Annotated in this window: 71 protein-coding genes and 3 pseudogenes (1 of these 74 only partly in view); 25 read left to right on the top strand and 49 right to left on the bottom strand. The window is 38.5% G+C overall.

What is annotated here, in order from left to right; all coding sequences use genetic code 11:
- Together M313_RS0108925 and M313_RS0108920 are read right to left on the bottom strand one after the other, a co-directional pair.
- Nucleotides 1–777: the 5' portion of an endonuclease Q family protein gene (locus M313_RS0108925; protein WP_010194369.1), read on the bottom strand. 390 nt of this gene lie to the left of the window's left edge; the window shows 777 of its 1,167 coding nt (coding positions 1–777); the start codon lies at nucleotides 775–777; the stop codon falls past the left edge of the window.
- A gap of 8 nt (nucleotides 778–785) precedes the next feature.
- The gene (locus tag M313_RS0108920; protein ID WP_010194367.1) at nucleotides 786–1,337 is read right to left on the bottom strand and encodes an NUDIX hydrolase; all 552 of its coding nucleotides are present in this window, start codon (nucleotides 1,335–1,337) and stop codon (nucleotides 786–788) included.
- Between the two features lie 73 nt (nucleotides 1,338–1,410).
- Here M313_RS0108920 and mciZ point away from each other — a divergent pair, with 73 nt between their 5' ends.
- The 3 genes and pseudogenes from mciZ to M313_RS0108905 all read left to right on the top strand — a co-directional run bounded on the left by mciZ (nucleotide 1,411) and on the right by M313_RS0108905 (nucleotide 2,947).
- Nucleotides 1,411–1,542 (top strand): Z-ring formation inhibitor MciZ, encoded by a 132-nt coding sequence (mciZ, locus tag M313_RS23175; RefSeq protein WP_010194366.1) that lies wholly within the window; start codon nucleotides 1,411–1,413, stop codon nucleotides 1,540–1,542.
- Nucleotides 1,543–1,656: 114 nt separating this feature from the next.
- A pseudogene (locus tag M313_RS0108910) lies at nucleotides 1,657–2,519 on the top strand (aldo/keto reductase).
- Nucleotides 2,520–2,629: 110 nt separating this feature from the next.
- A complete protein-coding gene (locus M313_RS0108905) occupies nucleotides 2,630–2,947 on the top strand; it encodes a hypothetical protein (RefSeq protein WP_029326409.1) in 318 nt (105 codons plus the stop codon).
- A 159-nt stretch (nucleotides 2,948–3,106) separates the two neighbouring features.
- Here M313_RS0108905 and M313_RS26960 read toward each other — a convergent pair whose 3' ends face one another.
- Nucleotides 3,107–3,235: a DUF3886 domain-containing protein gene (locus M313_RS26960; RefSeq protein ID WP_157182442.1), complete on the bottom strand. Its 129-nt coding sequence runs from the start codon at nucleotides 3,233–3,235 to the stop codon at nucleotides 3,107–3,109.
- Between the two features lie 232 nt (nucleotides 3,236–3,467).
- On the opposite strand from M313_RS26960, the gene katA reads away from it, so the two are divergent.
- On the top strand, nucleotides 3,468–4,925 hold the full coding sequence (gene katA, locus M313_RS0108895; protein ID WP_083800900.1) for a catalase KatA: 1,458 nt from the start codon (nucleotides 3,468–3,470) through the stop codon (nucleotides 4,923–4,925).
- A 241-nt stretch (nucleotides 4,926–5,166) separates the two neighbouring features.
- Here the strand turns inward: katA and M313_RS0108890 are convergent, their stop codons facing one another.
- From M313_RS0108890 to M313_RS0108865, 7 genes are all read right to left on the bottom strand, one after another.
- Complete coding sequence (locus tag M313_RS0108890) at nucleotides 5,167–5,481, bottom strand: PD-(D/E)XK nuclease family protein (protein ID WP_010194357.1); 315 nt, start codon at nucleotides 5,479–5,481, stop codon at nucleotides 5,167–5,169.
- Between the two features lie 219 nt (nucleotides 5,482–5,700).
- Nucleotides 5,701–7,419 (bottom strand): WG repeat-containing protein, encoded by a 1,719-nt coding sequence (locus M313_RS0108885; protein WP_010194356.1) that lies wholly within the window; start codon nucleotides 7,417–7,419, stop codon nucleotides 5,701–5,703.
- 222 nt (nucleotides 7,420–7,641) lie between these two features.
- Nucleotides 7,642–8,232, bottom strand: coding sequence for an NUDIX hydrolase (locus tag M313_RS23170; protein WP_010194355.1), 591 nt, complete (start codon nucleotides 8,230–8,232; stop codon nucleotides 7,642–7,644).
- Nucleotides 8,202–8,678 carry an SMP-30/gluconolactonase/LRE family protein gene (locus tag M313_RS24560; RefSeq protein ID WP_234946558.1) on the bottom strand — a complete coding sequence of 159 codons (477 nt, stop codon included), beginning with the start codon at nucleotides 8,676–8,678 and terminating at the stop codon, nucleotides 8,202–8,204. The genes M313_RS23170 and M313_RS24560 overlap by 31 nt, the downstream gene beginning before the upstream one ends.
- 26 nt (nucleotides 8,679–8,704) lie before the next feature.
- Complete coding sequence (locus M313_RS24555; RefSeq protein ID WP_050780668.1) at nucleotides 8,705–9,343, bottom strand: hypothetical protein; 639 nt, start codon at nucleotides 9,341–9,343, stop codon at nucleotides 8,705–8,707.
- A 228-nt stretch (nucleotides 9,344–9,571) separates the two neighbouring features.
- Nucleotides 9,572–9,829: a dihydrofolate reductase family protein gene (locus M313_RS23160; protein WP_083800898.1), complete on the bottom strand. Its 258-nt coding sequence runs from the start codon at nucleotides 9,827–9,829 to the stop codon at nucleotides 9,572–9,574.
- A gap of 93 nt (nucleotides 9,830–9,922) precedes the next feature.
- Nucleotides 9,923–10,456, bottom strand: coding sequence for a C40 family peptidase (locus M313_RS0108865; protein ID WP_029326407.1), 534 nt, complete (start codon nucleotides 10,454–10,456; stop codon nucleotides 9,923–9,925).
- A gap of 150 nt (nucleotides 10,457–10,606) precedes the next feature.
- Between M313_RS0108865 and yxiS the strand changes: the two genes are divergently transcribed.
- Nucleotides 10,607–10,903, top strand: a complete 297-nt coding sequence (gene yxiS / locus M313_RS0108860; RefSeq protein WP_010194347.1) for a protein YxiS — start codon at nucleotides 10,607–10,609, stop codon at nucleotides 10,901–10,903.
- 30 nt (nucleotides 10,904–10,933) lie between these two features.
- Here yxiS and M313_RS0108855 read toward each other — a convergent pair whose 3' ends face one another.
- The gene (locus M313_RS0108855) at nucleotides 10,934–12,229 is read right to left on the bottom strand and encodes an MFS transporter (protein ID WP_234946557.1); all 1,296 of its coding nucleotides are present in this window, start codon (nucleotides 12,227–12,229) and stop codon (nucleotides 10,934–10,936) included.
- A gap of 138 nt (nucleotides 12,230–12,367) precedes the next feature.
- Here M313_RS0108855 and M313_RS0108850 point away from each other — a divergent pair, with 138 nt between their 5' ends.
- The gene (locus tag M313_RS0108850; RefSeq protein ID WP_010194343.1) at nucleotides 12,368–13,078 is read left to right on the top strand and encodes a vanadium-dependent haloperoxidase; all 711 of its coding nucleotides are present in this window, start codon (nucleotides 12,368–12,370) and stop codon (nucleotides 13,076–13,078) included.
- A 71-nt stretch (nucleotides 13,079–13,149) separates the two neighbouring features.
- Here the strand turns inward: M313_RS0108850 and M313_RS0108845 are convergent, their stop codons facing one another.
- A complete protein-coding gene (locus tag M313_RS0108845) occupies nucleotides 13,150–13,974 on the bottom strand; it encodes an EcsC family protein (RefSeq protein ID WP_010194340.1) in 825 nt (274 codons plus the stop codon).
- Nucleotides 13,975–14,082: 108 nt separating this feature from the next.
- Here M313_RS0108845 and M313_RS0108840 point away from each other — a divergent pair, with 108 nt between their 5' ends.
- The gene (locus M313_RS0108840; protein WP_010194339.1) at nucleotides 14,083–14,394 is read left to right on the top strand and encodes a hypothetical protein; all 312 of its coding nucleotides are present in this window, start codon (nucleotides 14,083–14,085) and stop codon (nucleotides 14,392–14,394) included.
- Between the two features lie 15 nt (nucleotides 14,395–14,409).
- Here M313_RS0108840 and M313_RS0108835 read toward each other — a convergent pair whose 3' ends face one another.
- From M313_RS0108835 to M313_RS0108785, 10 genes are all read right to left on the bottom strand, one after another.
- Nucleotides 14,410–15,144, bottom strand: a complete 735-nt coding sequence (locus M313_RS0108835; protein ID WP_010194338.1) for an alpha/beta fold hydrolase — start codon at nucleotides 15,142–15,144, stop codon at nucleotides 14,410–14,412.
- Nucleotides 15,145–15,322: 178 nt separating this feature from the next.
- Complete coding sequence (locus tag M313_RS25800; protein WP_010194337.1) at nucleotides 15,323–15,466, bottom strand: hypothetical protein; 144 nt, start codon at nucleotides 15,464–15,466, stop codon at nucleotides 15,323–15,325.
- Nucleotides 15,467–15,483: 17 nt separating this feature from the next.
- On the bottom strand, nucleotides 15,484–15,921 hold the full coding sequence (locus tag M313_RS0108825) for a pyridoxamine 5'-phosphate oxidase family protein (RefSeq protein ID WP_010194336.1): 438 nt from the start codon (nucleotides 15,919–15,921) through the stop codon (nucleotides 15,484–15,486).
- A gap of 12 nt (nucleotides 15,922–15,933) precedes the next feature.
- The gene (locus M313_RS0108820; RefSeq protein WP_010194335.1) at nucleotides 15,934–16,416 is read right to left on the bottom strand and encodes an NUDIX domain-containing protein; all 483 of its coding nucleotides are present in this window, start codon (nucleotides 16,414–16,416) and stop codon (nucleotides 15,934–15,936) included.
- Between the two features lie 26 nt (nucleotides 16,417–16,442).
- Nucleotides 16,443–17,249: a PP2C family serine/threonine-protein phosphatase gene (locus M313_RS0108815; RefSeq protein WP_010194334.1), complete on the bottom strand. Its 807-nt coding sequence runs from the start codon at nucleotides 17,247–17,249 to the stop codon at nucleotides 16,443–16,445.
- Nucleotides 17,250–17,263: 14 nt separating this feature from the next.
- Entirely contained in the window at nucleotides 17,264–17,959 is a 696-nt protein-coding gene (locus M313_RS0108810; RefSeq protein ID WP_010194332.1) for a Type 1 glutamine amidotransferase-like domain-containing protein, read from the bottom strand.
- A 636-nt stretch (nucleotides 17,960–18,595) separates the two neighbouring features.
- On the bottom strand, nucleotides 18,596–19,012 hold the full coding sequence (locus tag M313_RS23155) for a CCDC90 family protein (RefSeq protein ID WP_010194328.1): 417 nt from the start codon (nucleotides 19,010–19,012) through the stop codon (nucleotides 18,596–18,598).
- Between the two features lie 435 nt (nucleotides 19,013–19,447).
- A complete protein-coding gene (locus M313_RS0108795) occupies nucleotides 19,448–20,110 on the bottom strand; it encodes a CoA transferase subunit B (protein WP_010194327.1) in 663 nt (220 codons plus the stop codon).
- Nucleotides 20,111–20,128: 18 nt separating this feature from the next.
- A complete protein-coding gene (locus M313_RS0108790; RefSeq protein ID WP_010194325.1) occupies nucleotides 20,129–20,818 on the bottom strand; it encodes a CoA transferase subunit A in 690 nt (229 codons plus the stop codon).
- 20 nt (nucleotides 20,819–20,838) lie between these two features.
- Nucleotides 20,839–22,023 (bottom strand): acetyl-CoA C-acetyltransferase, encoded by a 1,185-nt coding sequence (locus tag M313_RS0108785; protein ID WP_029326406.1) that lies wholly within the window; start codon nucleotides 22,021–22,023, stop codon nucleotides 20,839–20,841.
- Nucleotides 22,024–22,170: 147 nt separating this feature from the next.
- On the opposite strand from M313_RS0108785, the gene M313_RS0108780 reads away from it, so the two are divergent.
- On the top strand, nucleotides 22,171–23,091 hold the full coding sequence (locus M313_RS0108780; RefSeq protein WP_010194321.1) for a hydroxymethylglutaryl-CoA lyase: 921 nt from the start codon (nucleotides 22,171–22,173) through the stop codon (nucleotides 23,089–23,091).
- A gap of 55 nt (nucleotides 23,092–23,146) precedes the next feature.
- Nucleotides 23,147–23,281: a hypothetical protein gene (locus M313_RS26620; protein WP_010194319.1), complete on the top strand. Its 135-nt coding sequence runs from the start codon at nucleotides 23,147–23,149 to the stop codon at nucleotides 23,279–23,281.
- Nucleotides 23,282–23,749: 468 nt separating this feature from the next.
- Here M313_RS26620 and M313_RS0108770 read toward each other — a convergent pair whose 3' ends face one another.
- Nucleotides 23,750–24,076, bottom strand: a complete 327-nt coding sequence (locus M313_RS0108770) for a YnfA family protein (RefSeq protein WP_010194318.1) — start codon at nucleotides 24,074–24,076, stop codon at nucleotides 23,750–23,752.
- 145 nt (nucleotides 24,077–24,221) lie between these two features.
- Between M313_RS0108770 and M313_RS0108765 the strand changes: the two genes are divergently transcribed.
- Nucleotides 24,222–24,437: a hypothetical protein gene (locus tag M313_RS0108765; protein ID WP_010194315.1), complete on the top strand. Its 216-nt coding sequence runs from the start codon at nucleotides 24,222–24,224 to the stop codon at nucleotides 24,435–24,437.
- A 153-nt stretch (nucleotides 24,438–24,590) separates the two neighbouring features.
- Here the strand turns inward: M313_RS0108765 and M313_RS0108760 are convergent, their stop codons facing one another.
- The 3 genes from M313_RS0108760 to M313_RS0108750 form a co-directional block, all read right to left on the bottom strand.
- Entirely contained in the window at nucleotides 24,591–25,499 is a 909-nt protein-coding gene (locus M313_RS0108760) for an aminoglycoside phosphotransferase family protein (protein WP_010194314.1), read from the bottom strand.
- Nucleotides 25,500–25,575: 76 nt separating this feature from the next.
- Complete coding sequence (locus M313_RS0108755) at nucleotides 25,576–25,782, bottom strand: DUF6366 family protein (protein WP_010194312.1); 207 nt, start codon at nucleotides 25,780–25,782, stop codon at nucleotides 25,576–25,578.
- Nucleotides 25,783–25,979: 197 nt separating this feature from the next.
- Nucleotides 25,980–26,531 carry a hypothetical protein gene (locus M313_RS0108750; RefSeq protein ID WP_010194310.1) on the bottom strand — a complete coding sequence of 184 codons (552 nt, stop codon included), beginning with the start codon at nucleotides 26,529–26,531 and terminating at the stop codon, nucleotides 25,980–25,982.
- A 156-nt stretch (nucleotides 26,532–26,687) separates the two neighbouring features.
- On the opposite strand from M313_RS0108750, the gene M313_RS0108745 reads away from it, so the two are divergent.
- Together M313_RS0108745 and M313_RS0108740 are read left to right on the top strand one after the other, a co-directional pair.
- Nucleotides 26,688–27,023, top strand: a complete 336-nt coding sequence (locus M313_RS0108745; protein ID WP_010194309.1) for a hypothetical protein — start codon at nucleotides 26,688–26,690, stop codon at nucleotides 27,021–27,023.
- Nucleotides 27,024–27,060: 37 nt separating this feature from the next.
- Complete coding sequence (locus M313_RS0108740) at nucleotides 27,061–27,246, top strand: hypothetical protein (RefSeq protein ID WP_157182441.1); 186 nt, start codon at nucleotides 27,061–27,063, stop codon at nucleotides 27,244–27,246.
- Nucleotides 27,247–27,304: 58 nt separating this feature from the next.
- Here the strand turns inward: M313_RS0108740 and M313_RS0108735 are convergent, their stop codons facing one another.
- A complete protein-coding gene (locus M313_RS0108735) occupies nucleotides 27,305–27,676 on the bottom strand; it encodes a VOC family protein (RefSeq protein ID WP_010194304.1) in 372 nt (123 codons plus the stop codon).
- 134 nt (nucleotides 27,677–27,810) lie between these two features.
- Here M313_RS0108735 and M313_RS0108730 point away from each other — a divergent pair, with 134 nt between their 5' ends.
- A complete protein-coding gene (locus M313_RS0108730) occupies nucleotides 27,811–28,347 on the top strand; it encodes a GNAT family N-acetyltransferase (protein ID WP_010194302.1) in 537 nt (178 codons plus the stop codon).
- Nucleotides 28,348–28,353: 6 nt separating this feature from the next.
- Here M313_RS0108730 and M313_RS0108725 read toward each other — a convergent pair whose 3' ends face one another.
- Nucleotides 28,354–28,752 (bottom strand): VOC family protein, encoded by a 399-nt coding sequence (locus M313_RS0108725; protein ID WP_010194301.1) that lies wholly within the window; start codon nucleotides 28,750–28,752, stop codon nucleotides 28,354–28,356.
- A 48-nt stretch (nucleotides 28,753–28,800) separates the two neighbouring features.
- On the bottom strand, nucleotides 28,801–29,526 hold the full coding sequence (locus M313_RS0108720; protein WP_010194300.1) for a nucleotidyltransferase domain-containing protein: 726 nt from the start codon (nucleotides 29,524–29,526) through the stop codon (nucleotides 28,801–28,803).
- Nucleotides 29,527–29,628: 102 nt separating this feature from the next.
- Here M313_RS0108720 and M313_RS23150 point away from each other — a divergent pair.
- Together M313_RS23150 and M313_RS0108710 are read left to right on the top strand one after the other, a co-directional pair.
- A pseudogene (locus M313_RS23150) lies at nucleotides 29,629–30,598 on the top strand (alpha/beta hydrolase).
- A 107-nt stretch (nucleotides 30,599–30,705) separates the two neighbouring features.
- Nucleotides 30,706–31,128: a ferritin-like domain-containing protein gene (locus tag M313_RS0108710; RefSeq protein WP_010194296.1), complete on the top strand. Its 423-nt coding sequence runs from the start codon at nucleotides 30,706–30,708 to the stop codon at nucleotides 31,126–31,128.
- A gap of 44 nt (nucleotides 31,129–31,172) precedes the next feature.
- Here the strand turns inward: M313_RS0108710 and M313_RS0108705 are convergent, their stop codons facing one another.
- The gene (locus M313_RS0108705) at nucleotides 31,173–31,451 is read right to left on the bottom strand and encodes a DUF4190 domain-containing protein (protein WP_010194294.1); all 279 of its coding nucleotides are present in this window, start codon (nucleotides 31,449–31,451) and stop codon (nucleotides 31,173–31,175) included.
- 116 nt (nucleotides 31,452–31,567) lie between these two features.
- Between M313_RS0108705 and M313_RS0108700 the strand changes: the two genes are divergently transcribed.
- On the top strand, nucleotides 31,568–32,338 hold the full coding sequence (locus M313_RS0108700) for an alpha/beta hydrolase (RefSeq protein WP_010194291.1): 771 nt from the start codon (nucleotides 31,568–31,570) through the stop codon (nucleotides 32,336–32,338).
- 45 nt (nucleotides 32,339–32,383) lie between these two features.
- On the opposite strand, the gene M313_RS0108695 is transcribed toward M313_RS0108700, so the two are convergent.
- Nucleotides 32,384–33,010, bottom strand: coding sequence for a nitroreductase family protein (locus M313_RS0108695; RefSeq protein ID WP_010194289.1), 627 nt, complete (start codon nucleotides 33,008–33,010; stop codon nucleotides 32,384–32,386).
- Between the two features lie 202 nt (nucleotides 33,011–33,212).
- Nucleotides 33,213–34,289 carry a YqcI/YcgG family protein gene (locus M313_RS23145; protein WP_010194287.1) on the bottom strand — a complete coding sequence of 359 codons (1,077 nt, stop codon included), beginning with the start codon at nucleotides 34,287–34,289 and terminating at the stop codon, nucleotides 33,213–33,215.
- A 128-nt stretch (nucleotides 34,290–34,417) separates the two neighbouring features.
- On the opposite strand from M313_RS23145, the gene M313_RS0108685 reads away from it, so the two are divergent.
- On the top strand, nucleotides 34,418–35,047 hold the full coding sequence (locus M313_RS0108685) for a LysE family transporter (RefSeq protein ID WP_010194285.1): 630 nt from the start codon (nucleotides 34,418–34,420) through the stop codon (nucleotides 35,045–35,047).
- A gap of 336 nt (nucleotides 35,048–35,383) precedes the next feature.
- On the opposite strand, the gene M313_RS0108680 is transcribed toward M313_RS0108685, so the two are convergent.
- The 4 genes from M313_RS0108680 to M313_RS0108665 form a co-directional block, all read right to left on the bottom strand.
- Entirely contained in the window at nucleotides 35,384–35,683 is a 300-nt protein-coding gene (locus M313_RS0108680; protein ID WP_157182440.1) for a hypothetical protein, read from the bottom strand.
- A gap of 73 nt (nucleotides 35,684–35,756) precedes the next feature.
- Nucleotides 35,757–36,260, bottom strand: a complete 504-nt coding sequence (locus M313_RS23140; RefSeq protein ID WP_010194280.1) for a GNAT family N-acetyltransferase — start codon at nucleotides 36,258–36,260, stop codon at nucleotides 35,757–35,759.
- 2 nt (nucleotides 36,261–36,262) lie between these two features.
- The gene (locus tag M313_RS0108670) at nucleotides 36,263–36,757 is read right to left on the bottom strand and encodes a hypothetical protein (RefSeq protein WP_010194279.1); all 495 of its coding nucleotides are present in this window, start codon (nucleotides 36,755–36,757) and stop codon (nucleotides 36,263–36,265) included.
- A gap of 95 nt (nucleotides 36,758–36,852) precedes the next feature.
- A complete protein-coding gene (locus tag M313_RS0108665; protein ID WP_010194278.1) occupies nucleotides 36,853–37,188 on the bottom strand; it encodes a zinc ribbon domain-containing protein YjdM in 336 nt (111 codons plus the stop codon).
- A 142-nt stretch (nucleotides 37,189–37,330) separates the two neighbouring features.
- Between M313_RS0108665 and M313_RS0108660 the strand changes: the two genes are divergently transcribed.
- From M313_RS0108660 to M313_RS0108645, 4 genes are all read left to right on the top strand, one after another.
- Nucleotides 37,331–37,951 carry a hypothetical protein gene (locus M313_RS0108660; protein WP_010194277.1) on the top strand — a complete coding sequence of 207 codons (621 nt, stop codon included), beginning with the start codon at nucleotides 37,331–37,333 and terminating at the stop codon, nucleotides 37,949–37,951.
- Nucleotides 37,952–38,073: 122 nt separating this feature from the next.
- The gene (locus M313_RS0108655) at nucleotides 38,074–38,289 is read left to right on the top strand and encodes a helix-turn-helix transcriptional regulator (RefSeq protein WP_010194276.1); all 216 of its coding nucleotides are present in this window, start codon (nucleotides 38,074–38,076) and stop codon (nucleotides 38,287–38,289) included.
- The gene (locus M313_RS0108650; protein ID WP_010194275.1) at nucleotides 38,282–38,767 is read left to right on the top strand and encodes a hypothetical protein; all 486 of its coding nucleotides are present in this window, start codon (nucleotides 38,282–38,284) and stop codon (nucleotides 38,765–38,767) included. The genes M313_RS0108655 and M313_RS0108650 overlap by 8 nt, the downstream gene beginning before the upstream one ends.
- On the top strand, nucleotides 38,730–39,035 hold the full coding sequence (locus tag M313_RS0108645; protein ID WP_010194274.1) for a hypothetical protein: 306 nt from the start codon (nucleotides 38,730–38,732) through the stop codon (nucleotides 39,033–39,035). Before M313_RS0108650 ends, M313_RS0108645 begins: the two co-directional genes overlap by 38 nt.
- 20 nt (nucleotides 39,036–39,055) lie before the next feature.
- Here the strand turns inward: M313_RS0108645 and M313_RS0108640 are convergent, their stop codons facing one another.
- Genes M313_RS0108640 through M313_RS0108630 form a run of 3 tightly spaced genes read right to left on the bottom strand, consistent with a single transcriptional unit; the run spans nucleotide 39,056 to nucleotide 40,466 of the window.
- On the bottom strand, nucleotides 39,056–39,745 hold the full coding sequence (locus M313_RS0108640; protein WP_010194273.1) for a hypothetical protein: 690 nt from the start codon (nucleotides 39,743–39,745) through the stop codon (nucleotides 39,056–39,058).
- A gap of 31 nt (nucleotides 39,746–39,776) precedes the next feature.
- Nucleotides 39,777–40,169: a DUF2085 domain-containing protein gene (locus M313_RS26955; RefSeq protein ID WP_010194272.1), complete on the bottom strand. Its 393-nt coding sequence runs from the start codon at nucleotides 40,167–40,169 to the stop codon at nucleotides 39,777–39,779.
- A 12-nt stretch (nucleotides 40,170–40,181) separates the two neighbouring features.
- Nucleotides 40,182–40,466, bottom strand: coding sequence for a hypothetical protein (locus tag M313_RS0108630; RefSeq protein ID WP_010194271.1), 285 nt, complete (start codon nucleotides 40,464–40,466; stop codon nucleotides 40,182–40,184).
- 225 nt (nucleotides 40,467–40,691) lie between these two features.
- On the opposite strand from M313_RS0108630, the gene M313_RS23130 reads away from it, so the two are divergent.
- The gene (locus tag M313_RS23130) at nucleotides 40,692–42,044 is read left to right on the top strand and encodes an esterase/lipase family protein (protein WP_010194270.1); all 1,353 of its coding nucleotides are present in this window, start codon (nucleotides 40,692–40,694) and stop codon (nucleotides 42,042–42,044) included.
- A 1-nt stretch (nucleotide 42,045) separates the two neighbouring features.
- A complete protein-coding gene (locus tag M313_RS26615; protein WP_010194269.1) occupies nucleotides 42,046–42,174 on the top strand; it encodes a hypothetical protein in 129 nt (42 codons plus the stop codon).
- A gap of 41 nt (nucleotides 42,175–42,215) precedes the next feature.
- On the opposite strand, the gene M313_RS23125 is transcribed toward M313_RS26615, so the two are convergent.
- Nucleotides 42,216–42,680, bottom strand: coding sequence for a YjdJ family protein (locus M313_RS23125; protein WP_010194268.1), 465 nt, complete (start codon nucleotides 42,678–42,680; stop codon nucleotides 42,216–42,218).
- Nucleotides 42,681–42,805: 125 nt separating this feature from the next.
- Here M313_RS23125 and M313_RS23120 point away from each other — a divergent pair, with 125 nt between their 5' ends.
- The gene (locus M313_RS23120; RefSeq protein WP_010194266.1) at nucleotides 42,806–43,525 is read left to right on the top strand and encodes a DUF459 domain-containing protein; all 720 of its coding nucleotides are present in this window, start codon (nucleotides 42,806–42,808) and stop codon (nucleotides 43,523–43,525) included.
- A gap of 45 nt (nucleotides 43,526–43,570) precedes the next feature.
- On the opposite strand, the gene M313_RS0108610 is transcribed toward M313_RS23120, so the two are convergent.
- The 7 genes and pseudogenes from M313_RS0108610 to M313_RS0108580 all read right to left on the bottom strand — a co-directional run bounded on the left by M313_RS0108610 (nucleotide 43,571) and on the right by M313_RS0108580 (nucleotide 50,135).
- Nucleotides 43,571–44,311: a DUF5694 domain-containing protein gene (locus tag M313_RS0108610; protein WP_010194265.1), complete on the bottom strand. Its 741-nt coding sequence runs from the start codon at nucleotides 44,309–44,311 to the stop codon at nucleotides 43,571–43,573.
- A 47-nt stretch (nucleotides 44,312–44,358) separates the two neighbouring features.
- Nucleotides 44,359–45,121, bottom strand: a pseudogene (locus tag M313_RS23115) (Nif3-like dinuclear metal center hexameric protein).
- Between the two features lie 464 nt (nucleotides 45,122–45,585).
- The gene (locus M313_RS0108600) at nucleotides 45,586–47,175 is read right to left on the bottom strand and encodes an FtsX-like permease family protein (RefSeq protein ID WP_029326403.1); all 1,590 of its coding nucleotides are present in this window, start codon (nucleotides 47,173–47,175) and stop codon (nucleotides 45,586–45,588) included.
- A complete protein-coding gene (locus tag M313_RS0108595; RefSeq protein WP_029326402.1) occupies nucleotides 47,132–47,569 on the bottom strand; it encodes an FtsX-like permease family protein in 438 nt (145 codons plus the stop codon). Before M313_RS0108595 ends, M313_RS0108600 begins: the two co-directional genes overlap by 44 nt.
- Nucleotides 47,559–48,329 (bottom strand): ABC transporter ATP-binding protein, encoded by a 771-nt coding sequence (locus tag M313_RS0108590; RefSeq protein ID WP_010194263.1) that lies wholly within the window; start codon nucleotides 48,327–48,329, stop codon nucleotides 47,559–47,561. The genes M313_RS0108595 and M313_RS0108590 overlap by 11 nt, the downstream gene beginning before the upstream one ends.
- A gap of 104 nt (nucleotides 48,330–48,433) precedes the next feature.
- Nucleotides 48,434–49,435 carry a sensor histidine kinase gene (locus M313_RS0108585; RefSeq protein ID WP_010194257.1) on the bottom strand — a complete coding sequence of 334 codons (1,002 nt, stop codon included), beginning with the start codon at nucleotides 49,433–49,435 and terminating at the stop codon, nucleotides 48,434–48,436.
- A complete protein-coding gene (locus M313_RS0108580; protein ID WP_010194256.1) occupies nucleotides 49,428–50,135 on the bottom strand; it encodes a response regulator transcription factor in 708 nt (235 codons plus the stop codon). The genes M313_RS0108585 and M313_RS0108580 overlap by 8 nt, the downstream gene beginning before the upstream one ends.
- A 220-nt stretch (nucleotides 50,136–50,355) precedes the next feature.
- On the opposite strand from M313_RS0108580, the gene M313_RS23110 reads away from it, so the two are divergent.
- Nucleotides 50,356–52,290, top strand: a complete 1,935-nt coding sequence (locus M313_RS23110; RefSeq protein ID WP_162014425.1) for a S8 family serine peptidase — start codon at nucleotides 50,356–50,358, stop codon at nucleotides 52,288–52,290.
- A gap of 172 nt (nucleotides 52,291–52,462) precedes the next feature.
- Here the strand turns inward: M313_RS23110 and M313_RS25795 are convergent, their stop codons facing one another.
- Entirely contained in the window at nucleotides 52,463–52,609 is a 147-nt protein-coding gene (locus M313_RS25795; protein WP_010194254.1) for a hypothetical protein, read from the bottom strand.
- 142 nt (nucleotides 52,610–52,751) lie between these two features.
- On the bottom strand, nucleotides 52,752–54,683 hold the full coding sequence (locus tag M313_RS0108565; protein ID WP_010194252.1) for an endonuclease MutS2: 1,932 nt from the start codon (nucleotides 54,681–54,683) through the stop codon (nucleotides 52,752–52,754).
- Between the last annotated feature and the right edge of the window lie 131 nt (nucleotides 54,684–54,814).

Here is a 54,814-nt window from a genome sequence, read left to right as displayed (position 1 = left end):
TAATTGCGGGCTCAAACCGTAATTTGCAACCACTCTTCTCCCATCCACTTCCTTCAAAGCAAGACGCAATTCTTTAAAACTTGGTTCCTTCATGCAAATCTTTTGATACTCTCTTGCAATTTTACCAACCGAATGAGCATCAGAATTTGAAAGGAACGCATACTCGTCCAACTCACTTAATCGACCTGCCATAGAGGTATCCGCACTTAACCCCAGCTCAATTGCATCAATCAGGTCAGGATCGAGTACTTCCGTCAAACTTTTCTTAACACCCTTGCCATACAAACTTTTAAAAGGAGTAAAAACATGAGCAGGGATAAACAGGCCACCCAAACGATATACCTCATGCTGAATAGTAACCGCATTCTCATAAACACGCTGTGTGGACAATGTAACATTTTTCATTCGCTTGCTTAGCCAGTTGGAGAACTCCACCATTTTCTCCACTGTCTTCATATAACAGAGAGCATGTATTAAGCCTTGACAGTTCTCATCATTGATTTCAATTTCCGCGCCAAGAATCAACGTAATATCCCCCATGCGTACACCGCCATCAGCGAGCTCCTTCAACTCACCAGATGCTATACGATTACGAAGACCGATAAGTACTTCAGGTACCTGGCAATCGATGACACCTACCATATCCAAGCCCTTTTTAAAGCGAGCCTCTTCCAAAACAGACTCCAATGTTAATTTATTGGAGGCTGTAATTTTTACCGGCTTCCCACTGGCTGTCCGTCCTAAATGTATATGTAAATCGACAAAATAATCTTGCATGGCCGTCCCTACTTTCGAAGCAATGTTTGCATTTGCAAATACTGCACGGCATAAGCAGTCTTCGCATCATAAATTTCCTTCTTATCCATAAGTTCAAGCGCCTCTTCTAAGGACACTTCCAACAAATCCACAAATTCATCCTCATCTAACTGATGTTCTTCTGTGTCTTTGCGCAGTCCCTTGGCAATGAATAAGTGTACCAATTCATCTGCAAAACCAGGTGAAGTATAAAAAGAAATTAATGGCTCTAATTTGTCACATGTATAGCCAGTTTCCTCTTGAAGCTCCCGTTTTGCGGTGACAATCGGCTCTTCGCCTTTCTCTAGCTTTCCTGCAGGAATCTCCACCAAATTACGTTCCATTGCCTTTCTATATTGACGGACCATTATGATCTTATTTTCTTCTGTAACAGCAATTACCGCCACCGCTCCAGGGTGTTTGATAATTTCCCTTTTACTTGTTTTTCCGTTTGGAAGCTCCACATCCTCTAAATATAAATCAATGATTCTTCCGGAGAATAATTTTTCACTATGTAACGTTTTTTCTTTTAAATGATCCATCCCCACCGCTCCTTGTTCTGTAGTCATCCATTTCTTCATACATTCTACCATACAAGGGTTAGGAGGGAGCAAATTGAAGGTTTATGTCCGCCCAAACAATATCGTATTGGTAGGAAAGGCTTGGGAAATCCGAAACAAACTAAGGGAATATTCCCTTCATCACGTGTATGTGAAAACTTGGATCAACGCCTTAAAAGATGAATGATTTGTAGCAGAACCCTCCTTTTCGGTAAAATGATGAAAAGGAGGCGTTTTTTTGTTACCTAAAAATCGACTTGGCAATTCAGAATTATATGTAAGCCAACTGGGGCTTGGTTGTATGTCCCTTGGTACGGAAGAAACGAAAGCAATAGATATTGTAAAAAGAGCGCTTGATTTAGGGATCAATTATTTAGATACTGCAGATCTGTACGATTTCGGACAAAATGAGGAACTGGTAGGAAGGGCTTTAAAGGGAGAACGCGACAAAGTCGTGCTTGCAACAAAAGCAGGAAACAAATGGACGCAAGGGAAAAAAGACTGGGAATGGGATCCTTCCAAGCAGCATATTCAATCAGCAGTCAAAGACAGCCTGCGCCGCATGCAAACCGATTACATCGATTTATATCAACTTCACGGCGGTACGATAGACGATCCAACCGAAGAAACAATCGAGGCATTCGAGGAGTTAAAAAAAGAAGGATACATCCGCGAATACGGGATCTCTTCCATTAGACCGAATGTTATTAAGCAATTTGTAGAAAAATCCTCGATAGTATCGGTAATGATGCAATACAGCTTGCTTGATACACGCCCGGAAGAATGGTTGGATTATCTTCACGAAAACAATGTTAGTGTTATCGCTCGTGGCCCACTAGCAAAAGGACTATTGTCCGACAATGGACTTAGTAAACTTCAAGACAAATTTAATGGAAAAGATTTTCTTGATTATAGTCACGAGGAGCTGGAGAATCTCTTACCTAATCTAATGAATGTTACTGGTGAGAAGCCACTTCAAACAACTGCTTTCCACTATTGTTTGGCACACCCTGCTGTCGCATCAGTTATCCCTGGTGCTAGCTCCAATGAACAATTGGAAGCAAACGTCGATGCCATCAAGAAAAAATGCACTTTCAAAAGAAGAGTACGTAACACTAAAAGAAAATTGTCAAGCAGTCTTATTACGACTCACATCGCGACTAACATCAAGCAGTCTCCCGCTTAGGGATACTGCTTTTTTATTTCGAAATTTTGAAACTTATTCCATTTCCAAACGTAGATTAATTAATCTATAAACCGAAGGAGGAAACCTGATGGTTAAATATCTTATTACATTAATCATTGTGCTAGCAGTGGAAATTGGAATGCTAATCGGAATCTCCACCTACTTTGACTTTAACCTCTTAAGCACCATGTTTTTTCGGCTCTCTTGCCTTTGTTTTTCATCGCATTCTTTACAAGCTCCTCAGGAGACATTTTCACAAAAAATTCAGAAGCAGCTGTTTTTTGATTCCATGGCTGGTCGATATAACCCTCAACAACAAAAGCCAACATTACATATCGGACCATTTTTGCTTGGATCTCTGCTATGCTTAGCTGTCTACTTCATCATGGCTTTTTTCCTTTCATAACATAAAAAGAGAATGGTAATGTAGCGCCGGACCATTCTCTCTTTCACTTTCGTTTTCTCACTCTTACTTGAATTCTTTCCAGTTTTTGATTACTTTCTTCAAACAATTCTTCAAATGATTTATTCTTCTCTTTTATACGTTTTTCTTCTTTTTTTCTTTTCAGCTTCTTCCGCTTTTTGTTTTTGTTTCTGTTTGAACAAGTTGGTCCTTCATCGATTTCAATTTCGAATAAACATCCCCCTCTAACTGATCTTTTAATGATACTTTCTCTTCCTTCTTATTCGTCAAAGGTCTTTGATTATTTTTTATGCTTTTTCTTCACGGCAAGCCCACTCCTATTACCACGTTTTCTAGTAGTATAGCAAATTATGATTTACCCATAAACAATCAACTAACATAAACTCAATTCCTAAAGATAAATATTATTACTTTATAATAATTATAAAAAAGTATTGATTTTCGTTTGATAACTGTTATCATTATAAAAGTAATCTTACTTTTTTATTTGAGGTGAAGGATTTTGACAACTAATAATAGACTCACAACTAGCTGGGGTGCTCCTGTTGGAGATAACCAGAATTCCATGACTGCCGGTTCTAGGGGACCTACCCTTATACAAGATGTACATCTACTAGAGAAACTTGCACATTTTAATAGAGAACGAGTACCTGAACGTGTTGTTCACGCAAAAGGTGCAGGTGCACATGGGTATTTTGAGGTAACAAATGATGTTACAAAATACACCAAGGCAAACTTTCTTTCCGAAGTAGGAAAACGCACACCACTTTTTGTCCGATTTTCTACGGTAGCGGGTGAGAACGGTTCTGCAGATTCTGTTCGTGATCCACGCGGATTTGCGGTGAAGTTCTATACAGAAGACGGTAACTATGATCTTGTAGGAAACAATACACCGGTTTTCTTCATCAGAGATGCCATTAAGTTTCCAGACTTTATTCACACACAAAAACGTCACCCTAAAACACATCTGAAAAATCCAAATGCCGTTTGGGATTTCTGGTCACTTTCACCTGAATCACTTCACCAAGTGACCATCTTGATGTCTGATCGTGGGATTCCTGCTACTTACCGTCATATGCATGGATTCGGTAGCCACACATTCAAATGGGTAAATGAAGATGGAGATGGAGTTTGGATTAAGTATCATTTTAAAACAGAACAAGGCATAAAGAATCTGACTGAAGAGGTTGGAACGAAGATTGCCGGGGAAAACCCTGATTATCATACACAGGACCTATTTAATTCCATTGAAAAAGGAGATTACCCGGCATGGAAGCTTTATGTACAGATCATGCCGATGGAGGATGCTGATACTTATCGATTTGATCCATTTGATGTGACCAAGGTATGGTCAAAAAAAGATTATCCATTGATAGAAGTCGGGCGGATGGTATTGAATCGAAATCCGGAGAATTATTTTGCAGAGGTGGAGCAGGCAACTTTCTCCCCAGGCACACTTGTAGCTGGAATTGATGTCTCACCAGATAAAATGCTGCAGGGACGCCTTTTTGCCTATAATGATGCGCATCGCTATCGTGTCGGGGCGAATCACCAAGCTCTACCAATTAATCGTGCACGCAATGAAGTGCATAACTATCAAAGGGATGGCCAAATGAGGTTTGACAACAATGGCGGAGATTCCGTCTATTATGAACCGAATAGCTTTGATGGTCCAACTGAAACTGCTGAAAATAAACCAGCTTCCTTTGCAGTTTCTGGAATGGCAGACAGTGTGTCTTATGATCATCATGATCACTACACACAAGCTGGAGATTTATACCGCCTGCTTAATGAGGAAGAACGTTCCCGCTTGGTTAAAAATATTGTGGGGGCGATGATGGCGGTTGAAAACGAAGAAATAAAGCTTCGCCAAATCGGTCACTTCTATAAAGCTGATTCGGAATACGGAATTCGTGTTGCAGAAGGACTTGGCTTACAAATCCCACAAGAAGTACGCTAGTTATATAGTTTACTAATTATACATTTCTCTTTTATTCTTACTTCTGTCAAGCAGGCACTAATTATTGGTGCCTGCCTTAAATCTAGAACAAAGGGAGGTTATCAAATTGAACAAGGATATTTGCAAAACATGTGAAAAGCCTGCAAAAAAATTAAAGCATTCTATATTATGTGGCTGTGGGGTAAAGATACTTTTAAAATAAGACCGGAAGAATGCAAAGATTCAACCAGTCTTCTATGCTTTAGCTACCTACCTTTTCCAGGTAAACGAATTTATTCTCTTTTGACATGGAAACAGAAGACAGAAGGATCCTCCATCCTTTCAAGGGACTTCCGCACTTAAAGTGCATTGTGTCTGTTTCTTCAAGATCCACGGTGTAAGTTCTACTTACACACCAGTCCACTTTAATTCGGAAAGTGTAGGTTCCAGGCTCCAGTTCGATAATTTCTTTACCCCCATTTGCAATTTCCCCGATAATTTTTTCATTAGCCAGGATTTGATAGTTTCTCATTTTGTTTGCGAATTGATCATCTCGCTCGAAAACTACTTTAGCCATCTCTTTTCCTCCTATTCTATGCCGAGAATTCATACCAGAACTTTTACCCGTTTACTAATATTTACAAACCTTTGGCATCTAAAAGCAGCCGGTAAATTATTGTTGTTTAAAAAACAAATTTTATTATTGTCCTTAGATTCATTACTTTTAATTTCTTACTATTTATGTAAGAAAAGGCAGCTTAATCTCGAGCTACCTTTTCGCATTTCTCGTTAAATTTTAATGGAAAGAACGCCAAAAAGCTCCCTTTTTATCGATAATACTGTTAATCTCTTTAAAAGGTATTTCAAAAGTCGGAAATCCTGCAGCATATGGCGCTATCTCATATGGCGTGAAATATAAGAACAAAGAATCACTGGAAACGTAAAATGGCTGGTCAGGTTGTATCCCTATAAAAGAATCAGGGAAGTAGTTATCAGGGTTTTCCTGTATTTGTTTTTCCACCAAATCGCTTAACACCTTCACATAGTCACTATTCGGTTTGAATAAGTCTTTCAACTCATATATTTTACCCGTGCTGATATCTACTGGCACCATGATTTGTGTCGGCATCCCGTGGGCTGCGCCAAACGGATAGTTGTAGCCGTTAAGTTCTAAGATCAATAGATTCTTTTTATAAAATTGCACCGAAAAATCACCTGTGTAATTATAATCCAGTTGTGTATCCGGCGGAACTGGAATAACCTGAGATTGCGTGCGTAATACTTCGTTCACTTTTTTCTCTGCTTCTTTATTTTTCATCCCCTGTAACTGGGGATAATACACAAGGTAATCCTTATTTGGTCGATATTTTTCCTCACGTATAGACACGTTACGATTTACAGGGATGACCGTATTTTGAGCATATACCAGATTGCCAGCTTTATCGTAATAGGATAATCTCTGATCCACAAATGCTTTCACTAACTGACCCTCTATGGACAATGTTCCAATCCCATCTATAACAGGAAGATCTTTCGCCTGTCTTCCGCTTTTGTTGATAAAGAAACTTTTAAGGCCTTGGGTAACAGAGCTATATTCTCCTTTATAGTTGTTCACTGCATCATATTGAAAATCCGTCATGATCTGCCCGCTAAGTGTATCGGCTATTGCATATGTCGAGCCTACAAATGGCTGCTCAGGGTTAATGGCTCTTCCGATAGCTGCCCGATTCCCACCAAGCTGGTTAATGTCGTTGTATCTTGGAGGAATAAGATAGTTTCCAATCTTATCAATTAATCCGTACCTATTTTTATAGTCTATGGAAGCATTGACAATGGCCCTTCCGCCTTGAAAGGGTAACGCCATTCCAAATTGCGGCTTAATAACGACATTCCCTGCTTCATCCACATACCCTGCTTTATCTTGGTAGGTTCTCTTGAAAGAAATAAGCCCTTCACTCAATCCATTCATCTGTTCATACGGATACGTTTGTAGTTGGGTTCCCGTTGAATTTAAGAGGGCATACAAGCTATCTTTTACCTGAACAAGTGCTTTACCCTCACTCATATCAAAGGCATATTGATATTGGGCAGGTATCGCGACATTTCCGTTGAGATCTAAGTATCCATAAAGAGTGGTTCCATTTTTAGAATCTTGGAAAACTGCACGGCCTCCTTGATATGGACTGATAAATGAATACGGTCTTTGCGTCAAGACTTTACCCTTCTCATTTATGACAACGGAACCACCCTCATTTAACATGGCAATGGCACGACCCTCTGTAAAAGGAAAAATAGAGCTGTACTTGGGAGAAACCACAAATTTACCGGTTTGTGAGATAACCCCTGCCCCACCTTTTCGAACAATAGCCAGCCCGTTTTGCTGAAATTCTCCGGCATCTTCAAAGGTAGGTTTTAACACAAACTTCCCCTTCTCATCTATATATCCCCACTTTGTTCCTTCAACGGTTCTAACGGAAGCAGGAAACAAACGCGGTTTAATTATTCTTCCGAACATATATGTGGTCACCCCATTAGTTTTTGATATCTTATGGGATAATGCCTTGATGGGTGAAGGTCTAAGTTGTACAGAAGAAGGAGAGAGGAACTCTTTTACAAAAAAAAATTAGTTTTTTTGCACAGTTCGTGCCAAAAGCATGCAAGTTGGTGCCAAACCGATTTTTATCCGTTCAAGGGCAGCCCCTTTCTCCCTCTTTATTAAGATCTGTCTGACCGTGCCTTATGACCTAGAGCATTGGTTTAGCATCCTTTCTGATTTCCCCCTAGTAAACTGCAAAATTTTATGTAAGACGTATGTCTCCCTCTCGATCCATCCATTATGACCACTTAGTTTTTGCGCACGTTCGTTTTGTGAAATAGCTTCTTCTATTGTTATCCATTTAGCGGTAAAACCTTGTTCTATCTCATACCCCTCTAACTGTTGAGCAACGGGTTCCCCCAAGCATTCACAAAAGTAGTAGTGGGAATTCATTTCAAAAAGAAGACTTTGATCGAAAACGTCCTCTCTTCTTTCTAAATAAACACCAAATTTGTCTCCTACAACCGTATCTACATAACCCGTTTCTTCTAAGACTTCTCGGATAAGTGCTTCACTATGGGTTTCTCCAGATTCCACACCCCCACCAGGAAATTTAAAATCTCCTTTATTGGAGTGTACCATCAATATATGACCATCCTTAATTACAATAGCCCTGACAGCTTCCCTTACTTTTATATGTTTGCTTTCTACTTTTTCTATTCCTATAAATTTATTAAAGTACATATTTAACAACCTTTCTTTTAAAAGCCTAAGTCTTCTTTTTTCAACCATCCAATGGCTTTCTCATCATTAAGATGGTGAAAATACAGAACTTCCTCCGTTTCCGTAACTCCCGTGATATTCGTATATGTTATAGAATCACTTTGCATATCTTCAACGACTTCGCCTGATTCGTTAATAGCGATAACATGCGAGTATCCTGCCCCTTTAGGTAACATTTTAGCTGGAAGGCGCATTGCCATTTTTCTTAATATCGGTTTATCAGCACTAAATTCCAAGAAATTATTTCTAGACATGATCAACCCAATCCATAACCTTCCGTCCTCTCCCGCCATCATATTATCCGGTAATCCAGGGAGGTTCTCTATTATCACTTCTGCAAATTGACTTTCTTCCTTTGTACTTAACACCTGATCTTTTTCTAGGTTTAATTTCCAGACGCGGTATTTTCCCGTTTCATTTATAAAGAGATATTTTTCGTCCGTACTTAATGCAATTCCGTTTGCAAAGCTAATACCTTTTATCAGAACTCTGGTTTTTTCGTAGCCGGATTATATTCCAATACTCTTCCTGTACTGCGATTTTCAAGAATATCTATTTCTCCAGCGCGTCCAACATCACCGATCTCTTTCGCTTTTGTACTTTGAGAAGCATCTGTAAAATAAATGATTCCATTATTAGAAACTACTACCGCATCAATAAAGTTTAAGGCGGTATCATCCACTGTGTCTGTTAAAAGTTCGATCTCCCCGTCACCATTTTCAAAATTGCTTATTTTTAGTAACCCTCCATGTTTACCATATAGTGGGTCAGCAACGATGATTGATCCTTTGTTATCAAAATCAAATCCTAAAGGCCTGCCTTCCGTATTTACAATTTTTTGTAATCCTGTACCATCCTCACGAACACGAATGATTGCACCCGTTTTGGTGGCTGCGTACAACCATCCTTCACGATAGACAATATGCTCCGGCTCTGTATATTTTTCAATTGAAAGATATTCCATCCCATCTAATCTATTATTTTTCTCAAAAGAACCTGTATATCCGGTGGACTTTGGAGATTCCCATGCAACAGGGGCAATTGAGACAGGCCAGAATAATAGGTACAATATAAATACTGTAAAGATTAAAGCAAGCACTTTGGTGATATTGAGTTTCATAGTTATTCCACAACCTCCAATTAATACCATATATTACTTATTATTTACCACATTTTAGTTACAGTCCATGCAAAATTGTAGAAGTTCAGAGTTTAGTGGTAGAAGGTTGTTTGGGAAATGTAGAAGGTGGTCCGGGAAATGTAGAAGCTGACACTAAAAAGGTCTAAGCGGAAGCAATAACTGCAGAAGCCCTTATTCCAAACAAAAACAGGTGCACTCTCAATAGAGTCACACCTGCTTATCTTCACTTCTTATCACTATATACTGATTTTGAACAAGTCCGGATGGGAACGAGTTGCTCGCAACAAGCTCCAGCTTATTTTCTTGTTCTGTTTCTTTAAATAATCTCACACCGTTCCCAATTATAATTGGAATGGTGGAAATGACATACTCGTCGATGAGATCTTGCTTGACGAATTCTTTAATCACTTCCGCTCCTCCATCAACAAATATATGGCTCCCACTATTGGAGCGAAATTCATTAATTTCTTGAGTTTCCCATTTTTTTCTCCTCTATCACATCATTTACTTCATTGATAGTAGCATTTTAACAAAATAGGAACAAGCACCCGAATCGATTCATCCGCTTTTTTTAAAACTCCCTTTTTCGACCAGGGAATCTTTGACTCTATATATGGAAGAGACGAATTCAATACGTTCTGACCTCATTATATCTATTGGTGTTACGTCTCCTGTAACCAAATCCTCAACCAAATCTATCCCAATATGCTGAAATGCTTTGTCAATTATTTCGGAACAGATGTACCGATCCTGTTCATGAATAATGATGTTCCACCGGAAATAACGTTTTACACATAATGAAACAAGCCGCCACCAATCATACCCTTTAGAAGAGGATACTTTTTTATGAAGAAAATGCAGCAGCTCTTTTTGTTGGTCATCTGTCAAGTTCACTTTTAGTCTATATAAGTCGTATTCTTTGTACGGGTTCTTCATGATCTCCATTTTACGATATAAATCAACTTCACAAATTTGCTCTTCATCCACTACTATGGTCACATGGGTGTATTCAGATTTTAGAAAAAAACGGATAAGAGGACTGAAATTGCAATTTCCTTTCACAAAAAGTAAATCACCGACTGCCATTTTCATCGTTCCACCCCATTAACTTTAAAATCAGGTAAAATATTATATAACAAACCTAATGACTTTTTTACTATTTTTTCTTTAAAAAGAACGAGTTGGTTCAAAAGCAGAATTAGACTATAATGAGAGTACTAGAATTAAAGGAGTTAAAAGGCAATGGAGAAAAAAGATTTGGAACAAGCAATCATACAAAACTACCAAAAAGAAGAAAATATGATGATATTGGTCTTTGCTCAATGGTGTATCAATCATGACCTTGACCCATTTACTCTTTATACAAAGGCATACCCTGACCAGGCAAATACCCCTGCACTTGCTCAAGCCTTGGAATTGACCGTATCCAAAGAAGAGGCCGGCGATATTTCAAACGATACAGTGCTCGGGGTATTAGCTATGTTTGGTAATGATGACTTAGCTTTTGTGGTTTCAGAGGAAATAGCAAAAGGAAGATAATAAAAAACGGCGTTTGCAGACCATATCTGCTTACGCCGTTTTTTTATTTTTCCCCTGTTTGATAGCTACGTTACCTCTACTTGCCCAGATTATTAAAGGTAATAACAAAAGGGATAAAAGCCCGCCTCCAATGGACAGTAGCGAATAGCTCGAATGGGATACTACCATTCCTGACAACATTCCACCAGTTGCCCCTGATAATGCGACCAACACGTCCATAGAGCCTTGGACCTTTGCCCGTGTGGAAGGAGTAGTGGCATCCACGATTGTTGCCGTGCCACTTATCAAGCCGAAGTTCCACCCTAAACCAAGTAGCGCCAAAGCCAAAATTAATACGAATAAACTATCACCCGGAGCAGTCGCCGCGACGATCCCCGCTAGGAGCAGTGTTACACCCGCTGCTGAAGCCATTGCGGTACGTCCGACCTTATCGACCAGAACCCCGGTAACTAATGAAGGTAGATACATGGCACCAATATGAATCCCGATTACAAGACCGATAGCATCCAGGCCGTGTCCATGATGCCCCATATGAATCGGTGTCATTGTCATGATTGCGACCATCACCATCTGTGTCAGCACCATCACAGATCCCCCAACGATGATTCCACGATTATTCTTTACATGAGTTTCATTTGGTGTTTTCTCCGAATCTTTCCTTTTCTCATTTTCCAATGTTTTAGAAACCAATAATGGGTCTGGTCTCATGAAGCCAAGTAATATCAGCCCTGCCAAAATGAATGCTGCCGCTCCTAAAATAAAGGGACCAGCTAATGATGGTACACCTATTGAAACTGCAAAGTCTCCCATCACACCGACTAGATTTGGTCCTGCTACTGCTCCAAGTGTAGTCGAAACTAATGCAATACTAATAGCTTTACCTCTTTGTTTGGCAGTTGCCAGATCTGTTCCGGCATATCGCGCTTGTAGATTGGATGCAGTACCTGCTCCATAGAATAGGAGGGAGAAAAACAGCAACCACACATTGTCGGTGACAGCTGCAAGCACCACACCTAGAGCACTAATTCCTCCGGTTAGGAACCCTCCGGCCAAGCCAATCCTGCGACCAAACCTTTGCGATACACGACCAATCATGTAAGCCGCTCCCGCTGAACCTAACGTCAATAAGGCTACAGGAACTCCAGAATATGCATCGGTACCAAGCATATCTTGAGCCAGCAAGGCCCCTACCGTAATCCCAGCAGCTAGACCTGCCCCACCAAATATTTGTGATAGAACGACAATAATAAGTGTCCGTCGATATAAATGTTGCAACTTTTCAGGGGAAGCAACTATCTCTTCCAAAGTAATTTTACGACCTTCCATTGTACTCTCCCCTTTTTTCATTTAAAAACATTTCTTCCTATTTTAGCATGCTTCCACTAAGACTGCTTATTGTTTTTAACATATATTTGATTAACTAATCATAAAAAATTTAGAAGAACATTATGAGGGGTTGAACCTATGCGGACAGAATATAGACTATGGTCCCTATATCCATATCAAGGAGAGCAAACTCCCCCAGTTGGAAATCCTAATGCTGGCTTTTGGCCGATGTTTTTCATCAGGCGCGAGGGAGCAAATAGATTTCTTGATCCTTTCGGGAAGGAAATTACTTGGCAAATAAGAGAGCCTTTATCAATAGATTGGAACAGCGAACTTCAGATTGTAGAACAAACAATGAGTGTCATTACTCATCAACAAATACAAAGCGCACAATATTGGGCTACAGGAGAGATTGCAGAAAGATTTTCAACCATGCTTTATGATTTCGCTGAGCAATATCCGATGGGATCACCTAACTGTGCCCGCATGCAAGGATTTTTCCATGCAACCATGAATGATGTTTTTGTCGTTTGCTGGTATTTAAAGTATTTATGGGATGTTGCCCGCCCGAACCAATATGGGAGAAATATTAGAAGGCTGATGGATACACCCAGATTCCCCGCTTATCCTTCTGCACATGCATGCTTAGCAGGAGCGGCTCAGGAAATAATGACGTACTATTTTCCACAAGAACAAGCCCGAATTAAAGCTACTACTGAAGCTTCTGCTCAATCCCGCTTGTATGCAGGGGTCCATTTTAAAGTGGATAATGATGAGGGATTAAGACTTGGAAGGCAAATCGGGAAGATAGTCGTGGACGTGTTGAAGGTTCAGAATGTGAAACAATAATAATTCATCACAACTAAGCCTCCTGACTTTTACGAAAAAGTTAGTAGGCTTTAAATTCGCAACAATGCTTACTATTCTTTTATTTTCTCCGTTTGAACCTCTAAACGTTCTACTCTTTCTATAATTCTTCTTTTCTGATAGAGCATCGTGCCCGCTTCCGTCATATCGCTTACCATAGAACGATTGGCGAACGCTCCAAAAAGGATTCCTGCTACCGGTACCAATTGGAAAAGCTTCTTCCAACCAAAAGATTCTGTGAATGTCACGGTTACTTCCCTCCAACCTTGGAGTTGGGAGAATACCTCTTTAGATTTCATTTCTTGATTTGAGAAATCAGCCAGCTCATTTAAAATTGCTTGCTTCCCAACAATATCTGCCGATGTAAATTGCAGGCATTTTAAAATAAATATCCTCTCCGTTTTCTCTTTTGGATCATATCCATGCAGAATCGCAATTTCCTGTAATGTTTTTAGAGAAATAGCCAAGATGGCAGGGATATCAATTACCAAAGTGAAAATCCCGCCGATACCCGTACTTGCTCCCTGGATGGTGGCAGCATTTTTACGTGTATTGCCCAATGCGAGAGAAGCTTCTTTCATTTCAGCAACGGGTATATCCTGAAAATCACTTAGTTCAGTAACTGTTCTGCCGGTTTTTTTCCCAAAATAATGAAACATACTCTTCTCGTTTGAAAGGTAACTCCCTCCGTTCTGTATAAAACTTCCCAACTCATCAAGGAGGCTCCCTATCTTCCCTTGAATAAATTTTGGAGTCAATCTATCAAGCAATTTAAAAGGGATGCGTCCAATTCGCTCCCAAAACCATAGCCCTTTCTGGTCGTTTTCCCATTTTTCGATTAATTTCAATTCATTATGCAAACTTTCTCTTGTTTCCATACATGGTTCTCCTTTGGATTTATGAGGTTGGATGTCTTTTATAAATTTTGAAACTTTTTCTTTCAGTATACGTAATAATATTGTCATACCCATATGTAGGAGGCAACGATGAAAAAGGAATTATCCATCAAAAGTTTATTAAACATAATAGGACTTTTTATTTTTCTAGGCATGATTATCATGGCTATTACAAACCCATTAACCATTGATCCAAACATAGGAATCTATCAAAATGATAAGGCTATAATGAAAGGAAAAAAGCTGTACGAGTTTGCAATCTTTATACTAATTTCAAGCTTCACTTACTTCCTTTTGGTTCAATTATATTTTTCAACTCCAAAAGGACGAAAGGTATTTTTCATTGTTCTTTCTGTTTTAGCCATCGCGGCCCCAATGGTTGCTATTTACCTTGAAAGGTGATTAATTGTTTATTGCTTAATTAATAGCCGGCAGTGATTTTATCAATTTTTTTATTGTGTTTATTACTAGTAGCGGTTCATCATTCTGTATGTAATGGGCACTATTTTCTGCAACTATAAATTCACCTTGTGTCGTGAATCTTAGAATCTCCTCTTGCATACTGTTCCATAATGCTTGAGATCCCTTAGAGTAATGTGCTTTTTTCCCTGCTGACATTACGATTGTTGGGGTATCCGTAACTCTATTGCTTAAATGAAGCTGGTGCAAACTTTCCTTGAATTCATGAAAGTCTCCTTCAAGAGTGAATTGTTTATTGTAAGCCTCTTTAAATTCATCAGACATGGAAGGTAAAAACCTTTCGGGATAATCTTCGGGAGTAGAATCTATTAAAACTAACCCAGCTACCTCCTGTGGGTACAGATTGTTGAATAATCGCATGTTTACACCACCGTAAGAATGTCCTACAAGAATATAAGGTGGCAAGACATTTTTACTCATTAAGATTTTTCTCAATTCCTCTACCATAAATAGGCTGGTCCTTGGGTTAGGACTTCTTTCACTTTTCCCAAGGCCAGCTCTATCATATAAAAATACTTGAGTTAATTTAGAGATTGCAGGATAGACGGATTCCCAAGCTTTTGAATAGTCTCCATATCCCGCGTCCATGATGACAGTTGGAAAACCACTTAATTCTCCATATATTTTATAATCCAAGTAAAAACTGTTTATATTTAATCGACTACCATTCATTCCTATTCTCCCTTACTTTACAAAGTAATATCCTGCTTGCATCCAAACAGACCCTCGTTTACGTGATACTGTTTGGATATTAAAAGTTCACAGATAAATAATGTTATAGAATAATCTGTAAGTCCCCGTATATAGCCAACTAAAATATTGTCCTTCCACACAAAAAGTAATATTCGAATTATCCCATGCTTGCTTTGTTAATGTTTCTTTTGACACAAGATTGTTCCAATTTTCTTCTAATTAGCTGATAAACATGGGGAAAATCAATTTCTTTATATTCTTTGACTTCTAAGTATTCTCCATTTCTAAATTGAAATTTCATTTATTTGTTCCCCTTGTTTATATTAGATAGGACTGATCCCTAATCACTACAGTCTTAGGTTGAAACCTAATTAACACATTAGACGAATCTAAGTTTTGAAACCTCTGATCCCATTTAGATTCATCTTTGCCAAGATATTTCGAAATGATTTTATATGCTATACCTGAATCAAAAGGCTCTACACTTCCATTTCCGCGGAATCCTGCATGGTGTACTTTACCCGTAGTAAAATCAAAGTCTACTATCCCAATGGCACACTTTGAGTTATTCTGAATTCTTTTTGGAAAGGTATCGTTAGCAGTTCCAATTATCCATAACTCATTTTCCTCCCAATGAAACCAAACAGGAGAATCTTTGGGGATATCCCCCTCAATGGTTGCCAGATGAGCAAACAATGGTTTCTCTAGCATTGCTTCAAGGTCAAAGCTTCTCTTTTTATCTCGGATAATTTGCAAACCTCCCCACTCCTATCTTTCTATAAGGTATTCCTCTAAATGATGCTCTTCTATAATTTCAACGCTTCGTTTTTTCTCTGCATAAGCAAGAATGTGTTCCTTAATATTCGGATATAAAATCACCTTGTCCAATTCGGTTAAAGGAATCCATTTCACTCCTGTTTGATTGGGGTCTGGGTTAGCTGGCAATCTTGGTATACAGCCTTCTGGTACGTTACATTCAAACATTAACCCCAGTGAGTGCGTGCCTCCGTACTTGTTGTTGTTTAAGTGAGGGGCATATTCATAAACGAATGCCAATGATCCAACTTCCACATCAATGGACGCTTCTTCTTTAGCTTCTCTTTTTACAGCTTCCTTTAGCGTTTCACCTGGCTCTGTTCCACCAGCAGGTAAATTATAATGCAATCCATTTTCGTCATTAAATTCTATCAATAATATAGAAGCGTTCTGAATGATTAATGCACCAGCTCTTACTCTAATATGAAATGACATGTATGTAGTACCTACCTTTTTTTCGTTTACTTTAAATCACTTGGAATAGTTGCCACTTTATCGTTTTGTATTACCCAAGAAACAACCGTTGTACTGTCCCGTACGTTTTTAGATTTAATGTCTTCTAGTAGTTTCCTAACTCCGACCGCAAAAGTATCGACATTCTGAAACACTCGGTAAATATTTTTTGCTTCACTATATGAAGTATTCGGACATTCAACTAACCCGTCAGTCGTCATGAAAATATGATTTTTTCCAGTTCGTAGTTCCTTCACACCCGTGCTGTAACAAGGAACATCCTTGTTGAAAGTACTTTCTTTCCCGACCCATTCAAAGAAGCTGCGATGATTCTGTTGATATTCCCCTAACCGCTCAAGTTCAGGGTGATTCAGTAGCAATAAGCAGTCTCCTATCGAGAACCACCATAAATAGTTGTCTTTGCGGAAAGCAAATAAACAGGCGGTCTCTCCTTGAACATTCTTACAATCCAGTATGAAACTTTCGCTTTGAAAGATATCCAGCACCAAGTCACTTAAACTTGTAAATAAATCTTTTACCGGCAATGTAAAAATGGCTAAAAACCTTTGTTCATTCTTTTCAACTGTTGAAATAACCAACTCTGCACTTTCTGCTGTAAAATGAGCATCTAGTAAAATCACAAACTCCCAATTTTTTTCATTACACCAGATTAAACAACCATCCTCATTTTTATTTTGTCCTGCAGTGGAATTCCCGCCAAAACGACCGAGAACAATCTTCTCCCCAACTTTCAATACACTGATTTCGTCCACAAAATGTTTCTTGCTTCCTACCCAACTCAGTTTGTTTACCACTGTTGCATCCCCTCTTAACTCCCTAAATACTTTGTTGGAAGCTCTTCTTCAATAAGTTTTTTCTCAAAATAAACTTTGTATGCTTTTGCGCTGGGCCTTGAACTAACAATATGCTCAAGTTTATTGTTCACATAATGGAGCGCAACGCCGTCATCGGTTGCTATACCTGGAATAATGTTCTTATTTGCCACCAATTCTTGATAAGACGGTCTCCTTTTTACTTCCCCATCATAATGAGGACAATTACTACCTTCTATGAAACCTAAGCACTGAATTGGTTCTAATACATCCCCAAAGGAATCCGTCACACCTTCTTGAAACCAACAAATGGACCCTGCACTAATACCGGCAAGTAAGACACCTTTTTTATATGCCTTTTTCAGAATGACGTCTAGCCCCCATTCTTTCCACAGTATTAATAGATTTCGAGTATTACCACCTCCGACATAAATGATATCTTTGTCTAATAAAAATGTTTCAAAATCCCTTGTAGGTGGGTTAAAAAGTGAAAGATGGGATGGTACACATTCCTGCTTCTCAAAGAACTGATAAAACCTAGCAATATAATTATCAGCGTCACCGCTTGCAGTTGGGATAAAACAAATTTTTGGTGTGGGCTTTCCTGTTTGTTGGAGTATATAGCGATCTAACAACGGGTTTTCAGGTTCCATGGAAAAGCCGCCTCCACCGAGGGCGATCAGTTGTTTCATACTTTATTTTCTCCTTTCACTTTTAAAAGGTGCATTTTGTTTCACCTAGGAAGATCCGGTTCGCATAAATTCATCAATAAATTCCATAATTAAACTATATAAAAGAATACAGATTGGAAATAAATTTACTATTAAAGAAAAGATCCTTTTAGCTAAATGTTCTTTGCTGAACATTGAAATGATGCTTAACGGAATACTAAACACGGAACTCAGAAACATAAGTATAGTCAACATATTTATGATAGACACTGTTCTATCGTTTAAAGTTATCATTGAAGTGAAAATAAATATAAAAACAAAAAAAATCGTACTTATTGCCATAATGAACGAAATCTTTGTGAATATATTTAGATTTTTTCTTTCCAAAAATCTCACCTCTTCAATGACCTCATTTAAATATGGACTCTCTTCAACGAAGCTGCACTTTTTTTGAAAAGAAGTTCAGTTTATATATTAACATAAAATCCCATAATTTCCCCTTATTGATTGTGTATTCAGAATAAACTTGTATTTTAACATACAAAAAGCACTGCAAATTAGCAGTGCTTATTTCTTGAATTTTGTGTGTTTAAGGAGATGTTTATGCCACTGGTAAGGGAATAGGGGATTTAATTAGGAGCTTTTCTCGAGGAGACTTTAAACTTCTGAATTTTTCTCTAACCTATTGACCCTAAATTCCAATTTGGCGTTTTTCTCAATAAGAAGATCTGTATCAAATTCAGACGAGTTGAGTCTTTCGTTTGTGGCGTTAAGTCGTAAATCAATCTTTTTCATATCACGTCGGTATTCATCTTTATATTGTTTGAACTCATTCTTTAACGTGCTAACATCATTCTTTAGTGTACTAACATCATTCTTTAGTGTACTAACATCACTCTTTAATGTACTAACACCGCTCTTTAATGTACTAACATCGCTCTTTAATATATTAACATCGCTCTTTAATATACTAACGTCACTCTTTAATGTACTAACATCACTCTTTAACTGGCTTATGTCTACCTTCATCTCATTGATTCCTTGCAGAATTTGTTTTAACAGTTCATTTTCCACTTTAGCTCACCTCCCTTTTCGTTATTATAGCATGACTATAAGATATCATGTACAAATCTTAAATGTTTTATAGGTAAAAAGACTTAGTAATAACTTTTAGAATAATACAAGATCAAGTTAACATAGTGTTTTATAAGGAGATGTTCTATCCCAATTTTTACACAAGCTTCAACCAAGGGGCTGATTGCTTTGTACAAGAATAAACATAAACAATTAATCATATTTTTAGGTATTTTCCTTGTGTTGTTACTTGTTGTTAATGTTGTCCGTCACGTCCGAATTTATATTGTATATAGTTCGGGTGTAGGTCCATTCATTTTGGGAGGACTAATCATTTTGGCAATAGTTGTTCTTTATGTTAGAAGGTGAAAATATTGTTCCTAATAAAAAACAGGAAGGATAACTGCTCCCTCCTGTTAACATTAAAATTGAATACTAAAATGCCTCTAACTTCACATGCTCATCCACAATCAACGTCGGCTCCGTCGTGTTCTGGATATCCTCCACTGTAAAGCCGCTTGCAACTTCCACAAGCTTTAAGCCCTGTTCAGTTACATCCATTACCGCCCGGTCTGTGATGATTCTGTCCACCACACCTTTACCCGTCAAAGGCAAGGTGCATTTCTTCAATATCTTTGCTTCTCCAGCTTTATTGACGTGATCCATAATGACGATGATACGTTCAGCACCGTGCACAAGGTCCATTGCGCCTCCCATGCCTTTGATCATTTTGCCTGGGATCATCCAGTTGGCAAGGTCACCATTTTCACTAACTTCCATGCCACCTAAAATTGCGATATTCACATGACCGCCACGAATCATCGCGAATGATTCAGCGCTGTCAAAGTAGGCTGCTCCAGGGATAGCCGTTACGGTTTCTTTTCCGGCATTAATTAGGTCTGCATCCACATTCTCTTTTGTTGGATATGGCCCAATACCTAAAAGGCCGTTTTCTGATTGCAGAACTACCTGTTTGTTATCGGATATGTAATTCGCCACAAGAGTGGGCATTCCGATTCCAAGGTTCACATAGTAGCCATTTTCTATTTCTTTTTCAGCTCTTTTTGCTATTTTTTCACGGTTATTAATAGTTGTCATCGTTTGTTCCCCTCCTTGCTAGTCTCTTGTGGTAACACGTTCGATTTTTTTTTCTTGCTGACCTACGATTAGTCGTTGAACATAGATGCTTGGTGTCTGAATCAGGTTTGGATCCAAGTCACCGATCTCTACAAGCTCTTCCACTTCCGCAATGGTCACTTTACCAGCTGCAGCAATCATTGGGTTAAAATTTCGAGCCGTTTTGTTGTAAATGAGGTTCCCCATTTTATCGGCCTTGGTTGCTCTCACTAAACTGAAATCCGCACTGTAAGCTTCTTCAAGCAAGTATTCTTTTCCGTTAAATTCACGGACTTCCTTGCCTTCCGCAATTGGTGTCCCTACTCCCGCTGGTGTATAAAATGCAGGGATTCCTGCTCCGCCTGCTCTGATTTTCTCCGCAAGCGTACCTTGTGGTGTTAGCTCTACTTCAAGCTCACCAGATAAAACCTGACGCTCAAATTCTTTATTTTCTCCAACATAAGAACCAATCATTTTCTTGATTTGTTTGTTTTTCAGTAGAAGCCCAAGGCCCCATTCATCTACACCACAGTTATTGGAGATGACCGTTAAATCTTTAACCCCTGTTTCCACAAGTGCAAGAATTAAGTTTTCCGGTATGCCGCACAATCCGAATCCGCCGACCATAATCGTTGCACCATCATGAATGTCTTTTACCGCTTCTGTAAAGGATGTATAAATTGGTTTCATCTTAAGTTGCACCTCTCTCTTTATATGTTTTCTACAATGGTAGCGACACCTTGGCCGCCGCCGATACATAATGTTGCAAGTCCTTTTTTCGCTTCACGGCGCTTCATTTCATGGATAAGTGTCACTAAAATTCTAGTTCCACTGGCACCGATCGGGTGGCCTAATGCTATGGCACCTCCATTGACATTTAACTTTTCAGGATTGAACTGCAATTCTTTACCCACAGCAAGAGCTTGAGCTGCAAAAGCTTCGTTTGCTTCTACAAGGTCCATTTCTTCCATGGACTGGCCGCCTTTTTCCATCGCTTTTTTCACAGCAGTGACAGGACCGATTCCCATGATGCTTGGATCTACCCCACTGCTTGCGTTGGCAACGATTCTTACAAGCGGTTTGATACCAAGCTCTTCCGCTTTTTCCTTGCTCATTACCACTACCGCCGCAGCTCCGTCATTAATCCCAGACGCGTTTCCAGCTGTAACAGAACCATCCTTTTTAAAAGCAGGACGCAATCCGCCAAGCTTTTCTGCTGTGGTTCCTTTTCTAGGATATTCGTCTGTATCTATCGTCAGAATTTCTTTTTTCTTTTTCACTTCTACTGGTACGATTTCGTCTTTGAACTTGCCGTCTTCGATTGCTTGGACTGCTTTCTGTTGGCTGTTTGCAGCAAATTCATCTTGTTCTTCACGTGTTAATTCATATTTCGTGCAGAGGTTCTCCGCTGTCACTCCCATATGGTAATCGTTGAAGGCGCAAGTCAAACCATCCGCCACCATAGTGTCGACTAACTTCTGATCGCCCATTTTGAAACCGTCACGAGCACCTTTTAATAAGTAAGGAGCCTGAGACATATTTTCCATTCCACCGGCAACGACAATATCTGCATCCCCAGCTAGGATTGCTTGTGTGGCAAGGTGAACTGCTTTCAGCCCTGATCCACAAACTTTATTAATGGTCATGGAGGACACTTCTTGTGGTAGTCCTGCTGCCATCGCTGCTTGTCTTGCAGGATTCTGGCCAAGACCTGCCTGCAGTACATTCCCCATGATTACTTCATCTACACTATCTGGTGCAAGCCCGGCTTTTGCGAGCGCTTCTTTAATTACCACTGACCCTAACTGTGGAGCGGAAACATCTTTAAATGCCCCACCAAAACTTCCAATCGCTGTTCTGACAGCGCTTACAATAACTACTTCTTTATTCGACATAATTTCCTCTCCTCTCGACTGATTAATTTCTAGATTCATGTCGAAAATCCTTCTTTTTTTATAAAATTTCTATTATTCTTGCTTTTAGCACCCTCTATTCCATAAAATTAAAGATGGGAGAAATTATTCGTGAAGGGGGAAACAACGATGAACTTGCCATCTAATGCAACCATTATCGAAGTAGGTCCGCGTGATGGATTACAAAATTTGAAAACTTTTGTACCGACGGATGCGAAAATCGATTTTATTACAGAATTGAAGAAAGCGGGAATTCCAGAGATGGAGCTAACATCCTTTGTCTCTCCAAGGTGGGTACCACAAATGTCAGACGCCGCTACTATCATTGAAAGTTGCAATGATAGTGAGACTAGAAATTTTGTGTTAGTACCAAACCAAAAAGGCGTTGAGAGATTAAGAAGCACCTCTTGTAAAAATGCCGCTGTGTTCGTTGGGGTAAGTGATACTTTTAATAAGAAAAACATCAATAAAACCACCGAAGAAAGCTTGGTGGAATTGGAACCTTTAGTAAGGGAATTAAAAGAAGAGGGGTACTTTGTGCGTGCTTGTATTTCCACTTCGTTTTATTGTCCATATGAGGGGAAAGTAGCAATGGAGGATGTTGTTTCATTATGTAAGCGCTTTGTTGCTTTTGGTGTGGATGAGTTGAGTGTTGCTGATACAATCGGATTGGCGAATCCTAAGGAATCCTTTCAACTTTTCTCTGTTTTAAAAGAGGAATTAGATGACGTAATGTTAACAGCCCATTTCCATAACACCCGCGGTATGGCTCTGGCAAATATTTTTGCAGCCCTTCAAGCAGGTGTGGATCGATTTGACACGTCAGCAGGCGGACTTGGTGGATGTCCGTTTGCACCAGGCGCATCCGGAAATGTTGCAACAGAAGACGTCGTCTATATGCTAGAACAAATGGGCATTGAAACAGGGATCAACTTGAAGCGTGTTGTAAGAGCATTAGAGAACCTCCTACCACATTTAGATAAGCAATATGAAAGCCAATATTATAAACTTGTACAATCGAATGGAACTGCTGTCCCTCCTGGTGTATAAATTCCCGCTTCCTTACTCACATTAAATAGGGAGAATAAGGAAGGGAGAGACCTATATGTCCAAGCATAATAACCATAGTGGTCCAAGCCAAAAGGGTCAGCCTAACGCTGAGAGCGCGAAGCAAGTTGTTTCTGCTGAAGAAGTGGAACGCGCGAGCCATCCGACAAAGCGCCAGAATTCGGAGCAATAAAATAGTCTCTTTGATGGAAACTGCAGTGGTGCAGTTTCTTTCTTTTTGGCCTATGAGTCCTGATAACTCCGAAATCATGCAAACATTGTGCTCATTGAACTCCTATGAAACCCGGTAACTCCGAACTCACGTCAACATTGTCCTCGTTGACCTCCTATGGAACCCAGCACCTCTGAAATCACGTCAACATTGTCCTCGTTGAACTCCTATGAAACCCGGTAACCCCAAAATCACGTCAACATTGTCCTCGTTGAACTCCTATGAAACCCGGTAACCCTGAAATCACGTCAACATTGTCCTCGTTGAACTCCTATAAAACCCGGTAACCCCGAAATCACGTCAACATTGTCCTCGTTGAACTCCTATAAAACCCGGTAACCCCGAAATCACGTCAACATTGTCCTCGTTGAACTCCTATGAAACCCGGTAACCCCGAAATCACGTCAACATTGTCCTCGTTCCTATCTATCAACTCCTAGGTGCAAATAACATGACACCCACACCAATCAAGCAAATCGCCGCTCCAACCCAATCATAAAAATCTGGTGTCTTTCTATCGACGCCCCATCCCCACAGTACGGAAAGAATAATGAACACTCCCCCATAAGCAGCATATACCCTACCAAAAGAAGGGAAACTTTGAAACGTGGCTAAGACACCATATAGCGCCAAGGCAATTCCACCAGCTAATCCCAAGTATGCAGACTTCCCTTCTCTTAGCCACAGCCATATCAAATATCCCCCACCAATTTCCGCTATTCCAGCCACGATAAAAAGTGCAAACGCATGAACCAAAAAAAACACTCCCTTATATTAATTTCAATTCTACCAACCACAACTTCAAATAAGGTCTAAAACAAAGTATCCAAACATATTTTGTAAAAAGTGTTATAAGAGCGAGCTCCTATAACCCATTCTAAATGAAACAGGTGAGATCTCTATGTATTTCGTTTATTTTATGGAAAACAAGAACGTTGTATTAAGTCAGTACCGCAAAGAGTTCCCAAATGTGGATGAGGAATTAAGGATAAAGGGAAGAAAAGGGAAAGTCTTAAGTGTAACTCATGTTGATGATCATCACATTAATGTTCACGTGGCCTTAGAGAAAGTAGTAAAAAAAGGATTTGTGGACTTATCGAAAAAGAAGAAGAAATAGGTTCTAAGTATGGAGGTTCTCAATACAAGAACCTCTTTTTTTGATTCTATTTGATCGAACATCTTACCAACATGGTAAATTGTCTAATAGAAAAGTTCTATTTGATCGAAGCACCTTCCAAACTTACCAAACTGTCTAATAGAAACTCTCTTCCTACCTCATATCCTTATACCAACGAGGAATACTCTCCCTAAAATCATCATGATCCCTCATCACATCCATCGCATAGCTGGACAATAGTTCATACTGTTCGTCTCCCATTTTCTTACCCCACACGAATGATGAAACTACATGCATAGCACTATAAAGAGCAAATAGCTTCCAAAATTCCTCACTTATTTTTTCTCCAGCATTATAGCCATCAATGGCACCAATGGAAAAAGGAACACTTACTTTTATACCAAAAAAGCCGAGTTTTTGTAAGTCATGTATGGGATCTCCCCAGTCCATCCTCTGAAAATCAATAAACCCATTGAATTCCTTCCCCTTTACAATAAGGTTGCAAGGGTGAAAATCATCATGCTGGAATCTGTTAGGACGGCCTTCCATCAAGTACTCATTAGATTTTATATAAGTGATAACTTTACTTATAACCCCAGTGTCTAAATCTTCTAGTAGCTTTAATTGCTCTATGTATCTGTCACTTTTTCTTTTCTTATGTATGTTCCATGGTTCAGTACCTTCCGGTGCAGGATACTTATGCAATTTTTTCAATTCCAACCCCGCCTGAAACCCAACAAGATACTGCTCCCTTTCAGTCAAATTACTTAGCGCCTCTTCCCCATCCTTACCTGGCAGATATGTCAGTACCATATAAGCTAACTCAAGGGTTTCCTGTATAGCAAATTCGATTGCTTTTGGCACAAAATTCGAGAGTGAAGATAACCTATTAATTGTGTCAAATTCTTTCTTTCTATCAGTTGCATCTTCAATAGGAAAAAGACGGATAAGGTACTTGTCATCAATTACGAACTTCTGATCGTTGGAAAAACCCTTGGTAAGCCGTTGGATACTGTTCGCTTCTCTCATGAACGGAATTTTTTGCTCCATAACTTTAACCAATTAACCACATCCCCCTTTTTAACAACGTATGGATATTATATTATCCCTTATTACTCTATATCGGTCCATAAGATTTCTAAAAAATTACCACTACAACGAGGACAATAATTAAAATAATAATGAAAACTCCTGTAACCTTCCAACTCACAGCTCCTACAAGGTCAACCAGTCTACCGACCATCCCACGAGTCAAACCGTCGTTAAACGCCCCACCCGGATTCTTTTCCCACTCCTTGTGTTTCAATCTTTCCCTCTTCCTCTCGGCACTTTCCTTTTCTTCCACTTAGAAAACCTCCTTATCATGTCCAATATTTCTTTTATATTCATGTTATAATTAAGTGAAAGTTCCGAAAATAAAATATAATAAACGAGGTGTTTAAACATTGGCTGCTCTACTTACATTGCTAGGCGACATTTTCGCTGCTATTGCTACTTCTTTTACACGCAACAAGAAAAAGAAAAGAGAAAGAATAATTCCTCTTATTCTTCCTCCCATTCTACTTCCCGCTCCAACTCTTTAATCGTCTTTAAATGATCCTTGTCGCTCACTATTTTATAATAATCATCAATATACTCTTTTCCTACAATTATTTGAACGTTGCCTGTTTCCATTACATTATCCTTTTGGTTAGATACCAAAATATTAAGAACATAATCTGCTCCACCACGTTCCTTGTTGATATCCCTTTTTAAGTCAAGACCTGACAAGTCTTTCAATATCTCTTGAATTGTCTCCTCTTCTTCAATCAGAACTCTTTCCTTGAATGAATAGGTACTTCCCTCAAATTCAAGCTTCCTAATTTCCAAACTCCGTATCTCACTATCTTCATGGACATCATTAAGCACCGCAGCATCAGATGTTGTGGAAATCATTTGATCATACAGATAGTACCCTCCTAAAAGTACCACCAATACTACAGATATTGGTCCTATCCGGCTTTTGCGAAGTAGTAGTTTAACAGCTCCGACCAGTAATACCCCAAATACAATCAAACTAATAAGAAACTTTAATGTAAGAACACTGTCAACCATCCAAACTCCCCTTTTTATTGTATTTTCTATTAATTTATAAAAATTTTAACATAAAATTACATATTTTATTAGGGCACAACGCTTTTCTTCTGATATTGCCTTCTGGAATTTAAGGGTGTAAAATAAAATCTAATTAACTTAACAAGGAAAGTGATTATGGTGGGAAGACTTCTATATATAATAATAGCTATCTTATTTCTTTCCTTTCCTTCTTTGGCGTATGGAGAAGTTGCACATTCTTTTCCATTATCCAAGGATACGATATCAACGTATAGTGACATGCAAATTGAACCGGCTGTACAGACTCCTAGTTCAAATGGCTGGCAAAAAAAGAAGAAGGACATTACGAATGAATCAATACCTTCATTTTCAATAGACGTTCATCATCTTCCAAACGAGCATTACATCAGAAAAGATATTTTCGTAAAACCCCACCTTTTTCTTACACCATACTTTTACCAAGGTGGCTATCTCTCCTTTAAAGTGATTTAGATACGTATTAGATACTAAATCACAGAGAAGAGGAAAGATGATGAATCAAAAAACGGAGTTTCAAAAATCCATGGAAACTTATGCGTTTTTAATTGCAATAACAGGTTTCTTTCTTACATCAATCGTAGTTGCAGCGTTGGTAACCGACCAAGATATATTTTCAATGTTACCGAGATTTTCTTGGGATATGATAAATACTTGGGACGAAATATTTAATAGGTAAAATAATAAAGTCGACTTGATAAGGGATATACTCCCAAAACAAGTCGACTATTTTTAATCTATCTATGTTGATCAATTAAGATAGGGTTCCCATCTGGATCTTCTATTGTAAGGCTTGCCGGTCCCTTAGTTGATTCATTTGCTTCTGTCAGGATCTTAATTCCTTTCTCTTTAAGGGTCTTTTGAAGGACTCTGACATCTGTAAATTCATCCAAGCTCTCTGCATTTTGATTCCATCCTGGATTAAATGTTAAAATATTTTTCTCAAACATCCCTTGGAAAAGCCCAATAACACAACTTTCATTTTTCATAATCAACCAATTATGGCTGATTTCCCCTCCCAACACTTCAAAACCGAGACACTCATAGAATTCTTTTGATTTGTGGATGTCTTTTACTGTTAAACTGATTGAAAACGCACCTAGTTTCATCGTTCCTCCCCCTGGATAGGAATTACCTAACCGTAATAAAGTTTGCTCCCTCTTATTATAGCAACAACTTAGAAAGAGAAAGTAGAGAATTTTCATTCTACTTATTTTATAATAATCTTTAGGGGGAGATAAAAATGAATTTTACATATGAAGAAGTACCTATTGATAGATTAGAAATGTGCAAAGAAATTTGTAATGAGTTAATGGTATACCAGAAATCATTGGCGTATATTACACCTGAACGTTTCGATAACATGACATATGAAACCAGATTAATTCCCTCTGTAGAAAAAGCTCAGCATAATTATTTGGTGGTAGTGAAAAATGAGGATGAAGTTATTGGCTATGTTTACTCAAACATTTCTCCAAAAGAGGTCTATTCGTCTGAATTTGCTACTTTTTTTGACATGGAGTCCGTTGAGAAAACGCACGTTGGATGCTTGTCTCAATTCTACATCAAGGATAAATATCGCCAATACGGAATTGGTTCAAAGCTGTTTTCCATGTCAATGGATTGGCTTAAAACTTTCAATGAAGTAGAAGATTATTTTATCTTTGTTTCAAATGGGAACGAGCAGGCACTGGAGTTTTATAAACGCAAAAGTTTTTTTGTAAGTCATGAGATTTTAGAGGGGTTTATAATGGTATTAAGAAACAGGAGTAGCAACTAATAATGGCTACTCCTGTTCCTTCAAGTCCTTCTGATCTACATTAAATTCAATCAAATTATTGGAGGGATCCATACAAAAGATTTGTGCAAAACCGCTTTTGCTATGAGGTTTTTGCACTATTTCAATACCTTTACCTTTTAAAAATTCCACCGTTTGATAATAATCATCTACTCTGATGGCAAAATGACCATCTCTACTGTCAATTTTATTTTCACTTCTCAAGGTTTCCGCTTCTTTATTTTGAATTAAATGAAGCTGAGAATTCCCTACTTGATACCACGCACCAGGAAAATCAAAGTCTGGTCTTTTTAACTCAGAAAAACCAAGAAGTGCCCCGTAAAAATATTTTGCCTCTTCAATGTCATCCACCGCAAGGCTCACATGATGCAAGTCTGATATTTTCATTTTTTGTACACGCCCTTTCTAAAAATAATAATGCTAGTATATCACTAATTACTTTTTACCTAACGAAAAACCTTCAAATACCCTACCACCATGCAGATCCAAAATATTCTCCACAATATGTATAACTCTTCTCTTATCATTGGTTGTATAAAATAAGTCAAAAGCTTCCGTAAAGGCCACTGCATATTCTTCATCATATTCTGCAAGAGAGCGAAAAACCCATTTGGAAGAGCCGATCCACCTATTGTTAGTTCTTAAAACAAATTCTGCTGCAAGTTCAGCCAGTTTCCCCGCAACAAATATTCCTTCGGATCGATTCGTTGTGCCAATAAAGTCATCTAGTACATCGGTGAGAAAATATTGTTTCAACTTAATTGTTGCCTTGTCCCATTTTTCTGGACCAGCAATTAAAAGCGTTTCTGCTTCCTGTTTTATCCCATCTAAAATCCCCTTGTCCTTTAGAACGATTCCCTCTGAAATCATTCTCGGCAAACATGGACGTGCCCTTTCGCAATCGCTTTTGAAAAAGGCTTGATAGGAGTCTAGGTTATGACAGAATAATTCAATCGGCCATCCTAGCTCGACGAAGGATTCTCTGTATGAAGCTGATAACTTTTTATCAAAGACCACGATATCCAAGTCTGACGTGGCGCTTTCCTGACCTCGCACCACACTGCCAGCAAGTATGGCGCCTTCACACTCAGGAAAATGTCTTTCAATGATTTTCTTTGCAGCTTTCGTTGCAGGTAACCTATGTAGATGATCTACGTTCATCCTTTAAACACCTCTCTTCTCAAAAGCATATCATATAAAAACAATTTTTTAGATAAATTCCCTCCATCTTCCGCCCTCCCATTTCCCTTCTGGCTAATCCAAATGATAAACTATGGGATATATATCCTTTTTGGAGGTTTTAAGGTGAGACAGCTAAAGCGCATTTTAATTGTTATGGGCATTTTACTTTCCTATATTCTGTTTGTAGGTATTTTCTTCACCAATAAAGTTATGTACATTCGTAAAAAGACAAACGAGGAAATCCTGGAACGGGAGAAATTGCTCGGCCACTTTAAGGAAGATGTTTATTTGAAGTTACCTAAACGAGAACTTACCATCCCTTCCCCACTTGGATACAATATTTATGGGGAAATGTTTGATGTACCGGGGTCCACTCGTTATATGATTTTCAGTCACGGTGTCACACAGAACACCCTTAATTCCATTAAATACATGAATATCTTCCTTGAACGAGGATGGAATGTCGTTTTATATGATCATCGCAGACATGGGAAATCCGGTGGGAAGACAACAAGCTATGGCTTTTATGAAAAGCACGATTTAAAAGCCGTCGTAGATTGGGTTCGCGAACATGCAGGAAGTGAAGCAACCATTGGAATACACGGGGAATCCATGGGTGCTGCGACGTTGCTGATGTATGCAGGTGGAATTGAAGATGGTGCTGATTTTTATATCGCTGATTGTCCGTTTTCAGATCTTGAGGAGCAACTGACCTATCGTTTAAAAGCAGATTTCAAAATTCCTAAACAGCTTGTCATGCCGATTGCTAATACTTTTTTACGCATAAGAGATAAGTACTCCATTCGAGATGTTTCACCAATTAATGTTATTGAAAACATCGAGAATCCAGTCTTATTTATCCATAGTGAACCTGACGACTTTATTCCAATAATGATGACTCAGCAACTTTTTGAAAAGAAAAAAGGAAAAAAACAAGTTGTATGTCGCTAGAAACGGAATGCATGCGATGAGCTACACTGAAAATCGCGAGGAATATGAAAAGGCGATTGATGAGTTTTTGGATGAGATTGGTTTTGGCAAGACCGAGTAATTTCTAGGGAGCAACCATAAGAGTGGTTGTTCCTTTTTTTTGTTTAGAATAATTTCCTTATTTAAATTGAATCATAATGATAGGACAGTTTCGAAGGAGTGAAAGGAATGGATGAGCAAATCAAGGAATTGAACGCCTTTTTGGAGGGCGAGTTCATGGGCATTCATGCATATGAACATTATATAAAAAACACACAGGATGAAGCGATTAAAAAAGATTTGCAAACAATCCAACAGAACCATAAGATGCATGCTATTTTTGTAGCAGAAAGAATTCAAAACCTTGGTGGCGAGGCTGTCGATGATGTTGGCCTGGTCGGGGCTTTTCAGGAGAGAGTTCAACAGGTAAAAGGCTACCCGAAGGATTCTCGTGCCATTATTGAAGGTGCTATCCATGGTGAGGAATTCGGGTCAGATATGATGGCAGAGTTTGTGAAGGGTGACCTGGACTTGGAGAGTAGAAATATGGTTCAGTCCATATTGAAGGAGAATCAGCAGCATATTGAATTATTGAGAAAACATTTGAAATAAGAAATGAATGAGGACGGTGCGGTTGCCACTGTCCTCTCTTTTGTTCAGGTGAAAGATCCAACATTCATGAAAGCTACTATAGCCAAAAGACCCAGTAGGTGAATAATCAACCCGGCCACACTGCACACTAGACCCGCTACTGAAATTCCGTGCCCTTTTTCCCCAGTAAGAACTATTTCTTTTTTAGCTACAAAGTAACACACAAGCCCTATAATGGCAAAGATGCTTCCTATTAAAGGCAATAAAATCGACACAATACCAAACACCAAAGATATGATAGCTTTAGTATTTGTTTGTTCAGTCCCTACTTCCCGCTCGTACATATTTCTCCCCCTCTATATTTTGCATATACTTCCATATCTATTACTAAATTTTACTACCTTCCTTTCATATTTACTACTATAATAAAAGAAATATAAACATGAAGGAGTAAATAAGCATGCTTGAATATTTCAACGTAACTATCACCCCGTTTCAATCAGACCGCAGAATAAGCGTTCTCTTACCAAAAGGGTATGAAACCTCGGACAAGCATTATCCTGTTTTGTATATGCACGATGGACAAAACCTCTTTATCGATAGCGAAGCAAGCTTTGGAGTCAGCTGGGGGATTAAGGACTATTTAGAACAGCAGTCAGATCTTGAAATTATTGTGGTCGGCATTGATTGTAACCATGAAGGATTTGAGCGTTTTAACGAATATGCACCATGGGAAAATAAAGAGCTTGGACAAAGGCTTTTTAACGATGAAAAACTTACAGGCGGTAAAGGGAAAGAATATATTGATTATCTAACCTTTGAATTAAAACCTTTAATTGATGAGAAATACCGTACACTTCCGAAAGAAACTGCAATGGCCGGCAGTTCCATGGGCGGACTAATTTCTACTTATGCAGCATGTAAATATCCTCATATATACAAACGAATTGCATCCTTGTCTTCTGCCTATTGGATTAATCAACATGAAATAGAAGCATACATACAAGAAAGTGATTTAAGTGAAGTTGAACGATTTTATTTGGATGTCGGCACAAAGGAAGATACCTCCTTTATCAACCATCAAATTTATATAGATTCTAGTCAAAAAGTGTATGATTTATTAGTGGAGAAAATCGAGAATGTGCGCTTTGATATAGTGGAAGAGGCAGTGCATAACGAAGCTGCATGGCGCAAGAGGCTTCCAGTTATGTTTGATTTTTTATATAAATAATGGAAAAGGACTCACCCCCGAGTGAGTCCTTTCCATTTTCACACCTTAAAACGTTTCATATGTTACAACTTCATCGAGCGGGAAGCGCAATGTTCCATGTGCTTCAGCGGCTGCTTTACCAACAGAGATTAACATAATAGGCACATAACGCTCAGGGATGTTAAATTCTTTTCTGAATGCTACTTTATCAAATCCGCCCATTGGCACTGTGTCATAGCCTTTATCTTTGGCTGCAAGCATCAATTGCATGGATGCTAGTGAAGCGTTCATAACCGCTTCATCACGGGCAAATTGGTCATTTGTATATGCGCCGTGGATTTGGTTCGTTAATATTTCTTTTACCTCAGGAGTCATGAATCCTTTGTTCACCACTTCCCCATACACTCTTTCCGCATTATGGTTTGATTCAAGATCACCTAACACTGCAATAGTTACAGAGCTATCCACTACTTGCTGTTGGTTATAGGCAATTGGTAAAAGCTTTTCTTTCTGACTATCTGATTGAATCACAAGGAACTTCCAATGCTGCAAGTTCCACGAAGATGGTGCAGTAATGGTTGCTTCTAAAATTTCTTGAAGGTCTTTTTGCGGCATATCATATTGTGTATATTTACGTACTGAATGACGTTCTTTCATTGTTTCGATTGCTGATTTAGTAGTTGTGTTATTCATGAAGAAATCTCTCCTTCTTCTTGTTGATATTAATTACTTTTTATTTTTAACACAGTAATATCTCAATGTCAAAATGTATGCATTCGAGATAACTGGAAGTTTCAGCTACCATTAGCAAGTTATGGAATGACTTCAATCATTTAATATTTTCCCCCGTTCAACAAAAAAACTCCATTCCAAAATTAGAGAATGGAGTTAACAATTATTTTAATACTGCAATGACATATAAACACCCATCTATTCCTGATAATGATCCGTGTACTGTTTCTTTTGGTAAGTAAATCCTGTCCCCTTCCTGACAAGTAATAAGTTCTCCTCCTACTTCCATAGAGATACTCCCCTTAAGGATATGTAGGACTTCATTTGTTGGGTGCGTATGAGTGGGATGGGCTTTAAACGGTTCATCCTTCTGTACTTCCACATATCCTGTTCCCTTGAGTGGTAACAGCTCCAAGGTTACTTTTTCAAGGCTGCCTCCTACCCCTCTTTCTACGCGAAATTCTTTAAAATCTGATGGGAATGCATAAGTGACCCCTGACGTATTGTTTTTCTCTTTCTCCAACGACGCGTGAAACGGGCATTTTGATGTTTCTAAGTTATTATCATCCATTAAGAAATACTGCCTCCATTCTCTTGTTTCAGTTTTACCATACCAGTTAAGCGAAGGATGTGGTGAAACACGGTCATATACTTCTAAGCGGTCCCTGACCGTCTTTTGAAACAGCTTTCCGAGGTGGGTGTCACCGCTTATGCCGTCAAACACCCATCTCGGCTGGAAAGTTATCATAAACGTTGTCGCTTTCCTGCTTGCTCGTTTTTCATGTACAGGAGTGTTGCAAACAACAAATATTGGTTCATCATGAAAGGAGAATTCCCATAGATAATGATCTGGATCTGCAGGAATCTCTTCCGGCCAATCCTTTTCATCTAATTGATGGAGGCGTTGAAGGATATTCCAAAATTGTTTTTCATACTGTTCTAAGGTTTTTTTCTCTTCCGGCTTAAAGAATGCAACAAACGATGTATTCTTCCCGAGTTCCCTCCCTTCTTCTAGATATAATTTTAATGCTTCTGCCAAGTCCTCCATCGCATTTTCGCTTGTTGGACTTTCAATAAAAGCAAACCGGAGTGAGCCCTGCTTGAACCCTTCTACACCAAATACACATGGAAACGGCCGGGTTTCAGATAACATATCTTTTGAGAATGAAGAGAAAACTTGTCTCCCCCATGGAGGAACATTTTTTAATGAATAAAGTGCTTCCAGATCCAATTGCTGCATCCATTCTCCCCCTTTAGCTAAGCAAAGTACTAATTATAAATACGAACAAATCTCTCCATCTATGCATGAAATTGCTTTTCTTCAACATATAAATTTATGGACAAGTCTTGTTGTAAGGAGTAATTAACATGGAAGTAATATGGACCATCCTGCACTTTATGGTACTTGGTATTAGCTTGGCTGCTCCGGTTGGGCCAATTAATTTAGAAATGATCAAACGTGGAATTTCATCAGGTTTTTTTGCTTCCTGGCTAGTGGGATTAGGTGGTATGACTGCTGATATTATATTTTTATTGATTATCTTAATTGGCTTGGCACCTTATCTCCAAATCGAATGGGTGGAATTATGTATGTATGGAATTGGCGGCGGGTTATTGCTATACCTCGGTATCACCACTATCTATGGGTCATTCACCAAAAGGAAGATTCTAGAACTTGGACAACCTATTCAGAGGAATTCATTCCTTGTCGGCTTTAGTATCGCTGCGTTTAATCCCATTAATTTTGTTTTCTGGTTTGGAATTTTCGGTTCTTCCATTCAATCTCTTTCTGAAAAAAGCTGGATCATTGCTTTGGTCGGTTGCCTCTCCTTGTTACTTGGAATCTTCCTTTGGAACTTAAATATTGCCTTTACGGTACACTTTGCACGTGCTTTTATCAAAGAAAAAATTCTTAAAGCAGTTAATCTTGCGGCAGGGATATTTTTAACCGTTTCTGCTTTTCCATTTTTGTCAAAGTTTCTGAACCTGATTTTATAAAAATAGTAATGTTGGGTCATTTGAGTGAAGAATTGGTTTTTGGGATCTCTGTTGGATTTGGTTTTACGGCGGATTATTGGGAGATGCGGTATTTCATGCATATGTTTGAGGGGTTCGACCGTTTGGAGGAGACCTTCTGCATTTTGGGCTTATGTTCTACCCTTTTGTGCGGACCTTCTACAGTTCCCAGGCTACCTTCTACATTTCCCAAGTCAACTTCGACAATTAAAGTATTTCAACACAAAAAAACACTCCCCGCTCTAAGATCTTAAAGCAGGAGAGTGTGTATTTCAGTATTTTGCATTTAATCATTTTTTTATAATAACAGTTTACGTTCTATGTACTCGCGATATATGCGTTTTCCTTAAACAGCAGTTGACCTTCTGGAAGATCACACATTTTAAAAGCCACTGAGTATCTGCGTTCCAATCCCTCTTTAAATTCACCATACAGTTCCTCTGATATAGAAGACTGCCAGGCAAAACGGTAATGTAATACTGTGTTATGTTCCAGTTTTTCCAAAGGATTCAATGCCATACCCATTTTAGTTGAACTTGCATTCGATTGAGCAGCTAAATTAAGTAAAAACACTTCCAGAATTTTAACTTCTCTGTCATTTAAATCATGATTATTCATTTTTACTTTTACATCTACCATTGCAATACTAATAGCGAATTCCACCTTACTACTAAAAATTTTGTTGCTATAATTAATTCGCTAAGTCGCTCAATAACACCTCCCTATTATTTCTAAATTTTATAATTTTTTTCATCATAAAAACACAATTAGGATCTTCTTCGTAATCAGCAAACGGCTCACAATAGTCAAATCCAAAACTTTTATAGAGTTTCTGCGCAGGAAAAAATGCTTCCATTGAACCCGTTTCAAGATACAGTTCCTGATAGCCACGTTCTTTACCCGCTTGAATAATGGATTGAAGGATCATGGCCCCTATACCTTTTCTTAAATGAGAAGATGAGGTCCTCATGGATTTCACCTCACCACTCTTAGAATCCAACTCCTTAATCGCCCCACAACCAACAACCTCTTCCCCATCCCACACACTCCAAAAAGTAACATCCGGTTTTCGCAAAGCATCAAGGTCTAAATAATGGTTGCTTTCTGGCGGAGAAAGCAGATTTAAATTTCTCATATGCTCTTCTACAAAGGCTATGACGCATGGATGTGTAACATCATCGATCTTGATTTTCATTTTTATCGCTCCTTTATAATAGTTACAGCATGGTTTGGAAACTTTAACGCAATAGACGCACCTGAAGAGAACATGACTTCGAAAGATAGAGTGACTGAATCGACAGAAAGAAACTCTTCATATAACCATATATCGATATCACGATTCATCATAGATTTCTCGTTACTATAGTTTTTATGATGATACTCAAAGGAAGATACATCACTAAATCGTAATTCTTTAGCGCTCAATCCCTCATCATTGCTCAAAGTTAATTTCAAACTCATTTTCCGCAGGCTTTCATGCTCTAATTCAAAACTTAGTAGATGATAATCATGAAATCCCCACCCGTTAAAATGCTGATAGACATCGTTTGACACCTTATTAGCTATAGACTTGTAGGATGTCCTGTATTCTAAGACATTCTTATTCCATTGCTCCTGAATTTGCTCTTCTTCTATTAAGCTCATACTCTCATCGCTTTGAGCAAGAAATAATTCATATGTAAAATATCTCACTTTTTCTTCCCCTTTTCACCCGTGACTCACACCTCATTTTAGCATTAAATTCCAATATCAGACCACAAAAAAAGAGAACCCAAAAAGGATTCATCTTACACTTTTTTAACAAATTCTGTCTTTAACTGCATAGCTCCAAATCCTTCGATTTTACAATCAATATCATGATCTCCATCAACTAGACGGATATTTTTCACTTTTGTTCCCTGTTTCACCACCGAAGAACTACCTTTTACTTTTAGGTCCTTTATGACTGTGACCGTATCTCCGTCATTAAGGATATTTCCATTTGCATCCTTGTACGCTTTTTCTTCTTCAATTCCCTCCGAACCTGGTGTCCATTCGTAAGCACATTCCGGGCAGACTAGTTGGTTTCCATCTTCATATGTATATTCAGAATTACATTTTGGACAGTTTGGTAATGTTGACATTTATAGGGTTCCTCCATTTACGTTCAATTTTCCGCTCTTTTAAGAATAGCATAATTTATTCTTTAAATTAATCATACATTTTTTCCCTTTATTGCTAATTTACATGATATAATTCTTTAAAATTCATTTCCGGGGTGAAACCATGATAAACCAGAAATCAGAAGTTAAAATGTTTCCTACTAATCTAATGAAACAAAAAGCCACCACTACTAAACTTGCAATCATTCTTCCTGGAGCCGGCTACACGTCTCAAGGTCCTTTGTTGCATTTTTCTTCAGGGCACTATTTCAATCAGGGATTTGATGTCCTTCAAGTCAATTATCGGTTTAGCGAATCGGAACTTAACCCTTTTGATTCAGAAGGCTTTGTTGCTAATGTTTTACATACCTTGGAAGAAACCCTGAAAGAAACAGCTTATGGCCAATGTTTTATTGTTGCAAAATCAATAGGGACCATTGCATTGGCAAATCTATTAAAACACCCAACCTTCCATAATGCTTCTGCAATTTGGCTGACTCCACTGCTGCACCGGGATGATGTGTATCAGGCTATGTTACAATATGAAAATAACTCTTTCTGTATTATTGGAGATAAGGATTTTTGCTATCGTGAAGAACGATTTGCAAACCTAAAATCTAATCCATCTTTAAAAACATTACTTATTCCAAATGGTGATCATAGTCTTGAAAATAAAGAGGATGTGCTAGGTTCTATTGATATGCTTAAGAATGTTATAGACGGTGTTATCCAATTTTCAAACTAAACACATTACAGTACAAGGCGCTTCTTGTACTGTTTTTTTGATGTATTTTGTAAAGTATCATTGACACTATGTTAATAATACTTTACATTAAGTATATTAAAGTTAACACAAAGGAGAACCATATGCTGTGTAATCGGGTGAAGGAATTAAGGGCTAGACACGGCTTTTCTCAATCTGATTTGGGTAGCTTGGTCGGCGTAACTAGGCAAACAATCGGTTTTATTGAAAAAGGAGAATTTTCGCCGTCCATCGCTTTGTCTTTAAGGCTTGCCAAGCATTTGAAAGTAAAAGTGGATGAGTTATTTTGGTTAGAAGGAGAGGATGAGGAAAATGAATAAAGATTTACGGATTCAGCTTCCACTATGGACAATCGCATTTTGTATTCTTTTGATGCCATTGACATTTAGTCTGGTCCAGTTAATTGATTTAATGATACATAATTTTGATGCCTTTTTCGTTGTAAACGGCACAGGAACCTCCTTAAATTGGGGGCTAATGTCCATTCAACTCTTTATGGTTAGTATCTTGTTACTTCTCTCTTTCAATATTTTATTTTATCGTAGATATAGAAAACATAATAAGGAGAATCCTAGTGAAAAATTGTACTTCTTTGTTTTTTATCAACCTGGTGAGATCCTTGAAGATGATGAAATGCTTCAACAAGTATCGAAAAATGCAACAAAAAAGGTATACATACTTTTTGCAAATGCACTTCCGATACTTGCCTTTCTGATGGTTATCCCTCTTCACCGATCTGTATTCATTATGGCGATCTTGCTTGTTATTATCTTTCAGAACCTTCTTTTTTTACAATGAAATCAATCAATACTACTCTGGCAATTATACATTCGGCAATAAAGGTAAAAAGACAGATCAAGAACTCTCGAAAGTGAATAAAAGAGTTGTTCGAGGGATTGCGATTGTATGTCTCATCCTTGCAGTACTTACTGTTGGAAGGCTTGCTCAAATCCATTATCATGCACAAAGTATACCTTCTGAGATGGAAGCATGTATGGAAGAAGGGGGAACTGCCGTTATAGAAAAAAGCAGTTTATGGAGTCTAACAAAATTCACATGCGAATAGGCATTGCTACCCGCAATGCCTTATTTTCTTTCCAATATATTTTTGATTTGATCCGTATACATTCTATCTAAACTTTCCGTTGTGTAATGGAAATTGTCCATGCTTGATTCTTTAGTAATCCCCATATCTACTAGGCGTGCATCAAGTTTATTCAGAACAAAAGTTGGATGATCATTCTCTTCATCATACCCGCTGGCTTCATCATTCAAATCTATTATTTTCCCATTCATTAACTGGATTTTGTAATAGAAATCACCTCTATTGTGTGTAAAAGGAAAATAATATCTATTACCACGAACGCCAGCCTCTATTTTAACAATGTCCTTAAAGTCATACTCCTCGCCTTGAGGATGCAGGAATGAATGGTCAATGATTTTCTCCTCCGTTACCACAGTGACTGAGGTAAAGATAATATAGAAGCCTATAATGTTAAGTATAATAAAAGCTGTCCATATATTTTTTCGCTTTTTGGTGGCTGAAACCTTCCCCCTATTTTTCTTAAAGAAAAAATAAAAGAATACTAGAAATAAATAAAAGACTATAACAATAATAAATCTAGAGTATGGATATTTGAACACCCATAACACATAGTCATTAGGTACAAACAATGTGTATTGAAGGTATCCTATTAATAAAAATATGAAAAAACTTAAAATAAGAACCAATATAGATCCTAATATGTAAACTAAAACTCGACCTGCTACTTTCAATATCATTCCCCCATTCTAAAAAAATAAATAATCAACCAATAAAGGAATCAATAAAATTAGCAAACCCCTGAATCCCCCTATGAAACTGAAAAGATCCTGCCACAATAATACATGACATTCCAATTCCGCTGATTAACCCCGTAAAGGATCGAAGGAAATTGTTACTCACCCTCCACCCTCGTAACTGTGTATATCCATCCACTACCATTGGAACGTTTAAAAGAACACCTATTACTAACAATCTCAAAAATGAGACGTCTGCTGCTAGCCATAGTAAGGGAACTACAGTAAGGTAACCCAGCAATATGGACATACATCTGTAGCACATAGGGAATTGTCTGCCCCCTATGACAAGTGAACGATCTTTTCTTTTATGGCAGGGAAAGAAACGCAAAGTGATAACTGCATGAATGTATTCATTCATTTTTCATTCCCCTTAACTAAATGGATTGCAGTCACAGTCTGTGCAATCCAATCCACTTGATTTCCCTGAAGACCTAGGAAGTGGAATATCACAATAGAGACAGTCCCAAACCCCACCACTTTTCTTTTTCTTATCTCGTCTTTTCATATAATAATGAATGCTCGCAAACAGTCCGATTATACTTAGTACAAGAAAAATGATACTAGCAATCAGCTCTCCTGTTGAACTGGCTACAACAATGCCATAAATACTACCAATTGTAGTAATGCTTAATAAAGCCCATAAAATAAAAATCATCTGCAACCCTCTTTTTGTTTTTAGTTGAACTCCACTCCATACAATTCTTTCCTCATCCTGAAAATCCTGCTTCTATTTGTCGAATATGTATCTTTTTTCCTATTATTTTAGTTCGTACTCCAAGTCCTTCCGCTCATTTTTTTGAAAATCTATTCTGAAAGCGTTCCCTTTTCAGATAGAATAGATGGGGAGATATCTCCTAATTTATTCAAAAGGAGTGTTGAAATGAGAAGGTTGGTGATTTTATTGTTAGTAGCTTTGCTAGTTGTACCAATATCCGTAAATGCCGGGACCATTGGTGGGAAAGACAATCCTGGTGGTGTGCCAGGTCAGTGGTATGTAGGTGATACACCAAGTAATGTCGATCCAAACAAACCGGTTCTTGTATTTGTTCACGGAATTAACAGCTCATCAAAGACTTGGTGGGAAAACAATAATATGTATCAAACAGCCTTGAATAACGGATATGAAACGGCGTTTATTGATGTTCATCCCGATAAGAATATGTGGGACAATGGTGCCATCATCAATAGTCGGATCCGTGATATATCCGATCATTTCAACCAAAAGAAGATAGTGATAGTTGCGCATAGCAAAGGCGGCATTGATGCTCAAAACGCCCTTGTTCACTATGGAGCGCATCCTTATGTTTCTAACCTCATCACTCTGTCCACCCCGCATTACGGCTCACAGCTAGCAGACCTTGCTTACAGTGGCTGGGCAAGCTGGCTTGCAAGTATTCTTGGAAGTAAAAATGTTGCAACCTACTCGCTTCAGACCGGTTATATGAACAGTTACCGACCTCAAATGGATAATCACGCTAATAGAAATAGAAATAAAATTTATACCCTGGCAGGAACTAGTTGGGGCGGTTTCGGATCTGCTCTTTACTGGGGTGGATTATACTTAAGTTCTTATGGTTCTAATGATGGTGCGGTTATCGTCAATAACTCCCGTTTAACCTATAGTACACAAGTTAGAGTAAGCAACTGGAACCATACCACAGTCCGTGAAGGCGGTACCTTCCAATACTTCCGTCCTTACTTAACAACTACTCAAACAGCCGGTTTCGCACTTGGCGAGGCAGCTGCAACCGTCGAACCAATGGAACAGGAGCCAATCAACATCAGTGCGCTTCACCGTGGCGGACAGTTCCAGAAAGATGTGAAACAAACCTTTACAGTGGAAGAAAATGTACAAAAAATTGACCTAGACTGGCTGAGCGACAAGCAGACGAAAGATATTGAGGTGATTAGTCCGTCTGGAAAGGTGTATACGAACTTTGTCCATTCCATCAATCAGGAAATTTTCAAAGGCGGACACCATCACTCTTTCCAAATCGCCTCCCCAGAACAAGGACAATGGACCGTAAAAGCTAAGAAAGATAAAGCAGCCTACTTGATGACGGTTGGCTTCCATACTGACCTTAATGAGGAAGTAGTACTAGAAGATTCTACATTTGAACTGAAGAATAAAGGGCAAAAAGTGAAAAATATTAATGTAGATGTCAAAATCAATAAAGATGGAAAGGCTAAAGCAAACTTCGGGATGAAGGTTGCCAATAAACGGGAAGGTTGACGTGGACTTTAAAGAGGAAGGTGTTTACACTATCACGCTTGATGTGAAAGGTACCACAAAAGACGGAAATCCATTTGAACGAACGATCGTGAAATCGGTTTATGTAGATAAGAGCGGGAATAGATATTGATTTGACAAAGTGCTCTCCTTCATGGGAGAGCACTTTTTACATTAGTCTAGTTGTACTTTTCGAAAATGATGGAAGACTGCTAGACCAATTAGTAAGGTTCCGATCAATAATTGTGACATCATGAAAACTTTTGCACCAGAGGTCGGGGAACCGGATAATAATCCCGCTCCAGCAAGTAAAATAACGCCAAGAATACTCATAAATATATTTTGCTTTATTCCGGGCTGGAGCAATTTCTGACCAATTGCAAATACCATATAAATAAAACTTACCATCATGATTATTGGAAAAATCGGCTTGAATTTAATAGAGTACACAAAGTAATCTAGTTGAGATATATTTTCCCTCTCCACTTCCCCCTCATGTATCCAACCGGTAAATACTGCAGTGTGTTTCCATTCAAACGAATTATCCATCAACTCGCTCCCTTCATACCAAGAAGCAAAAGTCGCGATACAGAAAAACATTATTGCCAAACCAAACGGAATGGTTTTTTTATAACTCATAAACATCCCCCCTTTTTTCAAATGTACCTATTGAAATAAACGAATCTGATAAGGAAAAAGTTTCAATCGAGCTGTTTAATTATTTTTACGATAGGGAACTACTACAACATTGAGGAGGTTCACCTATGAAGAAAACAATCATCTATGCTGCCGCCTTAATTGTGGTTGCTCTTATTGGAGCAGGTTTTTATAGTGGCTATCAGAACAATAAGGAAACAACTAATTCGGATCAATCACCTAAAACGATGTTCACCCTTGGTGACTCATTAACCTACGGGGTTGGTGACAAGTCCGGTGAAGGATATGTAGAAAACTTAGAGAAACTGATTCAGGATGAAAAAGGCGCAAATGTAAAAGTGAAGAACTACGGTATTCCCGGGCAAGAGTCTGACGGTGTCGTAAAGCAAGTGAAGCTAACCAACATTCAGAAGGACATCCGCAACGCTGATTATATTATTCTCTTTATTGGCACCAATGATCTCATTCAAAGCAATGGCGGTGACTTAAAAGGAATCAATGAAAAGGTAATTAAAGAAGGCGCTTTGGAATACGAGAAGAATGTTAAAGAAATTCTTAAGACAATCCGTCAAGAGAACAAAGACGTTCCGATATTATTTCTTGGGCTATACAATTCTTATCCTGATTCGACGGAACATGAAGATATCATTATCGAGTGGAATGAAAACAGCCAGAAGATGGTCGATGAATTTAATCGAATTAAATTTATTTCCACCAATGATCTTTTTAAGGAAAAGTCAAAGGAGTATTTCAGTGATTCCTTGCATCCTAATGAAAAAGGATATGATTTGATTACAAAAAAGATTATTGATGAATATGATTTTTAAGTATGAGAACGCTCAGGGTTGAGCGTTTTTTTCATTAGTGCTCAATTAGCCTAAATAATCCGCCACATATTCAATAATGAAGTTGTCCGCTTCAAGAACTAATTGATTTAACAGGTGAAGATGCCCCACCCCATTTATGACTAATAAACGATCATTATCGCAAGCTAGACTTTTTATGTTTTTATAAATTAGTAAATTACGATAATACCAATAATTCGCGACCCACTTAGCACCAATTAGATTGTCATTATCTCCTATCATAGCTATATCCATATATAATTGATGATTTTTTCTCACTTGATGAGGTTCATTCAAAAATATGAGATATTCCTTAATAGTTAAGGTCTGAGACTTTTCATTGGCTTCTGCTATTATTTTTTCTAAATCATTGAATATTTTCTTCGATCTTTCTGTTTCTTGCCTTTGCATGTATGTAAATATATCTGGAACCCCTTCTTCTTCGTTCCAATCTACTGCAAAAATGTTTGCATGTCCTAACTCTTTTGCTAACCGAAATCCGATTTGATGTCGTTCATTAGCCGATAATTTAAGTTTTCCAGCTAAGTAATCTTGATACTGATCTGTTAATTTAGAGTGGTACTTTAACGGATACTCCAATACTATTTTTGTAGGGGAATATTCTTTTAGACTTGTTATAATTTTGCCTATCTCCAGTTGTTTCCGTTGAGAGAAGATTTCCAACTCATCCGTTTTTGCATAGTCCTGAACAGTAGTCTTTTCAAAGTGATCGGTTCCTAATATCATGATTGAAGGTTTATTCACCATATACTTGCTCCTCTACATTTCTTAGTTGCACTTAATAATTGTGATCATTATCCATGATTTAGTTCAAAGTGCTCTTCCTGCAACTTAATTAAGGAAATATTTTCGTAAAGTTCCTGTATCTTTAACACCAAACTCTCCACCCCAAATATCTCCGTAAAGGTATGGCTCCCAACCAGTAGATTTATATCTGCAAATTGAGCATACTGAATAGTATATAAACTTGCCTCTCCAGTTATGTAGGTATCGCAGCCCTTATCCAAGGCGAATTTTATATGGTCAGTGGAATGACCTGCACCTGTCAGTACGCCTACTTTCTTTACCTTTTTCTTCATGGTTTTTCCACGCTCTTATAGGCTCTTTCAATTCAGTTCTCATAGTCTCTACTAGGGTCTCGAATTTTTCACCTTCGTTAAACTCGCCTATACCAGGTAAACTAGAGTTCCTGTACTCTGAAAAACGTATGATGTTATCAATACCAATCTTATTCATCAATGACGTGCACGTACCAAATTCACTATAATCCAATGGACCATGTATCCAGAAATGATTGATGCTATATTCTTTTAACCTCTTAATACATTCCTCTTTTAATCCATATATAAAGTCCCATGCGTCATGGTGAGTTATGATTAAATCGACCTTTGCGGATTTTGCCTGTTCAATCACTTCGATAGAAAGGTTGGTTGAGTATCCAATTGTCTTTATTAAAGTATTGGAGGTATTGGTGAATCCGTAATCGTCATCAAACTCCTCCAATAACTCTCTAGGAAAAAGCTCATGGATTATAGTTTTAAATTGTGTGATGTCCATAAAATCCCCCCTCTGCATATGCCAATTATTTCAAATTATAGTCATGAACTCAATACTTAAATTTTCTATTCATTTAGTCTAGTCTTATTGAGGTTTTCATATTGGTAATGAGGACCTCTCTCCTCCTGATTTCTCGTCACTGAGGTCTTCATAACGGCGATGAGGACCTTTCTCCTCCTAATTCCTCGTCACTGAAGTCTTCATAACCGCAATGAGGACCTCTCTCCTCCTAATTCTTCCTCACTGAAGTCTTCATAACCGCAATGAGGACCTCTCTCCTCCTAATTCTTCCTCACTGAAGTCTTCATAACGGCGATGAGGACCTTTCTCCTCCTAATTTCTAGTCACTGAGGTCTTCATAACGGCGATCTAGAATTACTTTGAAGACTAACCGCTATTAAACAATAAAAATTTTAAAAACAGGCTTCATTCGTAATAGAATAAAACCTGCCACGATCATTATTTTAAATTTCCAACTCACGTATCATCTTTTTCCTCGAATAAAAGTAATAAACCGTCTGTATCAGTAAGTAAACTCCAGAGATTCTTGCAAAATGAACAAGAAATTGTGGATTCTCCATGGTCCCACCTACATCTTGGGCAAAGGAAATAATATAAACAAATGCCAAGCTGCAACCGAGTAGCGGAGCAAAGAAGAACAGCACACTCATCTCCTTTGAAACAAGCTTCTTTATTTCTCTTTTCGTGATCCCAATTTTAAATAGCTTTTTATACTTGGCCTTCTCCTCTTCCGTGTTGGAGAATATGTTTAGGTACAAAAGGATGAAAGAACCAAAGAAGAAAAGAATGCTGATAAAGGTGGTGACAAAGAACATGATTCTAGATGAATTTTTGATATAGTTGTAGTTTATCACTTTAGATGTTGGCTGAAGAAAATACTCTTCCTCTTCCTCACTATAGCTTAGACGGTCACTTTGGTAAGGCGGAGTAGTGTTGTTATATTGCTCTAATCTATTCTTCAACTCATTTATCACTATTTCACTAGCTTTCCAATCTTGAAAATTCAAGATGTGTACCTTCATCTTATCTCCGGTTAGTGCATTGTTTATTTCCACAAACTCCTCATCACTGATAACTAAAATGGAAGTTGGAACGATTCTTGTTCGATTAATTATTTGATCGATAATGGTTTCTTTTAATGTGTACTCTAACTTCCTACCTTCACCGTTAAAAGAAAGCCCATGTTCATAAGTGCTATCTGGAAGGGCATATTTAGGGATATCATTTATTAGATAGATATATTCTTTACTATTTAAATTTTCCTCTCTCCCCGCAATTCGATTAAAATCTGATAAACCTATAAACACATATTCATAATAAGCTTCTTCCCAATAAGGATCACTCTCATAGTAAGCAAACAATTTTACCGATTCGTGTTCTATAAGAGGATTTTCTGCCTTATCCACAATAGAATACAATTCTTCCGAGGATATATTATTTTTCGTCTCTGTTTCAATGAAAGTTAGGTCATTAGGATTGTCATCCATCACCTGCTGCTCTCCCATAGAATTGATAATCAATATGGTCGTGCTGTAAAAGATGGTGACCATGCTCATAATTGTCACAAGCAGCATGATGGCCGTAAGCTGTTTGAATTTATATTCAAGACTACTTAAAGGAAGGAGCTCGCTATAATAATAGGGTTTATGCTTCCTTGCTAACTTCATAAAGAAACTCATTCCTTGAGACAGGGCCACATAAAGGCCCATTAATATGCCTAAGGTACTCATAAGTAGGTATGCACTAGCATCACCTGCCATAGATGGGTTGGAAAATGTACTATAAAGTAGCACGGCACTTCCGATTACCATTATTACTCCCAGTAGACCAAACGCCGGACTTCGATGCTTGATTGCGTCTGCCACTCGATCACTTTTCATAGTTTGTGATACCGTTTTTGTTAGTGTCAGGTAGAGCGTGATGAGAACGGAAATAAGGAAGATACCAAGGTATGCGCCGATGGAATAAATAAACATTTCCAGCGAAAGATTAAATGGAATATCGCCTAATCCGGTTACTTTTATGAAAAGCAAAAAAATTAATCGAGAAAACACCATCCCAGACACAATTCCCAGTAACGATGGAAGCAGTGGCAATTAAAGCATTTTCTAATAATAAGAGCCTGGCGATATCCCTTTTCGACATCCCTAGTGTCATCAAAAGGCCAAATTCTTTCTTCCGTCGCCGTGTAAAAATCCGATGGGCATAGGTAATGAAAAATACGGTAAACAATACGAGTCCTACACCAGGTATCGTGAGTATATCTCTTATACCTTCAACTACTTTAACCTCCTCAATCGCTTCATTAAAATAAATGGTAGAATACATAAAAAAGAACAACACCGCAAAACTGTTACACAAATAATAAAATAAGTATTTGCCCCTGTTTCCTTTCGCCATCTTCCAAACGAGTTGATTAAATATCACGGCTCCTTCCTCCCAATACGGCAAGATTGTCCATGATTTGGTTTAAAAACTCTTTTCTGTCTCCTTTTCTTACTATATAGGAATCTATCTTTCCGTCTTTGATAAAGACAACCTTTCGGCAATAGCTTGCGGCGAATACATCATGCGTTACCACAACGACTGTCGTTTGTAGTTCGGCAACTATCTTTTCGAAGCACTCCATAATAACCGTGGAAGATTTGGAATCCAAGTTGCCGGTGGGTTCATCTGCGAAAATAATGGCGGGGTCGTTCACTAAAGCGCGACTAACGGCAGTCCTTTGTTGCTGACCACCGGAAATGTTAAACGGATATTTATCCATTATGGTGTCTATACCAAACAACTCCGACAATCCCTTAACCTTTTTCTCCATTTCCGTCACTGATTTCTTTTCCAACACCATCGGAACAAGCATGTTTTCCTTTACTGTCAGACTATCTAGCAAATTGAACTCTTGGAAAACAAAGCCGAGTTGTTTTCTTCTGAATAGGGCTAACTCATCTCCGTTCATTTCACCAATTTCTTTTCCTGCTATATGTACTTCTCCTGATGTTGGGGAGTCTATTCCACTCATCATATGAAGCAGGGTCGTTTTCCCGCTTCCGGACGGACCCATGATGGCGATGAATTCTCCCTTATTTATGGAGAGGTTTACGCCATCGACTGCTGTTGTCGCCCCTTCCACACCGGCATCTCCATATATTTTCACTAATTTCCTAGCTTCTAAAATGGTTTCCCCCATAATAATTCCTCCTAAAGCAAATTGGGATGTAAGCTAATCCCTTTCTCTATCTTGATTTTACTGAGTTTGTGAAACTTCTACCATGGAACAATACGAAAAATACCTTACACTTTTGAAAGGTATCGAATCGTGACGGTTGTACCTTTTGATACTTCCGATTTTATTGTAATCTGGTGGTTCAACCGGTCTGCAATTCTCTTGCAAAGGTAAAGCCCAATACCCGATGAGTTCTGATAGTCCCTTCCGTTTTCACCAGTAAAAAATGCCTCAAACACTCTTTCCAAATCATATGGCGGGATACCGACCCCTTCATCTGTAATAGAAAGAATGGTAACCTCTTCTTCTTGTTTTACATGAAATCTTATCTTTTTGCTTCCGTCTTTTCCGCTACAGTATTTAATGGCATTGGAAATGATTTGATCAAGCATGGTTTCATTCCATTTCTGGTCAGTAATAATGAAAGCAGCTTCTTCCTCACTATCCAGAACGGGGAAAGCAGATTGATAGATAAACTCACTTTTACGGTTATTGATCAATTTTCGTAATGCTGAGTTAAGGTCCATTGATTTTATATCCAAATCATTCTCAAAGCTGTCCATTCGAATCATGGTCAATCCTTGTTCAATGGCTGTATGTAATCGCTTATTTTCACCGTGTAATTTTCCTATGGCTTCTGAACTACTTTGTAACTTCTTTTCATTCTGAATAATTAAATCCGTCACAGATACTGGAGTCTTCAGGTGGTGCATCCAGTGGGATAAAAAATAAAGCCTTTCCTTATTCTTTTCGTTTTGCTCATTCTTTTCTCTGTAATGTTCCTGGTTTAGTTTCTTAATCCACTGATAAAATGCTTTTTGTTCTTCTGTGTATATTTTAAATTCAGCATGCTGATTTTCTATCGCTCCATTTACCTGGTAATAGCGGTACCCATCAATGAGAAGGTAAACAAACAGAAGAAAAAAACCTATGGATAAAGGATATAGAATTTCCGTATTGGCAGGCTCACTCAAATGAAAAAAGGTGATGACAGAAGCCATATTAAATAGATAGAACGAAATGAGTAGACCTCTATCTTTGAAAAATCTCTTTAGTATCCTCTTACCCATTTGTTTTACCTAACCGAGACGGAACACTCAGCATATACCCCACGCCTCTCTTACTTGTAATGACATTTCGAAGTCCAAGTGAAGATAGCTTTTGTTTGATTCGCGTCATATTAACCGTCAATGTGTTGTCATCAACAAAGTTTAACGAATCCCAGACGGCTTCTATCAGAGTTTCTCTAGGAATATAAGTATTGTGTTGTTCTATTAATTTTTTCAACAATATGTATTCATTTTTACTCAGTTCTTCTCTGTTCCCTTCAAATTGGACGACAAGAGTTTGACTATCGAGTTTCAAGCCCTCAGTAGATATTTCACCTGTAACTCTTGATGCATATTCCCCGTACACCCGTCTTATCGTCGCCTTTACTTTTGTATGTAGTAATTCAAATGTAAAGGGCTTTGTGATGTAATCGTCCGCACCTAGTTCCATTGCCATAATTTGATCCATCTCCGTACTTCTTGCAGAAATGATAATGATTGGCACAGTCGATTGTTGGCGGATGCTTCTGCACAAAAAATAGCCGTCATAGTATGGTAGATTTATATCTAATAAAATGAGGTCCGGCTGGACTTCAGTGAAGCTCTCTATAATATACTGGAAATCTTTAGGATAATGTATCTTATAGCTATATCTCTCCAGATGATTTCCTACAAGCTCGCTTAACTGCCTATCATCTTCAATAAGCATGATTTTATGCATATTTCATAATCCCCTTTTATTTTGCTATAGCTGTTTATCTATATTTTACCATAGAAAATATCAGCGGCTCGTTCTATAAAGAATCTACAATTCTTTCCATTGGGAAAATGAATACTTTTTTCTATTATAATCCTAGTCTTTTATTCTGAATTTTCCCAATATAAATTCTTTCTTTAATATGCTAAATTATTCTTGTGTTACCAATTGAGAGGAGATGAGCATGAGGATGAAAAAGAATCCATCAAAGAAAGTATTTTTATCCGTTTTATCAGCAGCAACTATTCTATCTACTGTTGCGCTAAGCAGTCCATCAACAGGGGGAGCTAGCAGCTTTGAACTAGATTTTAAGGGAGTCAGCAAGATAACAGAGATGAAGTCGGTTTCCAAAAACGGCAAAACTGGGGAAGCTTCTTTTCTAGCAGAAACAGAAAATGTAAAAATTCCTAAAGGACTTCAAAAGAAGCTTGAAGTGGTGCCGAAAGATAATAGTCTATATATTGTTCAATTTGATGGCCCTATTTTAGAAGAAACGAAAAAAGAGTTGGAGTCCACCGGGGCAACTATTGTAGATTACATACCAGACTATGCTTACATTGTGGAATACAAAGGTGATGTTGCAAAAGCCACAAACGGGATCGCTCATTTAGAATCCGTAGAGCCATATCTGCCGCTTTATAAGGTAGATCCTCTACTATTCACTAAAGGTGCTTCTGCGCTAGTAAAAGCTGTGGCACTTGACGCAAAACAAAACAATAAAGAAATCAGCTTTAAAGGGATAGACGAAATTGTCGAATATGCTGCCAACAATAATGTTCTTTACATCTCCCCTAAACCGGAATATAAAGTGATGAATGATGTGGCTAGAGGAATCGTAAAAGCCGATGTAGCGCAGAGCAGCTACGGATTATATGGACAAGGGCAAACAGTCGCTGTAGCAGACACAGGCCTTGATACTGGACGCAACGACAGCTCCATGCACGAAGCTTTCCGTGGAAAAATCACCGCTTTATATGCATTAGGTAGATCCAATAATTCCAACGACCCGAATGGTCACGGAACGCACGTTGCCGGATCTGTTCTTGGAAACGGAACAAGCAATAAAGGAATGGCACCGCAAGCAAATCTAGTATTCCAGTCCATCATGGATAGCAGCGGCGGATTAGGCGGCCTTCCATCCAACCTGAGTACATTGTTCAGCCAAGCTTATACTGCTGGAGCCCGGATCCACACTAACTCATGGGGGGCTGCGGTAAATGGCGCTTATACGACAGATTCCAGAAATGTCGATGACTATGTTCGTAAAAATGACATGGCAGTTCTTTTTGCAGCTGGAAATGAAGGACCAAACAGCGGGACTATCAGTGCACCGGGAACTGCGAAAAACGCAATTACAGTCGGTGCAACAGAAAATTATCGTCCTAGCTTTGGATCTTATGCAGACAATATCAACCATGTTGCACAATTCTCTTCCCGAGGGCCCACTCGTGACGGTCGTATCAAGCCGGACGTAATGGCACCAGGAACATTTATCTTATCAGCACGTTCTTCCCTTGCACCGGATTCTTCCTTCTGGGCAAACCATGACAGCAAATATGCCTACATGGGCGGAACTTCCATGGCAACACCGATTGTTGCTGGAAACGTGGCACAATTACGCGAACACTTTATCAAAAACAGAGGCATCACACCTAAGCCGTCCTTATTGAAGGCAGCTTTGATCGCTGGAGCAACTGATGTTGGATTAGGCTTCCCGAACGGTAACCAAGGTTGGGGACGTGTCACACTGGACAAGTCTTTAAACACAGCATTTGTGAATGAGACAAGCTCCCTGTCTACAAGCCAAAAGGCAACGTATTCCTTCACAGCAACTGCAGGCAAGCCACTTAAGATCTCTCTAGTATGGTCTGATGCTCCTGCAAGCACATCTGCTTCTATAACGCTGGTAAATGACCTTGACTTGGTGATTACTGCACCAGATGGAACACAGTATGTAGGAAATGATTTTACGGCTCCTTACAATAATAATTGGGACGGCCGTAATAACGTGGAAAATGTATTCGTGAATGCTCCACAGAGTGGGACATATACAGTAGAGGTTCAAGCATACAATGTACCTCAAGGACCACAGGCGTTCTCATTAGCGATTGTGAACTAAATTTGATTGTTGGGATAGACCACTGTGATCGGGAGCGAGAAGGCTTTCGGTTGCGGTGGTTTTTTGTTTGGTTTATCTTTCATAACACAATGCCACAAAATAAAAAAGCACCTGGAGCATGCCGACTCATATGAAAAGAGCCGTCACTCCCAGATGCTTTCATTCACTCAACCTATTCTTCGTTTGTTTCACCAGTATTCGTTTCATTTTGTTCCATATTCGTTTCGTTGTTGTTCATTTCTTCATTCTCAGCGGCGCATCCAGTTGCAAGAGCTAATAATAAAACGGAAGATGATAAAGCCAATAACATTTTTTTCATGATTGAACTTCCTCCTTGAGCTATGCTTGTTTTAGTGGACTACAAGCTTAATCTTACAAGAAATCTGAACAAAAGATAGCTATTTTACCAATAATTCACAACATTTAAACATTGTTTACGTACGCTTTACATCCCCTAAATATCAGTCGTCTGACTCCTCTAAGATCACCTCATCCACATGATGTTTCTTCATTTTATTTCGAAGTTTGCGATTTTCTTTGGATTCAAACACAACGTCCATATCATAATCTTCCGTATATAAATCCTCCGCTTTGATATAAAGGGAGAGCCGTTTATGGTTAAAAGTTTCTAGGCTCCCTTTTACCATTACTTGCACATCCCCTTTCTCATCAGCCGGTTTATAGACGATACCAAACTCACCGATAGATGGGATCTTTACATTGTCCCCCTTTTTGAAAGTGATTTCATGTTTTGTTTTTTCTTTTTCTGGATGCTTCATTTTTCTCACATACTTTTGATTCATCGCTAGTTGCCTGTCTAGCTCATGTCTTGGTTTATCCGATTTATCGCTGTAATCTTTCGTTTCTTTATACGTTATCTGGTGCGCCCGCTCTATCAACTTGGGGTGCATGCCTAGACGCAATGCAATGGCAAACGCTTGACTGTCCCCTCCTTTTCCAACGATAAGTCGATATGTCGGTTTAAGCGTCTCCACATTAAATTCCATCGATCCGTTACAGAAACCTTTCTGTTCATTCGCAAACTCCTTTATTTCACTATAGTGAGTGGTGGCCAACATTGTCGTTCCCTTGTTATACAATTCTTCTAAAATAGAAGTTGCAAGCCCCATCCCCTCTGCCGGGTCTGTTCCGGAACCAAGTTCATCAAGCAGCACCAATGTCTGAGGTGTAGACTCTGCCAAAATTCCAATAATGTTTTTCACTCTGGAAGAAAAGGTACTTAACGACTGTTCAATACTTTGCCCGTCCCCGATATCCACCAATACCTTATGGAAAATTGCTATCTCGCTTCCTTTTTCTGCTGGGATATGCATGCCACATTGGGCCATCAAAGTCAAAAGTCCCACCGTTTTAATCGTCACTGTTTTTCCACCGGTATTGGGACCTGTAATAACGAGCGCATCATAATCCTCACCGATGACCAAGTTTAAAGGTACTGCATTTTTCCCTAGTAACGGATGTCTCGCGCCTTCCAATCGAATTACATGGTGTTCATTTATTTGTGGAGAGGTGCCATTCATCAATAAGCTGTGCTTTGCCTTTGCAAAAATCACATCATAGCTGACCATTAAATCCATCGCCAATTTGATTTCTTTTTCATGCTCTTGGACTAATCCAGTCAGCGCAAAAAGGATTTGCTCTTCCTCTGCCTCTTCTTGAAACTTCAGCATACTGATGGAATCCTGGATGATGCTTATTTCTTCTGGCTCCATGTACACAGTGGATCCGGAAGCAGAAACATCTAGAACCGAGCCCTTTATATTATTTTTGTATTCTTTTTTGACCGGAATGACATACCTACCGTTTCTGGTACTTACCAGGTTTTCTTGTAGATACTTACTGTATTTGGTGGACTTGACAAGCTGCTCGATACGGTTCTTAATACGTTCCTCCAAGGTAGCTATCTGCTTTCTTACTTTCAGCAGCTCCTTGCTCGCGTAATCGTCCACTCTTCCATTTCGAATGCAGCGAATTATCTCTTCTGCTACATGAGAAAGCTCTGTAACAGAGTAGATGTAGCTTGTGATGACAGGTGCAACATATTCCTTGTCTTTCATAAAACGTTTGAGCTTTTCAATGGTATCCAAGAAATCATGTAGACCCATCAGCTGATCTGGCCTGAATGCAATTCCCTTGTGCAGATTTTTTAGAATGTACTCAATTCCGTGAAGACCGTGAATGGGTACGCTTGAACTAATGGCAAGTATCTTCTTTCCTTCTGTTACCTCGTTTAACCATGCTTCAATCTGTCTTTTATTTACGGATGGTCCCAATGTCAAAACAGCGTTTTTACCCGGCTCTGATAGTGCAAAAGATGCCACGTCTTTCTTTAAATCTGTAAATTGTAAAACTTTCATTGTTTCGTTATTCATCGTTTTTCCTCCTAGTAATTAGTAAGCAGTTTGGGGATGTAGCCACTAAAACCGTGCGAGGAAATGATAAGAGCAGGGCCATAATAATTTTTTACATATAAAAAAACACAAAGAACAACACTCGTCCTTTG

Source organism: Bacillus sp. m3-13 (genome assembly GCF_000175075.1).
Classification (GTDB): Bacteria; Bacillota; Bacilli; order Bacillales; family Bacillaceae_I; genus Sutcliffiella_A; species Sutcliffiella_A horikoshii_C.
Note: the sequence above shows the minus strand (reverse complement) of the source record. Positions and strands in the feature narration are given on the sequence as shown.

Bases quoted from the DNA above. Each gene is read 5' to 3' on its own strand.
- M313_RS0108920 (WP_010194367.1), bottom strand. From the start codon at position 1,337: ATGGATCATTTAAAAGAAAAAACGTTACATAGTGAAAAATTATTCTCC.
- M313_RS0108905 (WP_029326409.1), top strand. From the start codon at position 2,630: ATGGTTAAATATCTTATTACATTAATCATTGTGCTAGCAGTGGAAATT.
- M313_RS0108890 (WP_010194357.1), bottom strand. From the start codon at position 5,481: ATGGCTAAAGTAGTTTTCGAGCGAGATGATCAATTCGCAAACAAAATG.
- M313_RS0108885 (WP_010194356.1), bottom strand. From the start codon at position 7,419: ATGTTCGGAAGAATAATTAAACCGCGTTTGTTTCCTGCTTCCGTTAGA.
- M313_RS23170 (WP_010194355.1), bottom strand. From the start codon at position 8,232: ATGGTTGAAAAAAGAAGACTTAGGCTTTTAAAAGAAAGGTTGTTAAAT.
- M313_RS24555 (WP_050780668.1), bottom strand. From the start codon at position 9,343: ATGAAACTCAATATCACCAAAGTGCTTGCTTTAATCTTTACAGTATTT.
- M313_RS0108865 (WP_029326407.1), bottom strand. From the start codon at position 10,456: ATGAAAATGGCAGTCGGTGATTTACTTTTTGTGAAAGGAAATTGCAAT.
- yxiS (WP_010194347.1), top strand. From the start codon at position 10,607: ATGGAGAAAAAAGATTTGGAACAAGCAATCATACAAAACTACCAAAAA.
- M313_RS0108855 (WP_234946557.1), bottom strand. From the start codon at position 12,229: ATGGAAGGTCGTAAAATTACTTTGGAAGAGATAGTTGCTTCCCCTGAA.
- M313_RS0108850 (WP_010194343.1), top strand. From the start codon at position 12,368: ATGCGGACAGAATATAGACTATGGTCCCTATATCCATATCAAGGAGAG.
- M313_RS0108845 (WP_010194340.1), bottom strand. From the start codon at position 13,974: ATGGAAACAAGAGAAAGTTTGCATAATGAATTGAAATTAATCGAAAAA.
- M313_RS0108840 (WP_010194339.1), top strand. From the start codon at position 14,083: ATGAAAAAGGAATTATCCATCAAAAGTTTATTAAACATAATAGGACTT.
- M313_RS0108835 (WP_010194338.1), bottom strand. From the start codon at position 15,144: ATGAATGGTAGTCGATTAAATATAAACAGTTTTTACTTGGATTATAAA.
- M313_RS25800 (WP_010194337.1), bottom strand. From the start codon at position 15,466: ATGAAATTTCAATTTAGAAATGGAGAATACTTAGAAGTCAAAGAATAT.
- M313_RS0108820 (WP_010194335.1), bottom strand. From the start codon at position 16,416: ATGTCATTTCATATTAGAGTAAGAGCTGGTGCATTAATCATTCAGAAC.
- M313_RS0108810 (WP_010194332.1), bottom strand. From the start codon at position 17,959: ATGAAACAACTGATCGCCCTCGGTGGAGGCGGCTTTTCCATGGAACCT.
- M313_RS0108795 (WP_010194327.1), bottom strand. From the start codon at position 20,110: ATGACAACTATTAATAACCGTGAAAAAATAGCAAAAAGAGCTGAAAAA.
- M313_RS0108790 (WP_010194325.1), bottom strand. From the start codon at position 20,818: ATGAAACCAATTTATACATCCTTTACAGAAGCGGTAAAAGACATTCAT.
- M313_RS0108785 (WP_029326406.1), bottom strand. From the start codon at position 22,023: ATGTCGAATAAAGAAGTAGTTATTGTAAGCGCTGTCAGAACAGCGATT.
- M313_RS0108780 (WP_010194321.1), top strand. From the start codon at position 22,171: ATGAACTTGCCATCTAATGCAACCATTATCGAAGTAGGTCCGCGTGAT.
- M313_RS26620 (WP_010194319.1), top strand. From the start codon at position 23,147: ATGTCCAAGCATAATAACCATAGTGGTCCAAGCCAAAAGGGTCAGCCT.
- M313_RS0108765 (WP_010194315.1), top strand. From the start codon at position 24,222: ATGTATTTCGTTTATTTTATGGAAAACAAGAACGTTGTATTAAGTCAG.
- M313_RS0108750 (WP_010194310.1), bottom strand. From the start codon at position 26,531: ATGGTTGACAGTGTTCTTACATTAAAGTTTCTTATTAGTTTGATTGTA.
- M313_RS0108745 (WP_010194309.1), top strand. From the start codon at position 26,688: ATGGTGGGAAGACTTCTATATATAATAATAGCTATCTTATTTCTTTCC.
- M313_RS0108740 (WP_157182441.1), top strand. From the start codon at position 27,061: ATGATGAATCAAAAAACGGAGTTTCAAAAATCCATGGAAACTTATGCG.
- M313_RS0108735 (WP_010194304.1), bottom strand. From the start codon at position 27,676: ATGAAACTAGGTGCGTTTTCAATCAGTTTAACAGTAAAAGACATCCAC.
- M313_RS0108730 (WP_010194302.1), top strand. From the start codon at position 27,811: ATGAATTTTACATATGAAGAAGTACCTATTGATAGATTAGAAATGTGC.
- M313_RS0108725 (WP_010194301.1), bottom strand. From the start codon at position 28,752: ATGAAAATATCAGACTTGCATCATGTGAGCCTTGCGGTGGATGACATT.
- M313_RS0108720 (WP_010194300.1), bottom strand. From the start codon at position 29,526: ATGAACGTAGATCATCTACATAGGTTACCTGCAACGAAAGCTGCAAAG.
- M313_RS0108710 (WP_010194296.1), top strand. From the start codon at position 30,706: ATGGATGAGCAAATCAAGGAATTGAACGCCTTTTTGGAGGGCGAGTTC.
- M313_RS0108705 (WP_010194294.1), bottom strand. From the start codon at position 31,451: ATGTACGAGCGGGAAGTAGGGACTGAACAAACAAATACTAAAGCTATC.
- M313_RS0108700 (WP_010194291.1), top strand. From the start codon at position 31,568: ATGCTTGAATATTTCAACGTAACTATCACCCCGTTTCAATCAGACCGC.
- M313_RS0108695 (WP_010194289.1), bottom strand. From the start codon at position 33,010: ATGAATAACACAACTACTAAATCAGCAATCGAAACAATGAAAGAACGT.
- M313_RS23145 (WP_010194287.1), bottom strand. From the start codon at position 34,289: ATGCAGCAATTGGATCTGGAAGCACTTTATTCATTAAAAAATGTTCCT.
- M313_RS0108685 (WP_010194285.1), top strand. From the start codon at position 34,418: ATGGAAGTAATATGGACCATCCTGCACTTTATGGTACTTGGTATTAGC.
- M313_RS0108680 (WP_157182440.1), bottom strand. From the start codon at position 35,683: ATGAATAATCATGATTTAAATGACAGAGAAGTTAAAATTCTGGAAGTG.
- M313_RS23140 (WP_010194280.1), bottom strand. From the start codon at position 36,260: ATGAAAATCAAGATCGATGATGTTACACATCCATGCGTCATAGCCTTT.
- M313_RS0108665 (WP_010194278.1), bottom strand. From the start codon at position 37,188: ATGTCAACATTACCAAACTGTCCAAAATGTAATTCTGAATATACATAT.
- M313_RS0108660 (WP_010194277.1), top strand. From the start codon at position 37,331: ATGATAAACCAGAAATCAGAAGTTAAAATGTTTCCTACTAATCTAATG.
- M313_RS0108655 (WP_010194276.1), top strand. From the start codon at position 38,074: ATGCTGTGTAATCGGGTGAAGGAATTAAGGGCTAGACACGGCTTTTCT.
- M313_RS0108650 (WP_010194275.1), top strand. From the start codon at position 38,282: ATGAATAAAGATTTACGGATTCAGCTTCCACTATGGACAATCGCATTT.
- M313_RS26955 (WP_010194272.1), bottom strand. From the start codon at position 40,169: ATGAATGAATACATTCATGCAGTTATCACTTTGCGTTTCTTTCCCTGC.
- M313_RS0108630 (WP_010194271.1), bottom strand. From the start codon at position 40,466: ATGATTTTTATTTTATGGGCTTTATTAAGCATTACTACAATTGGTAGT.
- M313_RS23130 (WP_010194270.1), top strand. From the start codon at position 40,692: ATGAGAAGGTTGGTGATTTTATTGTTAGTAGCTTTGCTAGTTGTACCA.
- M313_RS23125 (WP_010194268.1), bottom strand. From the start codon at position 42,680: ATGAGTTATAAAAAAACCATTCCGTTTGGTTTGGCAATAATGTTTTTC.
- M313_RS23120 (WP_010194266.1), top strand. From the start codon at position 42,806: ATGAAGAAAACAATCATCTATGCTGCCGCCTTAATTGTGGTTGCTCTT.
- M313_RS0108610 (WP_010194265.1), bottom strand. From the start codon at position 44,311: ATGGTGAATAAACCTTCAATCATGATATTAGGAACCGATCACTTTGAA.
- M313_RS0108590 (WP_010194263.1), bottom strand. From the start codon at position 48,329: ATGGGGGAAACCATTTTAGAAGCTAGGAAATTAGTGAAAATATATGGA.
- M313_RS0108585 (WP_010194257.1), bottom strand. From the start codon at position 49,435: ATGGGTAAGAGGATACTAAAGAGATTTTTCAAAGATAGAGGTCTACTC.
- M313_RS0108580 (WP_010194256.1), bottom strand. From the start codon at position 50,135: ATGCATAAAATCATGCTTATTGAAGATGATAGGCAGTTAAGCGAGCTT.
- M313_RS23110 (WP_162014425.1), top strand. From the start codon at position 50,356: ATGAGGATGAAAAAGAATCCATCAAAGAAAGTATTTTTATCCGTTTTA.
- M313_RS25795 (WP_010194254.1), bottom strand. From the start codon at position 52,609: ATGAAAAAAATGTTATTGGCTTTATCATCTTCCGTTTTATTATTAGCT.
- M313_RS0108565 (WP_010194252.1), bottom strand. From the start codon at position 54,683: ATGAATAACGAAACAATGAAAGTTTTACAATTTACAGATTTAAAGAAA.